Origin of the sequence: Magnetospirillum sp. WYHS-4, from assembly GCA_039908345.1 — a bacterium.
GTDB lineage: Bacteria > Pseudomonadota > Alphaproteobacteria > Rhodospirillales > GLO-3 > JAMOBD01.
On the sequence record JAMOBD010000009.1, the window covers coordinates 1 to 54125 of the forward strand.

Below are 54125 nucleotides of genomic sequence, written 5' to 3' on the forward strand. Positions count from 1 at the left end.
CGCCTGTCGCGGTTGATCCTGTTCATGGCCCTGCCCCTCTACTGGGCCGTTTCCACCGGATTGTGGGGCGCCGCCAACCATCCGACGCCCGCCGAGATAAACGTCCGGCCGCTCCCCCCGCAAGGCGGCGCGCAGCTTGATATCCCTCTTCACGCGCGACATCCAGCGCCTCCACTCCCCTGCCACTCCTCTGGCGGGCCTGGAATCGCCGCTATTGACGGGGAAGACCGTTCCGGGATAACCGATCCCGTTCCGGCTCACCGCCCGTTCGCGGGGCAGCCGGCCATTCCGTTCGTCGGTGGCGTGCTTTTTCATGTTGATGCGACTGATCCGCTTCGTCGCCATGCTGTTCGGCATCGCCACGGTCCTGGCCATCGCCGGGGCCGTCGGGGCGGTCTATGTCTTCCACGAGTTCGGGCGCGATCTGCCCGACTACCGCCAACTGGCCGACTACGAACCGCCGGTGACCACCCGCGTCCATGCCGGCGACGGCCGCCTGCTGGCCGAATACGCGGTGGAAAAGCGCGTCTTCGTGCCCATCCACGTCATGCCCAAGCATGTGGTGCAGGCCTTCCTGTCGGCCGAGGACAAGCACTTCTACCAGCACCAGGGTATCGATCCCTTGGGCATCGTCCGCGCCGCGCTGACCAACGTCAAGCAGATGGGTTCGGGCCGCCGCCCGGCCGGCGCTTCCACCATCACCCAGCAGGTGGCCAAGAACTTCCTCTTGACCAACGAGGTTTCCATCGCCCGCAAGATCAAGGAGGCCATCCTGGCCTTCCGTATCGAGCAGGCTTTCAGCAAGCAGCGCATCCTGGAGCTTTATCTCAACGAGATCTACCTGGGGTTCAGCGCCTACGGCGTGGCCGCCGCCTCGGTGAACTATTTCAACAAGTCCCTGGACGAACTGACGGTGGCCGAAGCGGCTTACCTGGCCGCCCTGCCCAAGGCGCCCAACAACTATCACCCCATCCAGAAGCACGAGGCCGCCAAGGCACGGCGCGACTGGGTGATCTCGCGCATGGAAGAAGACGGCGTCCTCACCGCCCAGGAGGCCCAGGCCGCCATGGCCGACCCCTTGATCGTCCGCCAGCGCAACGAGGGCGAGCAGGTGCGCGCCGACGTCTTCGCCGAGGAGGTGCGGCGCGAACTGGCCCAGCGCTTCGGCGAAACCGCTCTCTACAAGGGCGGTCTTCTGGTGCGCACCACCCTCGATCCCCGTCTGCAGGACATCGCCGTGCGGGCCTTGCGCCGCGGCCTGGAACGCTACGACCGTCGCCACGGCTGGCGGGGTCCGCTCAACCGGATCGACATCGCCGGCGACTGGATGCCGACCTTGCGGTCCATCGAGCGGCCCAAGGGCACAGATCCCAATTGGACCTTGGCGGTAGTCATCCACATGGACGACGCCTTGGCGGAAATCGGCTTGCCCAACGGCACGCGTGGGCGCATCCCGCTGTCCGAGATGAAATGGGCCCGCGCCCAGCGCCGCGACGACGACGGCGACGAAACCCTGGGGCCCCCGGTGAAAAAGCCGGCCGAGGTGGTCGGGCCGGGCGATGTGATCCTGGTGGAATCCCTGGCCGGCAGGCCGGTGGACGGCGAGCCGGATACCGACGAACCGCCCGTCGACGCCAAGGGCAAGCCCCTGCCGCCCAAGCCGCTGCATCCGGCGGGCATCTACGGCCTGCGCCAGGTCCCGGAAATCGACGGCGCCATCGTGGCGCTCGATCCCCACACCGGGCGGGTGCTGGCCATGGTCGGCGGCTACGCCTACGAGCGCAGCCAGTTCAACCGGGCCGTCCAGGCCCACCGCCAGCCGGGGTCGGCCTTCAAGCCCTTCGTCTACCTGCCGGCCCTGGAAGAAGGGTACACGCCGTCCACCCTGATCCTGGATGCCCCCTTCGTCATCGACCAGGGGCCGGGTCTGCCCAAGTGGCGTCCCGAGAACTATACCCAGAAGTTCTACGGCCCCAGCACGATGCGTTTGGGGATCGAGAAGTCGCGCAACCTGATGACCGTGCGCCTGGCCCAGACCATCGGCATGGAAAAGGTGGTGGATTCCGCCAAGCGCTTCCACGTGGTCGATTCCATGGACGCCCTGCTTTCGGCGGCGCTCGGATCGACCGAGACCTCGCTGCTGCGCCTGACCACCGCCTACGCCATGCTGGTCAACGGCGGCAAGGCGATCACCCCGTCCCTGATCGACCGCATCCAGGACCGCAACGGCCGGACCGTGTTCCGCCACGACGCCCGCCCCTGCGCCAGTTGCCGGGCGTTGCAATGGGCCGGCCAGGAAGTTCCCGCGATCCCCGACAACCGCAAGCCGGTGACCGATCCGGCTTCCGCCTACCAGATGGTCTCCATGTTGCAGGGCGTGGTGGAACGGGGTACCGGCACCTCGATCAAGGCGGTGGGCAAGCCGCTGGCCGGCAAGACCGGCACCACCAACAACAGCATGGACACTTGGTTCGTCGGCTTTTCCCCCGATCTGGCGGTGGGGGTCTTCATGGGCTACGACGAACTGCGGCCCCTGGGCAAGAAGGAGACCGGCGGTTCGGTCTCGGCGCCCATTTTTCGCGACTTCATGATGGAAGCCTTGAAGGGCAAGCCGGCGACTCCCTTCCGCATTCCCCCCGGCATCCGCATGGTGCGCGTCAAAGCCAGCGACGGCCGTCCGGCGGGGCCGGGCGACACCGACGTCATCCTGGAAGCCTTCAAGCCCGACAACGTCCCTTCCGGCCGGGGCGAGGTCCTGGAAGGCCGGGGCAGCCAGGACGGGCCCGCTTCCGGCTTCGACGCGGTGGGCAGCGGCTCCGGCGACGCGCCGTCCAGCGGAACGGGGGGCTTGTATTGACCCGCCGGAAAGTGTGAATATTCACCCGAACGGGTGATTGGGGAACAGGGACCGTCCAATGGCCTTTCTCGACTGGAAGGACAAGATGAGCGTCGGCAACGACGCATTGGACACCGACCACAAGAAGCTGGTCGGGTTCATCAACGATTTGCACGACCGCATGGACGGCAACCCCGATCCGGAGATCGTGGCCAGGATCGTGGACAAGCTCATCGACTTCGCCCAATACCACTTCGAGTTCGAGGAGAAGCTGCTCCGACTCTGCCGCTATCCCGAACTGGACCGCCACAAGGAACGGCATAAGGACTTGCTGGACCGCCTGCACGAGATGCGCGACAGCTACGCCGCCTCGCCCAGCGACTTCCGCCTGATCGGCATTTTCGACTTCCTGTCCAATTGGCTGATGAAGCACGTGCTGCGGGAAGACATGGCCTACAAGCCCTTCATCGAGCGGAAGTAGCCGTCCGCCCCTTGTCGGCCTTGTCCGACAATCCCCTGTCGGTCTTGCGACAGGCCTCCCTGGAACCTCCTGGAAATCCGCGGCTTTCCCGACTGGCACGGGCTTTGCTGCTGTAGGCCCGTCAGGTTGCGGAGGCCGCCATGCTGAAGCAGAAGGTCCAAGGTCTGTTCGACGAGCCGGGCTGCGCCGCCAACCGGGCCAAGTCGGACGGTGCGCGCAAGAAGGGTTGCGGCAAGGCCCTGGTGCCGGGCGCCGCGGCCGGCGGCTGCGCCTTCGACGGCGCCAAGATCTGCTTGCAGCCCATCGCCGATGCCGCTCATCTGGTGCATGGACCCCTGGCCTGCGAGGGTAACAGCTGGGACAGCCGCCACGCCCTCAGTTCCGGCCCCACTCTCTACCGCACCGGCTTTACCACCGACCTGTCCGAATTCGACATCATCCATGGCGGCGAGAAAAGGCTCTACCGTGCGATCAAGGAGATCGTCGCCCGGTACGATCCGCCCGCCGTCTTCGTCTACCAGACCTGCGTGCCGGCCCTGATCGGCGACGACGTCGTGCGCGTCTGCCGCCACGCCTCGGAAAAGCTGGGCCGGCCGGTGATCCCCGTCGAGGCGCCGGGGTTCGTCGGTTCCAAGAACCTGGGCAACAAGCTGGGCGGCGAGGCTTTGCTGGACTACGTCATCGGCACCCGCGAGCCGGCGGTATCCACCCCCACCGACATCAACATCCTGGGCGAATACAACGTGGCCGGCGAAATGTGGCAGGTCACGCCGCTGTTCGCGCGCCTGGGGATACGCATTCTCGCTTCCGTCACCGGCGACGGGCGTTATGCCGACGTCGCCGCCGCCCATCGCGCCCGGGTCAACATGCTGGTTTGCAGCCAAGCGTTGATCGCGCTCGCGCGGAAGATGGAGGAACGGTGGGGCATTCCCTATTTCGAGGGCTCGTTCTACGGCATCTCCGATACCTCGGAGGCCTTGCGCACCACCGCCCGCCTGCTGGTGGCGCGGGGCGCGCCGACCGACTTGGCGGCGCGTACCGAAGCCCTGATCGCCGAGGAGGAAGCCAAGGCCTGGGCCCGCCTGGCGGAATTCCGACCCCGTCTGGCCGGCAAGCGGGTGCTGCTCTACACCGGCGGCGTCAAGTCCTGGTCGGTGGTGGCGGCACTCCAGGAAGTCGGCATGACCGTCGTCGGAACCTCGGTGCGCAAGTCCACGGAAGGCGACAAGGAGCGCATCCGCTCCCTGATGGGCGAGGAAGCCCCCATGTTCGACGCCATCCCGCCCCGCGAAATGTACCGCATGCTGAAGGAAGGCGAGGCAGACATCATGCTGTCGGGCGGGCGCACCCAGTTCGTCGCCCTGAAGGCCCGCGTGCCCTGGCTGGACATCAACCAGGAACGATCCCACGCCTACGCCGGCTACGTCGGCATGGTGGAACTGGTGCGGCGCATCGACCTGGCCCTGTCCAATCCCGTCTGGGCCCAGGTGCGTGCCCCGGCGCCTTGGGAAGGGGAGGCCTGAGACATGACCGAAGCCCCCCGCAAGGCCTGCGCCGTCAATCCGTTGAAAAGCAGCGCGCCTTTGGGCGCGGCGCTCGCCTTCCTGGGAATCGACGGCTGCCTGCCCCTGTTCCATGGCTCCCAGGGCTGCACCGCCTTCGCCCTGGTGCTGATGGTCCGCCATTTTCGCGAGGCCATCCCCTTGCAGACCACGGCGATGAACGAGATTTCCACCATCCTGGGCGGTTCGGACAACGTGGAACAGGCCCTGGTCAACATCGTCGGCCGCACGAAGCCCAAGGTGATCGGCCTCTGCACCACGGCGCTCACGGAGACCCGCGGCGAGGACTTCTCGGGCGACCTGCGCCTGACGCTGGCCCGCCGCGACGACCTGGGAGAGACGGCGGTGGTGGTGGCTTCCACCCCCGACTTCGACGGCGGCCTGGAGACCGGCTGGAGCAAGGCGGTAACCGCCATGGTCGAACAACTGGTCCCCGCGGGGCCGCGCGAAGTGGTAGCGCCCCGCCAAGTCAACCTGCTGGCCGGCAGCCACCTGACCCCGGGTGACGTCGAGGAACTGCGTGAGATCGCCGAATCCTTCGGCCTTGATGTCATCTTGCTGCCCGATCTGGCCGGTTCGTTGGACGGGCATGTGCCCGACCGCTACATCCCCACCACCTACGGCGGCACCCGGCTGGAGGACATCCGCCGCATGGGGCGCTCGATGCTCACGCTGGCCCTGGGCGAACAGATGCGCCCCGCCGCCGAAGCCCTGGAACGCCAAGCCGGCGTGCCCTTCCGGGTGCTGGACCGCCTGACCGGGCTGGAAGCCTCCGACACCCTGGTTGCGGTCCTGGCCGAACTGTCGGGACGTCCGGTGCCGCCCAAGCTCCGCCGCCAGCGCAGCCAACTGGTCGATGCCATGTTGGACGGGCATTTCTTCTTCGGCGGCAAAAGCATCGCCCTGGCCGGGGAGCCGGATCTGCTGTGGGCCCTGGGCTCGTTCCTTGCCGGCCTGGGGGCAAAGATCGCCGTCGCCGTCGCCACCGACGGCCGGTCGCCCCTGCTGGCCCGACTGCCCGCCGCCAAAGCCTTCGTCGGCGACCTGGGCGACCTGGAAGATGCCGCCGCCGGCTGCCACCTGATCGTCGCCCCGGCCCACGGCCGCCAGGCCGGGGACCGGCTGGGCATTCCCCTGTTCCGGGCCGGCTTCCCGGTCTTCGACCGCCTGGGCGGGCCGCAACGGGTGAGCGTCGGCTACCGGGGCACCCGCGAGCTGCTGTTCGCTGTCGCCAATCTCCTGATCGAGGCCGATTCCGGCCACGAGGTCGCCCATGATGCGCAAACTGCGGCTGGTTGAAGCCGAACCGCAAGGAAAGGAAGGGGCCATGAAGGTCGCCATCGCCACCACCGACATGCAGGCCCTGAACGCCCATTTCGGCAGCACCCCCAAGTTCGCCGTCTACGAGGTGACCAAGGCCGACTGGCGCTTCGTCGAGGCGCTGGAATTCGGCGCCGTGTCCGACCAGTCCGGGCAGCATGCCGACGACGGCGAGGACCGCATCGGCCAGAAGGTGGAAGCCCTGAAAGGTTGCGCCCTGGTCTTCGTGCTGGCCATCGGCGGGCCGGCCGCCGCCAAGGTGGTCAACGCCCGTGTCCATCCGATCAAGGTGCCCGAGCCCCAGCCCATCGAGCAGGTGCTGGACCGGGTGAGGACCATGCTGTCAGGCACGCCCCCGCCCTGGTTGCGCAAGGCGATGGGCGGAAGCGCCCCGGCCGATCTGGATGAGGAGGACCGGCCATGAACGACACCGATCGGGGGCTGGAGACCCCCTTCGTCAAGACCCTGGCGTCCATCGTGCGCGCCGAGGACCGATTCGGGGTCTGGGAAGGCCGGTCGGATGCCGACCTGTTGGCCGATTTCATCGTCACTCGGGAGCAGCGCCGCGAAATGCCCTTGATGGCCGATCCCGATCCCGACCTGCTGGCCCGGCTGGAACAGTTCCACAAGGCCGTCGGGCTGACCATCGAGAAGGAAACCGGCCTGATGGCCAGCCCCATGATGACCATGCATCATGAAGGATTCGGACGCGTGGTGCTGCTGGCCGGTCGCCTGGTGGTGCTCAGCCGCCATTTGCGCGACGTCCACCGCTTCGGCTTCGAAAGCTTCGCCAAGCTGGCGGACCAGGGCATGAAGCTGGTCGCCGACGGGCTGGCCGCCATCGAAAAGTTCCCGGACGCGGCGAGGGCCTGAACCATGGGCGAGATCGACGACCTGAAGGCGGACTTGCGCAAGCTGTCGGCCCGCGCCACCACCTGGAAGATGAACCTGCACGACCTGTCCGAGGAACTTCCCGTAAACTGGGAGACCATCCCGGAGATCGCGCGCCAGACCCACGAGGCCTACGCCAAGCTCGCGGAGGCCAAGGCCAAACTCGCCGCCCTGGGCGGCGCCTGACAAGGAGCGAAGCACCATGACGGTGGCAACCCTGGTTACCCGCGACGGCAGTCCCTGGATTCCCCGGTACCTGCTGGAGATCGACGCCGAATCCTGCATCGGCTGCGGTCGCTGCTTCAAGGTTTGCGGGCGCGGCGTGATGAACCTGAAGGGCGTGGACGAGGACGGCAATCTGGTGGCGGTCGATCCCGACCTGGACGACGACGACGAATTCGAACGCAAGGTCATGGTGGTGGACAAGGGCGGCGCCTGCATCGGCTGCGGCGCCTGCGGCCGGGTCTGCTCCAAGAACTGCCAGACCCACGGGACCGCCTAGGAGACCGGCCATGACGGACTATGGGCGCCTGATGGCCGACCGGGGCGAAGGCGACGCCTTCGACCGGCACGTCTTCGCCGGCGTCCTGGCCGTCGCCATCCAGGAGGGCGGGCCGCTCACCGAGGCTCTCGGATTGTCCCCGGACGCTCTGGGGGACTTGGTGGCGCGCTACTTCCCCGGCGCCCGTTCCGTCCTCCTGGAGCTTGTCCCGCCCCTCGATCCGGACCGCGCGGCCATCGAGGAGGCGGACCTCCGCCAGCTGTTGCTCGATCACCGGACGGCGGATCGGCCGGAGGAGGGCTGGCTGGCCGCCATCGTCGCCCGGCGCAGCCAGCGCCCCCACCATCTTTGGCAGGATCTGGGACTCCATTGCCGCCAGGACCTGTCGCGCCTGCTCGCCCGCCACTTCGCCCCCTTGGCGGCCTTGAACGCGACCAACATGAAGTGGAAGAAGTTCTTCTACCGCCAACTCTGCGAACGGGAAGGCGTGCTCGTCTGCAAGGCACCCCACTGCGCCGTCTGCGACGACCGGGGGAGTTGCTTCGGCGAAGAGGCCGGATTGGCGCTGTTGCAAGGCGCCGCGTGATTTCCTTATCCGACGCCGAGCCGCATTCTTCGTTCGATAGAACGACGTTATGGGAATTGCATCATTTTCGGCACCGTTGACCGCCCGCCGGGCCGGGCGGCATACTGTCCTTCGGAATTTCGGAACCCTTCGCATCATGGACAGCACTCTTTCTTCCGGCGATCGCGATCTGGCGTCGGCCCGCCGCGTCCTCAAGCTGGAGGCGGCGGCCCTGGACGAACTTGCCGCCAGCCTGGGCGAGGCCTTCGTCGCCGCCGTGGGCATCCTGGAAGGCATTCGCGGGCGCGTCGTGGTCACCGGCATGGGCAAGAGCGGCCACGTGGCTCGCAAGATCGCCGCCACCATGGCTTCCACCGGCACCCCGGCCTTCTTCGTCCATCCCGGCGAGGCCAGCCATGGCGACCTGGGCATGATTACGGGCGAGGACGCGGTGATCGCGCTGTCCAATTCGGGCGAGACGGCGGAACTGGGCGACATGGTAGCCTACGCCTGCCGGTTCGATATCCCCCTTATCGCCCTGACGCGTAAGCCGTCCAGCGCCTTGGCCAAGGCGGCCACCGTCGCCCTGGTGCTGCCGCCTTCGGACGAGGCCTGCCCCATGGGCCTGGCGCCGACCACATCGACCACCGCCATGCTGGCCCTTGGCGACGCCCTCGCCGTGGCGCTGCTGGAACGCAAGAACTTCTCGTCCGACGACTTCCAGGTCTTCCACCCGGGCGGCAAGCTGGGCCAGCGGCTGCTCAAGGTGGCCGACATCATGCACCAGGGCGACCAGCTTCCCCTGGTCGACCGCGGGACCCCCATGCACGATGCCCTGCTGACCATGACCGCCAAGCGTCTGGGCTGCGTCGGCGTGCTGGACGGTGAGGGGCGGCTATTGGGCATCGTCACCGACGGCGACCTGCGCCGCCACATGGGCCCCGACCTCCTGGCGCGCAAGGTCGAAGACCTCATGACCGCCGGCCCCAAGACCATTTCACCCGACGCCCTGGCCAGCGAGGCGGTGCGGATCATGAACAAGAAGGCCATCACCACCCTGTTCGTCCTGGTGGACGGGCGGCCGGAGGGCATCCTCCACATCCACGATTGCCTGCGGGCCGGGGTGGTGTGACGCGGCCATGAGTGGCGACCCCTCCCCCTCCCTGCGAAGCGGTCCGGCCCGTCTCCTGCCGACCCGGATCGCCGGGTACAGTCGTTTCGTCGCCACCGCGAAGCGCTTGCTGCCGGTGGGCGCTGCGGTCCTGATCGGGTTGGTGGCGCTCTGGCCGCACATCAACAAGAAGGACAACCGGTTCCGTATCGGGATATCCGTCCTGCAGGAAGGCGATTCCTCGGCGCCCAACATGCTCAACCCGCGCTACGTCGGCACCGACAAGGAGAATCGTCCCTTTTCCATCACCGCCGACTTGGCCCGCAATATCAGCCCGGGCGCGACGACGGTGGACCTGGAAATGCCCAAGGCCGACGTTACCATGAACGACGGCACCTGGCTGGTGCTCACCGCCGCCGAAGGACGCTACGACCACATCGCCCGCAGCCTGCTGCTTGCGGGAAACGTCAATCTCTTCCACGATACCGGCTACGAGATTCGGACATCGAAGGTGATCGTCGACCTGAGCGAAGGAACCGCCAAGGGACCCGACGCCGTCGAAGGCCAGGGGCCCTTCGGCGACATGAAGGCCGAAGGGTTTCAGATCTACGATCGGGGAACGACCATCTTGTTGACCGGCCGCGCCAAAGTCATCATGTACCCGGGGGCGAGGGAAGACCTGAAGTGATGCGCATCCAGCAAAAGCACCTGGCTCTGGCCGCCCTTCTCCTGGTGGCGTCTCCCGTCCTGGCCCAGATGGCCAGCTTCGGGAGCGCCGAGGGCGGCCCCATCGAGGTACAGGCCGACAACGGCATCGAATGGCAGCAGGAAAGGAAGGTCTTCCTGGCGCGCGGCAATGCCGTGGCGACCCGCGGCGCGACCAAGGTCAACGCCGATACCTTGCGGGCCCATTACCGGGAAAAAGGCGCCCAGGGGGGCGGAGCCGACATCTGGCGCCTGGAGGCCGAGGGCAACGTGGTCATCTCCACCCCCGGCGAAAAGGCCTACGGCGACCGGGCGGAATACGATGTCGACCAGGCGGTTGTCATCCTGACCGGCCGCCAGGGGGCGAAGCTGGTGGCGCCCAACGATACTGTCACCGCCGACCGCCAGATCGAATACTGGCAGGGGAAACGCTTGGCGGTGGCCCGCGGCAACGCCCAGGTCGTCCACAAGGACCAGGGCCAGAACAAGAAACTGCGCGCCGAGATCGTCACCGCCCATTTCCGCGAGGACAAATCCGGCAAGACCCAAGTCTTCCGCGTCGAGGCCTTCGAGCGCGTGCAGATCGATACCGAAACCGAGACCGTGACCGCCGACAAGGCGGTCTACAACGTGGAAAGTGGTATCGCGACCCTTACCGGATCGGTTAAGATAAGGCGCGGTCCCAACGAGTTGAACGGTTGCGCGGCCGAGGTGAACCTGAATTCCGGCGTTAGCCGGCTGCATGGCTGCGGCCAAGCCTCCGACGGTGGGCATGGCCGGGTGAAGGGGACCTTGATGCCGACCAAGCGGAGGGAGAGCCCGTAACGCCAGCCGGGGCCGCAGGGGGAAGAATGCTGAAGCGCAAGAGCGCCGCGTCCGCCAAGAACCCGCCGTCCGGGCCGGGTCCGGCGCCGCGTCTGGTGGCCGACAACAAGGGCTTGGTGGCCAACCGGTTGGGCAAGCGCTTCAAGAAGCGGCCCGTCGTGCGCGGCGTGTCCCTGCGCATCCAGCGCGGCGAAGTGGTGGGACTGCTGGGGCCCAACGGCGCGGGCAAGACCACTTGCTTCTATATGATCACCGGCTTTATCCAGCCCGACTACGGGACCGTGATCCTGGACGGGGAGGAAATCACCGACCTGCCCATGTACCGCCGCGCCCGCTTAGGCATCGGCTACCTGCCTCAGGAAGCGTCGATCTTCCGGGGGCTTTCGGTCGAGGACAACATTCGGGCCGTCCTGGAGGTGGTGGAAAAATCCCGCGACCGCCGGGAAGCCATCCTGGACGCCCTGCTGGCCGAGTTCTCCATCACCCATCTGCGCCAGGCTCCGGCCCTGGCGCTCTCGGGAGGCGAGCGGCGGCGCGTCGAGATCGCCCGGGCGCTTGCCTCGAACCCGCACTTCATCCTGTTGGACGAACCTTTTGCCGGGATCGACCCCATCGCCGTGGGCGATATCCGCGACCTGGTCAAGCATCTCAAGGACCGCGGCATCGGCGTCCTGATCACCGACCACAACGTCCGCGAGACCCTGGACGTCATCGACCGCGCCTACATCATCCACGACGGCATGATGCTGATGGAAGGCCGGCCCGCCGACATCGTCGGCAACGAAGACGTCCGCCGCGTCTACCTGGGCGATCGCTTCAGCCTGTAGACCGGACATGGTGCTCACCCCTCGCCTCGACCTCCGCCAGGCCCAGACGCTGGTCATGACGCCGCAACTGCAGCAGGCGATCAAGCTGCTGCAATACAACAACATCGAGTTGACGGAGTACGTGGAACAGGAGTTGGAACGCAATCCGCTCCTGCTGCGCGAAGAGGAGGAACCCCCCATTCCCGGCGAGGCGGGGACCAGCCCTGACCCGGGCGAGTCCGTCGACGGTTCGGAGCGCATCCAACGCGACGGATTGGAAACCCTGGACCTGTCGCGCGACGCCGACATCGGCGAACGGCAGGAGGCCGCCCTCGATATCGACATCGACAACATGTGGAACAACAGCGAGGGCGGCCCAGAACCGGCCATGGGAGCCGGTCTGGGCTCGCAGGCCTTCGCCGAATGGGGCGGCGGGCGAGGCGGCAGCTTCGACGATTCCGAGTTCAACTTCGAGCAAACCCTGTCTGGTGAGGAAAACTTGCGCGATCACCTGATCGGCCAGTTGAACATGGGCACCCCCGACCCGGCCGAACGCCTGATCGGCATGCACCTGATCGACATGCTGGACGAGGCCGGCTACGTCAGCGGCGACCTCGAGGCCTTGGCCGAGATGTTGGGCTGCCCCTTGGCCCAGGTGGAAAAGATGTTGGCCCGCCTCCAGCAGTTCGATCCGGCCGGGCTCTTCGCCCGCAGCCTCAAGGAATGTCTGGCGCTTCAATTGCGCGACCGCAACCGGCTCGATCCGGCCATGGCGGCCCTGCTCGACAATCTAGAACTGCTGGCCCGGCGGGATATGGCCGGGCTGCTCAAGCGTTGCGGCGTCGACGCCGAGGACCTGAGCGAGATGGTGGCGGAAATCCGTGCCCTCGATCCCAAGCCGGCCCTGGCCTGGGACCATTCCCTACCACAGCCGGTCACCCCCGACGTCCTGATGCGGGCCAAGCAAGGCGGCGGCTGGATCATCGAGTTGAACAGCGACACCCTGCCCCGGGTCCTGGTCAACAACCACTATTATTCCCAGGTCACCAAGGCCGCCCGCTCGCGCGACGACAAGAGCTACATCAACGAGTGCTTCCAAACCGCGAACTGGCTCGCCCGTTCCCTGCACCAGAGGGCGACCACCATTCTCAAGGTCGCCACCGAACTGGTGCGCCAGCAGGAGATGTTCTTCCTGAAAGGCGTCCAGCATCTCAGGCCCCTGGTGCTGCGCGATATCGCCGACGCCATCGGGATGCACGAAAGCACGGTCAGCCGGGTAACTTCGAACAAGTACATCTCGACGCCGCGCGGCATCTACGAGATGAAATACTTCTTCACCACCGCCATCGCCCACAGCGGCGGTGGCGAGGCTCATTCGGCGGAAGCGGTGCGGCATCGTATCAAGGCCCTGATCGACGCCGAGGCGGCGGGCGAAATCTTGTCGGACGACCGCATCGTCACCATCCTCAAGGAAGAAGGCATCGACATCGCCCGACGGACGGTCGCCAAGTATCGCGAGGGTATGGGCATCGGCTCCTCCACCCAACGCCGCCGCGAGAAGGCATCGGGAATCTGAGGGCCGGATCGGCGGAATGGTTGCCCTCAACAGTCTATTGACACCGTCCGCCCTCGCCACTAACTTCCGGGCTTCCGCGAGCCGAGGGGGGCGGGCCGCGGGTCGGGGGTTTTTGTCTCCGGCGACAAGGGACGCTTCGAAGACAAGTACCGACGCCTGCATCGACGATCATTCTTTCATTTCCCATCCGGTGGGACGAACACGGCTCATGGAAATCACGGTCAAAGGCAAGCAGATGGATGTCGGCGAGGCCCTGCGCGGCCACGTCGAGCAGCAGCTCAACCAGGCGGTCACCAAGTATTTCGACCGCGCAATCGACGCTACGGTCGTCTTCCAGAAGACGGGCCATCAGTTCCTGGTCGACATCTCGGTGCATCCGGGTCGCGGCCTGCTGGTGCAGGGCTCTGGCAATGCCGGCGACGCCCACCAGGCGTTCGACGGAGCCATGGAGCGCATCGGCAAGCAGCTCAAGCGCTACAAGCAGCGCCTGCGGGACCACCACAAGGGTCCTGCCGACGACGAAAAGGTCGTCCTCGCCCAGCGCTATATCCTGAAGGCGGAAGGCGAGCACGAGGAAGTGCCGGCCGTGGCCCATCCCGCCATCGTCGCCGAAATGCCCACCACCGTCGCCACCATGACGGTGAGCGAGGCGGTGATGCGCATGGACTTGGCCGACGTCGCCGCCATGATGTTTCGCAATTCGGCGCATGGACGGCTGAACGTTGTCTATCGCCGTCCCGACGGCAATATCGGGTGGATCGATCCGAGCGAGAGTCACTAGACCCTCGCCCGTCCGCGCAGGAGGTGCCGATGGAGATCTCCGACCTGCTTTCGTCCGACGGAGTGGTCGCCAGCCTGAGGGCGACCAGCAAGAAGCAGGCGCTGCAGGAACTGGCGCGGCGCGCGGCGGGGATCACCGGCCTGCACGAACGGGCGATCTTCGACGTGCTGATGGAGCGCGAGCGCCTGGGCACCACCGGAGTCGGCAACGGCATTGCCATCCCCCATGGCAAGCTGCCCAACCTGGGCCGTCTGCATGGCCTGTTCGCCCGCCTGGAACAACCCATCGACTTCGATTCCATCGACGAACGGCCGGTCGATCTGATTTTTCTGCTGTTGGCTCCGGAATCGGCGGGTGCCGACCATCTGAAGGCCTTGGCCCGGGTATCGCGTCTGCTCCGGGATCGCAGCATCTGCGAGAAGCTGCGCGGCACCGACCAGCCGGATGCTCTTTTCGCCCTGCTCACCGACTCCACCGCCACCCGCGCCGCCTGACCGGCTCAGACCGACCAGGCCATCCGGGCCGCCGTCAATGCCAGGAACAGGGCGAAGACGCGGCGGAGCATCCGGATGTCCAGGCGGTGGGCCAGTCCGGCCCCCAGCGGCGCACAGACCATCGAGGCCGGTGCCAGGAACGCCAAGCCGGCCAGGCTGACGTAACCGAGGCTGAAGGGCGGGCGCCCGGTTACCTCCAGGCCCGCGAGGGCGAAACCCAGCACCCCCGGAATCCCGATCACGAATCCCATGGCCGCCGCCGTCCCCACCGCCCGGCGGACGGGATAGCCGTGCATGGTCAAGACCGGCACGACGAACGTTCCGCCGCCGATGCCCAGCAGTGCCGACAGGGCGCCGATGGCCCCGCCGAGGGCAGCCCCTCCCGGCCCTTCGGGAAGTCGGTCGCCCAGGCGCCAAGCCGGGTTGCCGAAGGCGATCTGCAGGGAAACCACGAAGGCGACGGCGGCGAACAGGCCGGCTAGTACCGATCCGTCGAGACTCGAAGCCAGCAGCGCCCCGGCCAGAACGCCACCCACCACCCAAGGCCCCAGGCGCCTCAACACCTCCTGGTCGACGGCTCCCCGTTCCCAATGGGCGCGCGCCGACGCCCAGGCGGTGACGACTATGGTGGCAAGCGACGTGCCGACCGCCATCTTCATGGACAGAGCGGGCTCGATGCCCAGGTGCCCGAAGACGTGGAACAGCACCGGCACCACCACGATGCCGCCCCCCACCCCCAGCAGACCGGCGATCAACCCTGCCCCCGCCCCGGCAAGAAGAAGGAGCACGGCGAAGGGCGCCAGTGCGGCAAGATCGGCGCCCACGTCAATCCCGGTCGTAGACGAAGAAGTCGAGTTGGCCGTCCAGATGCAGAACCAGATTGAACTGCCGGGTATAGGCCGGCGCCGCTGCGGCAAGTCCGGCGAGGGCGGCCCGATCCGCCTCCTCCAGGCGGGACTGCTTGGCGATCACGGCATAGGCATCCGTATAGACGGGCGCCACCAGTTCGCATAGCCGGGTTCCATCGGCCTTGAGCGCGCAGGCCAGGTAGCCATGCAGCCACAGGTCCTGGTGGCGGAACAGCACGTAGCCGCTGATCGGCTGCAGGTAGTCTTCACCGAAGTTCACATAGCGGCTGGGCGCGTAAAGGGTATGGGCGGTGGCGCCTTCCTGCCAGGAAAAGCGCAGGAACAGATCGCCAAGCGCCAAGCCGCCGGCGCGAAGTCCGTCCATCACCGCGTCCGCCGTCGCAAGGCGGATCGGGCGCTCCGGGCAATGGACCCGGGAAACCCAGTCGTCCTCGCCATGGGGCTGGAAGACGAAATGCCGCCCCAGCCGGACATGGGGATAGGCGGCAAGAAGATCGCCCCCGAACACCGTCTCGGTGCCAAGAATTTGGTAGAAGCGTCCGCCCCGGCTGAAGGTCAGGAACTCGGCAGGGGAATTCTTCTGGATGATCCCCCCTTCGGGTCCTGCCCCGCCTGCGGCGAAGGGCACGTTCTCCTTGCGGCATTCGTGGCCCAGGTAGGCGGTCTCGCGGCGGCCGTCCCGGACTTCCTCCAGCACGGCCTGGATGGTGGTGCACCAGGCATTCGCCCCGCCCGTCCCGTTGACGATGCGACCGGATACAAGATCGGGGGCGCGAAGAGGTACCATCCGGCGATTGTAGGGGAACAGGGACCGGGCCGCCATGCCCGACGCTATTCCCGCTCCACCGTCAGCTTGAGGAAGTGGGTGGCGCAGGAAATGCAGGGATCGTAGTTGCGGATGGTCTGTTCGCAGCGGAGGGTCAGTTTGTCGTCGGGCATGTCGAGGTTATGGGCCACCACGTGGCGCAGGTCTTCCTCGATCTGTTTCTGGTTCTGGGCCGTCGGGGGCACGATACGCGCCAATTCGACCCGCCCCTCGCGGTCCAGGCGATAGTGGTGGAAGCAGATGCCGCGCGGCGCCTCGGTGCAGCCGTAGCCCACCCCCTTCTTGGCCGTGACCTGGACGCAAGACGCATCGGGCTCCTCGTAGGCCTTGACCAGCCGCAGAGCCTCTTCGCAGGCATAAAGGGTCTCGATCATCCGGATCAGGAGACTTTGGTAAGGGTTGTTGCAGACCTTGCCCAGCCCGGCTTCCTTGGCGGTGCGCTTGGCCAGCGCGGAAAGCTGGGAATAATTGTTGTTGTAGCGAGCGTTCGGCCCCACCAGGTAGTTGGCCGGGCCTTCCTTGGCGAACCCATGCAAGGCATTGGAATGGCGGACGTGTTCCTCGTCGAAGTGATCGAAGAACTGGGTCAGCGGAATGTCGAGCCCCCGGTTTGAAACGATGCGCCCTTCGCAGATGGCATACTCGTCCGGATGGCGTAGCGAAACGCAGGTGTAGTCGTACTCGAAGTCCGGGAAGTCGAAGCCGGCGAAGGCCTGGGTCAGCTCGATGGAAGCCTGGATGCCCCATTCCAGTTCGGGGATGAGGGCGCGCAGCTTCTCCTTGCGCGGCGTGCCCCAGAAGCCGCCCACCTTCAGGTTCACCGGATGGATGGATCGCCCGCCGATGACTTCCAGCAGCGAATTGCCGAGCTTCTTCAGGCGTAAAGCCTTTTCCACCAGGGCCGGGTTCTTGGCGGCGATCTGGATGGCGTCGTCCAGGCCCAGGAAGTCGGGGGCGTGCAGCATGGCGGCGTGCAGGACGTGGCTTTCGATCCATTCGCCGCAATAGGAGATGCGGCGCAGGTCGCGCAACGGACCGGTCACGGTGACGCCCAGGGCGTCTTCCATGGCTTGGCTGGCGCCCATGATGTAGGCCATGGGGCAGATGCCGCAGATGCGCGCCGTGATGTCGGGCACGTCCGAATACATCCGCCCGCGCAAGAAGGCCTCGAAGAAGCGGGGCGGCTCGAAGATGCGGAACTTGATGTCCTGGATCTCGCCGCCCTTGACCCGCACGTAGAGGGCGCCCTCGCCTTCCACGCGCGCCAGGGCATCCACCTTGAGGGTCCGGGTCTTGGCCGGGGCCTTGGGCTTATTCATGGGCCTCGCTCTCCCTGCGGAAGGCTTCCGCGTTGGCGGTGAAGCCGCGATAGAAATGCTTGATCTGGCGCTTGCCCATGCCGTGGGCGGCCAGCTGCTTGCTCAGCGACGCCGTGTTCGGCGTTTCCTTGGGGCCGAAGCAGCCGAAGCAGCCCCGTTCGCAAGACGGGCAGACATTGCCGCAGCCGGCCTGGGTCACGGGGCCCAGGCAGGGCTGGCCCTGGGAAACCATGACGCAGACGGTGCCCTGGCGCTTGCACTCGATGCATTGGCTGTAGGTGGGCACGTTGGGCTTGCGGCCGTTCAGGGTGGCGTTGAGCAGTTCCAGCAATTGTTCCTTGGAAATCGGGCAGCCGCGCAGTTCGAAGTCCACCGGCACGAAATCCTGGATGGGCGAGGCGTGGCTCAGGGTCTCGATGTATTCCGGATGGGCGTAGACCGCATGGATGAAGGAGGTCACGTCCTTGAAGTTCCGCAGGGCCTGGATGCCGCCCGCGGTGGCGCAGGCGCCGATGGTTATCAGCACCCGGGACTGCTTGCGGATATGGACGATGCGTTCCACTTCTTCCGGCGTGGTCACCGAACCTTCGACCAGCGACACGTCGTAGGGACCGGCGATGCGGGCCCGGGTCGCCTCCAGGAAGTAGCCGATCTCGACTTCGCCCAGGACGGCCAGCAGTTCGTCCTCGCAATCCAGCAAGGACAATTGGCAGCCGTCGCAAGACGAGAATTTCCAAACCGCGAGCCGGGGTTTCTTCCGTGCCGGAGCCATGGTCAGATCTCCCTCACCTGGAAGATGTCGCGGATGGTATCGAAGCGGAACACCGGCCCGTCCTTGCAGACGAACTTGGGCCCGAACTGGCAGTGGCCGCAGAAACCCACGGCGCACTTCATGTTGCGTTCCATGGACACCCAGATGCGGTCGTCGCCGACGCCGCGCTGGTTCAGGGCCTGGATGGTGAAGCGCATCATCACCTCGGGCCCGCAGACCAGGACGGTGGCGTTGGCCGGATCGAAATCGGCGCGCGGGATCAGCTTGGGCACCACGCCCACGTTGCCCTGCCATTCGGTGCCAGCGGCATCCACCGTCACGTCCACGTAGGTGTCGATGCGCGAACGCCAGCCTTCCAGTTCCTTGCGGAACAGGATATCGGCCGGCGTCCGGGCCCCATAAAGGATGATGAAGCGGCCGTACTTCTTGCGGTTGGCCAGCACGTGGTAGATGGCCGGGCGCAAGGGGGCCAGGCCGATGCCGCCGGTGACGATCACCACGTCGGCGCCTTCGGCTTCCTTCATCGGCCAGGCGCTGCCGAAGGGGCCGCGCACGCCGACCATGTCGCCCGCCGCGAGGCCGGTGAGCGCGTTGGAGACCCCACCCACGGCGCGGATGGTATGGACCAGCACCCCGCCGTCGGCGGCATCGCCGCTGATGCTGATCGGCACCTCGCCGATACCGAACTGGTAGAGCATGTTGAACTGGCCCGGCTGGAACGCGAAAGGCCTGCGGCCTTCCGCCGGAACCAGGTCGAGGGTGAAGGTGTCGGCCAACTCGCGGCGGACGCGCGTCACCTTGAAAGGCGTGGGGATCATCGGATCGACCATGGCGTCCCCGCTTTCCCCTACTTCTTCTTCGACCGGGACCGGCGTTCCGCCGGCTGGCCATAGAGATCGAGCAACTGCAGGCGGGCGGCCCCCACCCGTTCGGCCATCACCGGGATGAAGCGCTTGAACAGTTCGTAGCCCAGGGAATGGTCCTTTTCCAGCTTGCCGCGCAGGCACTTGGCGTCCAGGCTGATGACTCGGGTCAGTTCCACCGCGCGTACGTCGAAGGTCCAGGTATAGGGCTGCACCATCCAGGACCAGCCGAAGATGTCTCCCTTGCGCAGGGTCTCCAGCACCATGGGGTCATGGCCCGGCGCATGCAACTCGACCGCCACCGTGCCGTGGCGGATCAGGTAGAACTTGTCGGCCGGCTCGCCCTCGCGGAAGACGTACTCGTCGGCATCGAAGACCTCGTTCTTGGCGCAGCCGGACAGCAACTCGCGGTCCTTGGATTCCATGCCGTCGAAGAACGGGTGTTCGGCCAATTCCTTGCCCATGCCCTCGATCTGGACCATGTCATGCCCTCCCGTCGCTGTCCCGGATGGCCCGGGCTTCCTCGGTGATGTCGATGCCCACCGGGCACCAGGTGATGCAGCGCCCGCAGCCCACGCAGCCCGATGTCCCGAACTGGTCGTGCCAGGCGGACAGCTTGTGGATCATCCACTGGCGGTAGCGGGCCTTGGCGTCGCGCCGGATGGGCCCGCCGTGGATGTAGCTGAAGTCCACGGTGAAGCAGGAATCCCACTTGCGCACCCGCTCGGCGGAATCGCCCTTCAGGTCGGTCACGTCCTCCACCGTGGTGCAGAAGCAGGTGGGGCAGACCATCGTACAGTTGGCGCAGTTCAGGCAGCGCTTGGCGACCTCGTCCCAACGGGCGTGGGTCGGGTTGGCCTTCAGCACCACGCCGATATCGTCCGGCACCGTCCGGGTCATCGATTTGGCGCAGGCGTCCGAACGCTTGGCCGCCGCCTTGCGGTCGGCGTCCTCGGCCGGCCGGCCCTTCAGCTTGGGCAGCAGGCGGGCGCCTTTCTCCGAGCCGGCCTCGACGAGGAACTCGTGGCGCTTGCCGTCCACCAGTTCGGTAAGGGCGAGGTCGTACCCGGCCGAGGCCCTGGGCCCGGTGTTCATCGAGGCGCAGAAGCAGGTCGCCGCCGCCCGCCCGCAATTGACGGCCACCAGGAAGGCGCCCTTGCGCCGCAGCAGGTAGCCGGAATCGGTGAACTGGCCGTTGTCGAAGACCTTGTCGTGGATGGCGATCGCCGCCAGTTCGCAAGGGCGCACCCCGACCAGCGCCATGCGCTCGGCTTCCACCTTGTCGCCGAGGATGAAGCCGCGACCCTTGCGCACCGCCGTCCAGAGAGTCTGTACCGGCGGATAGAGGAAGCGCTTCCAGGAGTGAGGTCCGACCACATGGTCGAACAGGGCGGGGCTCTTGGATTTCTTCAGGCGGTAATGGCCGCCTTCCTGTTCGTCCGTCCAACCGCCCGGCAGGTCGGCGGCCGAAGCGACAGGGCCATAGACCACGGCGCCGGCCTCGACACGCGGGCCCAGGGTCGCATAGCCCTCCCGGCTCAGCGCCTTGACCAGCGCGTCGATACCGTCGAGACCGACGATCACCGCTTCGCCTGCGGGGTTCTTCTTGGCTGCCATGCAATCCCCCTTCTCCGCCCAGCGATCCCATGATTGTCGCCGAACCCGCGCGATTCGTAAACATCATTTCCGGAAAGGGTTACCTCTTGATGACACGGGGATGCCCAAACGCTGCCACAATCGCGCTCTCATAATGACGCATGCGATGGCGAATTCTGGCCCTGTCCGCCTTGTTGGCGGCTTGCACGCCGGTCCACTGGAGCAAGCCGGGTGCCGGCTTGACCGATCTCCAGGACGACCGGACCGATTGCCGCCGCGCCGCCATGGACCAAGCCTGGCGGGAGGAACGGCTGTCATTCTGGGGGCGGCCGGCATGGATGGGCTCGCGATTCGCTTCTCCGGCCTTTTCCTTCCACCGTCGGCCTTCCCTGCTTGACCGCATGATGCACGAGGACGAACTGGCGTCCTTCTGTCTGCGCAACAAGGGCTGGAAGCTGGAATCCGTTCAGGACGGCAAATAGCGGAGCGGGTCCACAGGCTGCTTGCCCTTGCGGACCTCGAAATGCAACTGCGGCGCCTTGACGCCGCCGGTGGCCCCGACGCGGGCGATGGTCTGGCCCTTGGCGACCGTCTCGCCGCGCTTGACCAGGATTTCCTCGGTATGGGCGTAGGCGGTGGTGACGCCGTCGGAATGCTTTATCAGCACCAGATTGCCGAAGCCGCGCAGTTCGTTGCCGACATAGGCGATGACGCCGTCCTCGGCCGCCAGGATCGGCGTTCCGGCCGACGCGGCGATATTGATCCCGTCGTTCTGCAGCCCCTTCTCCTTGGGCCCGAAGCCGGACAGAACCTTGCCCTTGACCGGCCACGCAAAGCCCTTGCCCGAAACCGGTGGCGGTTCGGGCAGGCTGGGACGAGGCGGGGGCGGGGGGGCGTCGGCGACCGCAGCACCCGGGGCCTGTCCGACATCGATGGGAGGCGGCAAGGGGGCAACGGGGGCTTGGCTGGCCGGCATGGCCGGGGGCGGCAGCGGTGCCGGCGCCGGACCGGCCGGAGCCGTGGGTGGCGGCAGAGCCTCGATACCCATGCTGGAAGGCGCGGTGTAGGTATCCCTGTCCTTGGGCGGTTCCAGGGTCACGCCTTCCACGCGCGGCACCGGCTGCGCGGCGGGCGGTGGCGCCGCCTGTGCCGTGACGGCGCCACCGCCCGTTGCCGAGCCGGGAATGCGCAGCCGCTGGCCCATCAGCACCTTGTAGGGCGGCGAAAGGCCGTTCAGGCGCGCCATCTCATAGCTGTCGACATTATGGAAGCGCGCGATGGCATGCAGTCCCTCTCCCTTCTGGACCACGTGTTCGCGGTCGCGCGGCAGGACGATGCGCTGCCCCACTTTAAGCGTATAGGGGGCCTTGAGGCCGTTGGCGTCGATGATGGCGCGCGCCGAAACGCCGTGCCGCTTGGCCAGGCCGTGGACGGAGTCGCCCTTGCCGACCGTCACCGCTTCCGCCCCGGCGAACATGGAACTCGTTTCGGCCGGCTGGGCGGGCTGGGATACCTGGCCTTGGCCGCCGCGCGGCGGCCATTCCACGTAGGCGCAGCCGGAAACCAGAAGTCCCGTCGCCGCCGCCAGCAGGAGTCCTCGCAAGTTCCGCATGGGCCGATTATCGCCAAAAGTCATGACAGAGCCAAGCCCGCGACGAGAGGAACGAAGCGGACCGGCCCCAGGTCCTCGGTCTCGTAGCCTTCCTCGGTGCGCACCACCTTGACCAGGCGCTGGTCGTGGTCGGCGTGTTCCTCGGTCTCGTGGTAGCCCACGGGCACCACCATGATGCCGCCCAACGCCATCTGGGCCACCAGTACCGGCGGCACGTCGTGGGCCGCCGCGGTCACCATGATGCGATCGAAGGGCGCCTGCTCGGGCCAGCCGCGGCTGCCGTCGCCGGCCAGGGTCACGACGTTGGACAGACGCAGGTCGGCGAATCGCCTTTCCGCGTCGCGCAGCAGTTCCCGATGGCGTTCGATGGTGAAGACGCGCCGGGCCAGGCGGGCCAGGATCGATGTCTGGTAGCCCGATCCTGTGCCCACTTCCAGCACCTTCATGCGGTCGCCGACGTCGAGGGCCTGGGTCATCAAGGCGACAACCTCGGGTTGGCTCACGGTCTGGTGGCGGCCGATGGGCAGGGTGACATTATCGTAGGCCTTGGCGCGGAAAGGGGCGGGAACGAACATTTCGCGCGGGACCCGCTCCAGCGCTTCCAGGACCCGGAGATCGCGGATGCCCGAACGGCGCAGTTCCATCACCAGATGGACCTTGGCGGCGGCCATGTCGTCGGTCACCGGAAGGCCTCCGGAAGGGAACGGGCGCCGTGCATGATGCGGAGAATCCATAACTGATCGAAAGTCACGCGATAGACGACAATATAGGGAAGATCGGACATCACAAGCTCGCGCGTGCCCACGATCCGTCCGGGCCGGCCACGGTTGGGGAATTCCGCGAGGGAAGCCACGGAATCCCGTATCCGCTCATCGAGCCGTGCCGCCGCAGGTGGGTTTTTGATGTCGAGATAGTCCATGATCGCGTTCAGGTCGCACCTTGCGGGAATCGACCATCTCACGAGCATCATGCCGGTCCCCGCCTCTGGGCCCGGTGGCGATCCAGGTCGGCTAGAATGTCTTCGTGGGAGACAAGCTCCCCGCGTTCGGCGGCCGCAATGCCTTCCTCGACGGCGGCGATGAAGGCCGCCTCGTCGGCCACGTAGCGTTCGATGGCTTCCGCGGCCAGAAAGGACTTGCTGCGGCGGGTGGCCTTGGAAAGGGATTCCAGCCTCGACTTGGTTTCCTGACCGAGGCGTACCGTCACCACGGCACTGCTCATAAAGGGCTCCAATTCCGGTTGATTCTCATGTACACACTAGCATCCCGCCGACCTTACCGGAAGGCCTCCCGCAGCGCTTTCAGCATGGGGGCGTGGGTCATGTCCATGCTCAGGGGCGTGACGGCGATGGCGCCGCGCAGCACAGCCTCCAGGTCGGTATGCTTCCTGTGGCGGTCCTCCTGGCGCTGGGCGCCGATCCAGTAGTAGGCGTCGCCGCGCGGGTCGCGCCCGGCGACGATCTCGCCGCCCGGTTTGCGACGGCCCTGGCGGGTGATCTCGATTCCGCTCACCGTCTCGGCCGCCACATCGGGAAAATTGACGTTCATCAGCACCCCTTCGGGCCAGGGCAGGCGAGCCAGTCCCTTCAGCACCTCGGGCAGCCAGCGCTCGGCGGTCGACCAGCGGGCGTTGCCCTCCGCGTCCGTCACCAAGCTGAGCGCCACAGCGGGATAGCCCAGCAGAGTCGCTTCCATGGCGGCGGCGATGGTGCCCGAATAGGTCACGTCCTCGCCCAGGTTGCCGCCCCGGTTGATGCCGGACAGCACCAAGTCGGGCCTGCGTCCTTGTTCCTTCATGATCCGGTTGACGCCCAGCAGGGCCGCATCGGTGGGCGTGCCGTCGACCGCATAGCGGCGGCCGGAGACATGGCGGATGCGCAAAGGCCGGCGCAGCGTCAGGGAGTGCCCGGCGCCGCTCTGTTCGGTCTCGGGCGCGGCAATCCACAACTCGGCCACCAGGGGAGCGACGATCCTTTCCAGATGCCCGAGGCCGGGGGCGTCGATGCCGTCGTCGTTGCACAGCAGGACGACGGCCTTCGCCAGGTCGGGCACCCGGTCACGCATGGGGCTTGATGACCTCGATGCCCATGAAGGGCCGGAGAACCTCGGGCACCACGACGGAACCGTCGGCTTGCTGGTAGTTCTCCAGGATGGCGACCAGGGTCCGCCCCACCGCGAGGCCGGACCCGTTGAGAGTATGGACGAAGCGGGTGTCCTTCTCGCCCTTCTTGCGGCACCTGGCCTTCATGCGCCGGGCCTGGAAATCGCCGCAATTGGAACAAGACGAAATCTCGCGGTAGCGGTTCTGGCCCGGCAGCCAGACTTCCAGGTCGTAGGTCTTGCGGGCGGAAAAGCCCATGTCGCCGGTACATAGCGCCACCTTGCGATAAGGCAGCAGCAGGGCGCGCAGGATGCCTTCGGCGCAAGACGTCATGCGTTCCAGTTCCAGGTCGGAGGCCTCGGGCACCACCACGCTCACCAGTTCCACCTTGGTGAACTGGTGCTGGCGGATCATGCCGCGGGTGTCCTTGCCCGCGGCGCCGGCCTCGGAACGGAAGCACCAGGTCATGGCGGTATAGCGAAGCGGCAGTTTTTCCGCGTCCAGGATCGAATCGGCCGCCAGGTTGGTCAGCGGAACCTCGGCGGTGGGGATCAGCCAGTAGCCGTTCTCGGTCCGGAACAGGTCGGCGGCGAACTTGGGCAACTGGCCGGTGCCGAAACAGGCCTCGTCCTTGACCAGGGCCGGCGGGTTGACTTCGGTATAGCCGAACTTGCCGGTATGCATGTCGAGCATGAAATTGGCGATGGCCCGTTCCAGCCGCGCCAGTTCGCCCTTCAGCACCACGAAGCGGGCGCCGGAGATCCGGGAAGCGGCATCGAAATCCATCAGGCCCAGCGTCTCGCCGATCTCGAAATGCTCCTTGGGCGCGAAGGCCAAGGGGGTTGGGCTGCCCCAGCGAGAGATCTCGACGTTGGCCGATTCGTCGGGTCCGACGGGGACGTCGGTACCCGGCAGGTTGGGAATCGTGGCGAGCGCTCTGTCCAATTCCGCCGTCGCCTGCTTGGCTTCCTCCTCGACCGCCGCTTGCTCGTCCTTGGAGCGGGCGACATCGGCCATGACGGCGGAGGCGTCCTCGCCCTTGGCCTTCTTCTGGCCGATTTCCTTGGACAGGCTGTTGCGCCGGGCCTGGATTTCCTGGGCCCGGGTCTGGGCTCCGCGTCGCCGGGCGTCCAAGTCCAGCAAAGCCGCCGCCTGAGGTGTCAAGCCGCGCTTGACCAGCCCGGCGTCGAAGGCTTCGGGATTGTCGCGGATCAGTTTTATGTCGTGCATGGAAGCCACCCGGACGAAGGAAGGTGCCGACCCTTATACGGCCAAGGCGCGGGGGCGTCCAGAGCGCTGGCCCCCGGGTTAACCGTCTGGAAAGAGTCGGGGCGCTATCCTGGGTATCGGGGGAAGTTTCCCCTCCCTTTCCCCCGCCTGGGCTGGCATGGCCCATGCGGGGATCGGGACAGGACCCCAGGCAATGGGAGGCCGCCATGCAATTCCACTCTTGTCCCGACTGCGAGACCGGCTGGCGCTATGCCGACGAGTTGGCCGCCCGGCACCGTACCGGAGCCCAAGGCGGCTTGGTGCGCTGCCCTACCTGCGGCGGCACGGGCCGCATCGACGGCCGGCAATATCTGTCGGCCCGCTTCGGCCGGGCGGAAGGCCGGACCTACTGGTGAGAATCTAACGTTTGGTGCCCACGCTTAACGGCGGCAATGATTTTTTCCGGGTCGGCGGTCCAGACGAAGGGCCTCGGGGATTGGTTGTGCTGGCGGATGTAATTTCGGATGGCCTCCTGGAGATCGCCGACCGACGTGAAGACGCCGCGCCGGATGCGCCTGCGGGTGATGATTGAGAAGAAGCCCTCGACGGCGTTGAGCCAGGAGGCGGAGGTGGGGGTGAAATGGAAGAACCATCGCGGATGATCTGCCCTGATCGCCGCCCGCGAGGCCAACACCCTGGTGCTGGTCCATCGGCGGCAGTTGCTCGACCAGTGGGTGGCCCGGCTGGGCACCTTCCTGGACCTGCCACCCGAGGCCATCGGCCAGATCGGCGGCGGCAAGCGCAAGCCGACGGGAATCGTCGACGTGGCGGTCATCCAGAGCCTGCTCCGCAAGGGCGAGGCGGACGACCTCCCGGGCGACTACGGCCATCTGGTGGTGGACGAATGCCATCACCTCTCGGCGGTCGGCTTCGAGGCGGTGGTCCCGCGTTGCAAGGCCCGGTACGTGCTCGGCCTGTCGGCCACCGTGACCCGCAAGGACGGCCACCATCCCATCGTCTTCATGCAGTGCTGCCCGGTGCGCTTCCGGGTCGACGCCCGGAAGCAGGCCTCGCTGCGGCCCTTCCGGCACCGCGTGGCGGTCCGGCGCACCGGCTTTCGTCCGTCGCCGGCAATGGCGGAGGGGCGCCCGGCCATCCAGGACCTCTATGCCGCCCTGGCCGCCGACGAGGGCCGCCTGGATACCCTGTTCCTGACCCTGCCCATCTCCTGGCGCGGCACGCTGGCCCAATACGCCGGGCGCCTGCATCTCCTCCATCCCGACAGGCGCGAGGTCGTCGTTTACGACTACGTGGACGAGGCGGTCCCCGTCCTCGCCCGCATGGCCGCCAAGCGCATGAAAGGATACGCCTATCTCGGCTATGACATCCAACCCACGGCCGAGCTGGAGTGATCCGGACAGATTTCCGTCCTGCCGGTACCATGTCTGGGTGACCATTCTTGCCGGTTGAATGCCGAGACCGGAGACGGCACCATCGGTGCGCGGGCCGATATCCAGGGATGAAGGTGGAGTGGCGATGAATGGGATGCGGATGCTGTTCGGCGACGCGGAGTTCCACGAGGGCGAGGAGTACCGGAAGTTCCAGTACCGGTTCACCTGCGCCATCCTGCTGTTCAGCGTCCTGATCACTGCCATCTTCCAGGTCGCCGTGCTCGAGGGGCAGGCCCAGGCCGATCCATCGTACCTGAACGTCTCGCGCGCCTATCTTGCGATCAGCGTCCTCTATTACGCAGTCCTGCGCGGCCGGCCGTCCCGGCTCGGGCCCGTCGCCTGGACTTACGCCGGCCTGTCCTGGCTGCTGCACCTGAGTACTTTCCTGCTCAACACGCCGGACGAACTGCGGATCGTCTGGTTCGTCCTCAACCTGCCGGGGGTCTATCTGGTCCTCGGCTCGGCGGCCGGCATCGGGTTCACGGTCCTGTCGATGGCGGCGGTCGTGGCGGCGAACGGCTTCCTCGACACGCCCTATTCCTCCACCGCCATCGTCACCTGCCTGATGGGGATGGTCTACCTAAGCGTCTTCTTCCATGCTTTCGCCGCCCGGTCGATCTCGTTCCACCACGCCATGGTGGAGGCCAACCGCAAGCTCGCCGAGATGGCGGCCCGCGATCCGTTGACGGGCCTGTTCAACGCGCGGGCCTATTACCGGCTGTGCGAGGGGGCGCTCCGCCAATCGCAACGCTCGGGACGGCCCTTCGCCATGCTGTTCGTCGACCTGGACCACTTCAAGAGCATCAACGACAAATACGGACACGAGGCAGGCGATACGGTGCTGCGCTCAGTGGCCGAACGCTTGCAGGCGAGCCTGCGCCAAAGCGACATCGTCGGGCGGATCGGCGGCGAGGAGTTCTCGGTCCTGCTGCCCGACAGCGACATGGACGGCGCGCGTGACCTGGCCGAGAAGCTGCGGCTCGACATTGAGGCCCTGATGCCGGACATCGGATCGGAACGCCTCAGGATCACCGCCAGCATCGGCGTCGCCGCCAGCCGTCCCACCCTGATAAGCATCGCCGAGGTCCAGAGCCAGGCCGACGAGGCCATGTATGTCGCCAAGCGGCAGGGGCGCAACCGCGTCACCTGCATCGGCGATGGCACCGCGCCGGGACCGGCATGAACGGCTATTAAGGAGGCGGTCTCGAGTTCGGCGACGCAGGTGAAAACGCCATGCCGGATGGAGGCGTATGGCCGTCATTCGGCCGCGCTTTCGATGACCGCCAGATCGGGGCGCTGCTTGCGGGGCGGTCGGCCGTTCAGCACCATGAAGGCGACAAGGCCGATCACCAGCCCCCAGAATGCTTGGCGGCCGAGGCGAGGAACGTTATCAGCGCCGCCTCGCGGGACGCAGGCTCCGCCGATGAAGGTCGCGGGGAAAGAGCTGGCCGGAATCGTTTGGACAGTTCCCGGCGTCGGATAAGTGGATTGCCTGCCGGCTTTCGTCTGCCGTCGCCTGCGGCAGGGTGTCGGCCGCTGCATGCCGAAGCACACTCACCAGGAATTCATCAAGCTTCTCAACGCGGTCGAGCGGGCGATCCCGACAGGCAAGATTATCCACGCCATCGCCGACAACTACGCCACCCACAAGCACCCCAAGGTCAGGGAGTGGTTGGCAGATCATCCGCGATGGTTCTTCCATTTCACCCCCACCTCCGCCTCCTGGCTCAACGCCGTCGAGGGCTTCTTATCAATCATCACCCGAACAGCGCCGCGAGGACCTCTTCCCGGCGGGTGGGCATGACCGATCCTTGAAGTGTGTGACTAGGGGGCGTACATTTTCACAAGGACAACCGGAGTACCCGCCATGCCCAGGACCGCCCAACGGCAAGAACGCGTCAGCCTGCGCTTAAGCCCGCAGTCGAAGCGGAAGCTGGAACGCGCCGCCGCCTATTCGGACAAGACGCTGACCGACTTCGTGGTCGATGTGGCACTGCAGAAGGCGGAGGCGGTGGTGCGCGAGCACGAGATGATCACACTCACGCCCGAGGAATGGGAGCGGTTCCAGGAAATGCTCCTCAATCCGCCGGAGCCGAACGAGAAGCTCAAGGAGGCTTTCGCCTGGTACGCCCGGGTGACCGGCGGATGAGCGAATTCCATCCGCCCCGCGTCGAGCCGCTGGGGCCGCATCACGACCGGAACGTCTTCTCCTGCGGGGAACCTGCCCTCGACGACTACCTCCGGAACCATGCGGGCCAGGACAGCCGCCGGAACGTCACCAGCGTGTTCGTGGCGGTGGGGGACGCCCCGGCGACCATCATCGGCTACTACACCCTGAGCGCCGCCAGCTTCAGCCGGAACGACCTGCCTGACGCCTTGGCCCGCAAGCTGCCCCGCTATCCGATTCCGGCGGCCCTGATCGGCCGTCTGGCCGTGGACAAACGTTTCCGGGGACAACTCTACGGCAGGTTCCTGCTGATCAACGCCTTCGAACGAATCATGCGGGCCAGCGAGGCCCTGGCGGTCCATGCCATCGTGGTCGAAGCCAAGGACGAGAAGGCGGAAGCCTTCTACAGGCGGTATGGCTTCGAGGCCTTTTCCGGGCAGTCCCGCCGCCTGTTCCTGCCCCTTGCCAGACTCAAGGCGCGGTCCTGACGGGCTCCCGCCAGTGGCGGACCACCAGCCGGGGCAGTTCGGCGATCCATTTCTGGGCGGCGCCGGACACGTCGAGGCGCTTCCTGACGGTGACCTGGGGGACCATGATGAACATCGGCACGGTGGCCAGCCCGCGCCCGGTGCGGAGGGCCGATTCACTGGCCTTCCCGAAACCGCCCCGCTTGCCGGCACGGGCGTGCCGGTTCTCGGCGACCAGGAGCGACGGCCCGCCGCGCCGGTAGATGAAGCGAAAATGGTTTCGCCAGATTTGGGAGTGGATAGCGGGGGCCCGGACACGCTATGATGGGGACGTGCCCGCCCGGTGACGGGCGGACGGAGCGACGGAGTGCTGCGAACACCCCGCCGCCCCCGGCCGGTTTCGACATTCGGCCATGGAGAGAGGAATCGGAATCGCCGTCCTGGCGGTGCTGCTGGCCTGTCCGGCCGGCGCCGCCGAAGTCCTGGACGGGGCCCCTACCGGGCTCGCGTCGTCCGGGTGGTGGATGGCGACACCTTCGAGGCGCGCATCCGCATCTGGCTGGACCAGGACTTTGTCCGCCTCGGCCGATAGGTCCTGCGCCGCCTTGATGGCGCGGATGAAGGTGTCCCCCGAGACTGAGCGGAAGGTGGCGAGCACCGAGGAGGCGTCCATCACTCCCTCGGCGGTGGCCATGGTGGAGGCCTCCATGGCGTCGGCGAGGTCGTTCAGTTCCTGCCGTGCGCCTGGCGGGCATCGACGCCCCCGAATTGCGGGGCCCTTGCGCAGAGGCCGGGCGGGCGGCGCAAGAAGGCCTGCGCGCCTTGCTGCCCGATTCCGTCCGCCTGGTCGACATGAAGCGCGACAAGTACGGCGGCCGGGTGGTGGCGGCGGTACGCCTGGCCGACGGCAGCCGCCTGCAACCGGGCGGGGAGGCCTGGTTTCGGGCTTGCGGAAAATAGAAGGGGGCTGTCCGATTCCGTAGCTTGATCGCGGGCCCGGCGGCGAGGATGATGAACGGAACGATTCCAGTGCCTGAGGGGGCCATGACCGCATCCGTCCATACGACCGACGTCGCCGTGATCGGGGCCGGGCCGGCCGGCCTGTTCGCCGTGTTCCAGTGCGGCATGCTCAACATGCGCTGCCAGGTGGTCGATGCCCTGGAGGCGGTGGGGGGGCAATGCCAGGCGCTCTATCCCGAAAAGCCCATCTACGACGTCCCCGCCCACCCGTCCATCCTGGCCGGCGATCTGGTGCGCAGGCTGGAGGAACAGGCCGCCCCCTTCCATCCCGGCTACCATCTGGGCCAGCAGGTGGTGGCGCTGGCGCAGATCGACGGCAGACGCTGGCGCCTGGAGACGTCCAAGGGTACCCGGATCGAGGCGGCGGCGGTGGTGATCGCCGCCGGGGTCGGCGCCTTCGGGCCCAACCGGCCGCCGCTGGAAGGCATCGAACGCTACGAAGGCCTGGGCGAGGGCCTGGGCGTCAACTATCTGGTGACCCGCCGCGAGGCCTTCCGGGGCAAGCGGGTGGCGATCGCCGGCGGCGGCGATTCGGCGGTCGACTGGGCGCTGTCCCTGTCCGAGGTGGCGGCCAGCGTCGCCGTCGTGCACCGGCGCCCCAAGTTCCGCGCCGCGCCGGGCAGTGCCGAAAAGCTTACGGAACTGGCGGGCCAGGGCAAGGTCGAACTGGTAATTCCCTACCAGCTTTCCGGCCTGGAAGGCGAAGGCGGCCTGACCGCCGTCCTGGTCGCCGACCTGGACGGCAAGGAACGGCGCCTGGAGGCCGACGTGCTGCTGCCCTTCTTCGGCCTGTCCCAGAACCTGGGCCCGATCGCCGACTGGGGCCTGGACCTGGACGGCGGCCGCATCGCCGTCGATCCGGCAACCTGCAACGCCGGCCAGCCCGGATTGTTCGCCGTGGGCGACATCGCCGCCTATCCGGGCAAGCTGAAGCTGATCCTCAGCGGATTTTCCGATGCCGCCCTGGCCGCCCATGCGGCTTTCGCCGTCGTTCATCCGGGCGAGGCCCTGCATTTCGAGCACTCCACCAGCCGCGGCGTCCAGGCAAAGGAATGACCATGAGAATTCTCCCCTCCCTGGCCGTCGGGTTCCTGCTCGCGGCGGCCGGCGTCGGGGCGCAGCAGCCGGGAGAGACGCCCATTTCCTCCGGGCCCGCGCTTCCCAAGGGCGATCCGGCGCGGGGCGCCCGCCTGGCCGCCGAGCGGTGCATCGAATGCCACGATGTCTCGGGCGCCGGCAAGGGCCTGCACCGGCCCAACCTGGCCGGGCAGAAGGAACCCTATCTGGTCAAGCAATTGCTGTCTTACCAGGCTTCCTCCAGGGGAGCGGAAGAACAGAGGCTCCTGGGCTGGCGCTGGCATCCACGGATGGCCTCGGTGGGGGGCGGGATGACCGGCAGCGACATCGCGGATCTGGCCGCCCACTTTTCCGGCCGGGCCTGCCTGGGGTCGGGAACCCGTCCCCAGCCCCGGCCCGAGATCGCCGAGCGCTGCAACCTCTGCCACGGGCCGCACGGCCGGGGCCTTTACCCGACCATCCCCAACATCGCCGGCCAGAAGGAACTCTACCTGCTCCGCCAGTTGGATGCCTTCCGGGCCCGGGGCAAGGCGGTCGGCACCGGAGATACCGAGGTCCGCCGCTCCAATCCCATGATGGACCGCCAGGCCCACCTGCTGTCGGAAAACGAAATCGTCCTGCTGTCCGCCTATTTCTCCGGCCTGCCCTGCGCCTGAGGCAGGGGAAGCGCTTCCGAACGCTTCACCGTGGCGATGGCGAAATTGCTTTTCACGCCCGTGACGCCCGGCAGCTTCAGCAAGGTGCCGAGAACCAGGTCCGAATAGGCCGCGAGGTCCGCCGCCACCACTTCCAACAGGAAATCGCTGTCGCCGCTCACCACGTAGCAGGCGACGACTTCGGGCAGGGCGCGCACGGCGGCCTGGAAGCCCTCGCCGCCCGGGTCCTTGGCATGGTCGATGCCGGCGGCCACGAACACCCGCACCCCCAGGCCCAGCCGCTCCGGATCGAGTATCGCCCGATAGCCACGGATCGCGCCCGCGTCTTCCAGGCGCCGCACCCGGCGCAGGCAGGGCGACGGCGACAGGCCGATGCGGGCCGCCAGATCGACGTTGGTCAGCCGCCCGTCGGCCTGCAGGGCCGCAAGGATACGCAGATCTGTCTCGTCAAGGTCGATATTCGGCATAACGTGCCAATAACTAGCCCATTTGGGGGCGATAACGCAAGGACATGCCCCCGGTTATCGGTGTATTCAATAAGCGGCATCGAACGGCGGAGGATTCCATGGCGAAGCAATGGCGGCAGGCGACGCGGCTGGTGCGCGGCGGCACCAAGCGGAGCAATTTCGACGAAACCAGCGAAGCGCTGTTCCTTACCTCCGGCTACGTCTACAAGTCGGCGGAAGAAGCGGAGGCGACCTTCAAGAACGAGGTGGTGCGCTACCAGTATTCCCGCTTCGCCAACCCCACCGTGGGCATCTTCGAGGAACGCCTGGCGGCCCTGGAAGGGGCGGAGATCTGCTTTGCCACCGCCAGCGGCATGGCGGCCGTCTTCGCCGGGCTGATGGGCATGCTGCGCCAAGGCGACCGGGTGGTGGCCTCGCGGGCCCTGTTCGGGTCCTGCTATTTCATCGTCAACGAACTGCTGCCCCGCTACGGCATCGAACGGGAATTCGTCGACGGCACCGACCTTGCCCAGTGGGAAGCGGCGCTGGCCAGGCCCACGGCCGCCGTGCTGCTGGAAACGCCGTCCAACCCCTGCCTGGAAATCATCGACCTGAAGGCGGTCTGCGACTTGGCGAACCGGGCGGGCGCCAGGGTGATCGTCGACAACGTCTTCGCTACGCCGGTCCTGCAAAGGCCCCTGGAGTACGGAGCCCACACGGTGGTCTATTCCACCACCAAGCACATCGACGGCCAGGGCCGCTGCCTGGGAGGCGCCATCCTGACCAACGACAAGGAGCTGTTCGCCAGCCACCTGATGCCTTTCCTGCGCAACACCGGGCCGGCCATGAGCCCCTTCAACGCCTGGGTGATGCTGAAGGGGTTGGAAACGCTGGAACTGCGCCTCGCCCGCCACTGCGACAACGCCCAGACCGTGGCCCGTCGGCTGATCGGACGGCGGGGGGTGACGCGGGTGCTCTACCCCACCCTGCCCGGCCATCCCGGCCACGCCCTGGCCATGGCGCAGATGGCCGGCAAGGGCGGCAGCGTGCTGGCCTTCGAGGTGGCGGGCGGCAAGGAAGGGGCCTTCCGCTTCCTGAATGCGCTGGACCTGGTGGACATCTCCAACAACCTGGGCGACGCCAAGAGCCTCGCCACCCACCCGGCCACCACCACCCACCAGCGCCTGAGCGCCGAGGAAAAAGCCCGGCTGGGCATCACGGACGGTCTGGTCCGCCTCTCGGTCGGCCTGGAGGACCCCCAGGACCTGATCGAGGACATCGACCAAGCCTTGGCGAGGAGTTACTGAGCAGAACGCCGCTTCCACAAGGCGATGCCCCCGGCCAGGGAGAGAAACAGCCAGGCCAGGATCATCAGGCCGCCGCCGATGGGGGCGGCATAAGGCAGAAGAACCCGTCCGGTGAGACCCAGGACGTAAAGCGTGCCCGAAAACAGCACGATTCCGCCCAGGAACATGGCACCCGCCACCTGCACCAGCACGCCCGCGCCACGCCCGGCCAGGGCGGCGATACCCAGCAAAGCCAGGGCATGCCACATCTGGTAGGTGACGGCGAAGCTCATCATCTCGCGGGCATTGGCGTCGGTGCCCAGGGCATGCCAGCTGTAGGCCCCCATCGCCACGGCACAGGCGCCGTTCAGCCCCGCCAGCACCAGCCAGAGCCGCGAGGCGGGGGTCGGAAAGGGATTGGGAACGGCCGAGGCTGCAGAATCGTCGGCCATCAGAAGGGACACATGCCGCCGCCGCAACCGCCGCCGCCGCAGGTCGGCATGGGCGGCGCCGAGGGCGTGGAAGGTTTGGACGTCGCGACGCTGGGCGCCATCAGCGCCTTGGCCACCTGCTTGTCGCCGCACTTCGGGCAGGCGATTTGCTTCTTCTTGGCCAACTTCTCGAATTCGCCGGAACTGGCGAACCATTCCTCGAAGGTATGGCCCTTCGAGCACTTGAGATCGAACACGATCATCGCATTCCTCCGGACAGGGATTTTGCCCGGAATATAGCGACGACCGGTCCGCGTTAACAGCTTTTTCACCCTCCCAGGGTCCAATGGGAGGATGGATTTCGATCTGCGCAAGGCCGTCGTACCCCTGTTCGCCCCCGCGTTACTGCTGGCGGCGTCCTTCCTGCTGGTCGAGCCCCTGCGCGGGCTGCCCAAGGCCATGGCCCAGGTGCCGGCCTTCGCGCCTTACCTGCTGGCGACCATCGGCATCGCCCTGGCAGTCTGGTTCCAGAGAACACGGGTGGTCTATCCGCTGCTGCTGCTGATCCTCGCCTATGCGGCGCTCAGCGCCTATGTGCCGGGTCTCCCCGACAAGGGGCCGCGCGGCCAGGTGGTCTATGCCGCCATCGCCGTCCTGCTGCCCATCAACTTGGCAGTCTTCGCCTTCTTCGAGGAGCGGGGACTCACCTCCTTGCCCGGACTGGCCCGCCTGGCCGCCATCGCCTTGCAGGCGGCCGCCATCGCGGCGGCTGCGGGCGGCGGGCTGTGGCAGGACATCGGCGGGTTGCTGCATTACCGCTTCCTTTCGCCCGCCTTCGACAAGGGCACCCACCTGCCCCAGCCCGCCATGCTGAGCCTGTTGCTGGCCGGTCTTGCGCTGGCGGGCCGGCTGGCGCTGAAGCGCCTGCCCCTGGAAGGCGGCGCCCTGGGCGCCCTGGTGGCGTCCGGCATCGCCCTGCACATGATCGGCCAGGGTTCGGCGCCCGCCCTGTTCCTGGGAGCCGCCCTGCTGGCCTACGTGGTGGCCCTGGCCCAGGAAGCCTATCGTATGGCATTCCTGGACGAACTGACCGGCCTGGCGGCCCGGCGGGCCTTGTTCGGGCTGCTGAAGACCCTGTCCGGGCGCTATGTGGTCGCCATGCTGGACGTCGACCATTTCAAGAAGTTCAACGATACCTACGGCCACGACGTGGGCGACCAGGTGCTGCGCATGGTGGCCTCCTGCATGGACCGGGTGACCGGCGGTGGCCGACCGTTCCGTTACGGCGGCGAGGAATTCACCGTGGTCTTTCCGGGCAAGAGCCTGAAGGAAGCCAAGATCCATCTGGAATCCCTGCGCGAAAGCATCGCCGCTTGCGAATTCCGCCTGCGGAGCAAGGACCGCCCCGACGAGAGGCCCGACAAGCCGGGGGTCAAGGGAGACGACGCCAAGACCGTGAGCGTCACCATTTCCATCGGCATGTCGGAAAAGAAGGCGGAGCACGCCACCTTCGAGGAAGCCCTGAAAGCCGCCGACGAGGCGCTCTATCGCGCCAAGGAAGGCGGCCGCAACCGGGTGAGCGCCTAGCCACAGGGCGCGAAGCGGTCTAGACTGCCGACGGCAAGGCAGGGGCAAGGCATGGAACGCATCACCATCAGTCTGGACGAGGACTTGGTCCGCGAACTGGACGGCTTCATGGAACGGCGCGGCTACGGCAACCGGTCCGAGGCCTTCCGCGACCTGTTGCGGGAAAAGCTGGAAGCCGACCGCCTGGAACGCGACGAGGGCGGTTTCTGCGTCGGCTGCCTGACCTACATCTACGACCATGCCTCGCGGGAACTGGCCAGCCGCCTCACCCACGCCCAGCACGACCACCACGACCTGGCGGTATCCACCCTGCACGTCCATCTCGATCACAAGACTTGCCTGGAAGCCGTGGTACTGCGTGGCGAGACAAGGCGGGTCCGCCAGTTCGCCGATAGCGTCACCTCCCAGCCGGGGGTGCGGCACGGCAAGCTCTACATCGTGCCGGCCGATGTCGAGATGGGCCATCACCGCCACGGGCCCGGCCCGACCCGCGTCCCCCACTTCCACAGCCATCCCAAGACCTGAGAAGCCCCAACATGTTCCTTGATGAATCCTTTGTCATCGGCGCCTTCGAACTGGGCATCGTGGTGACCAGCCCGCCTTGGTACGAGAACTGCTACCTGGTGCGCCACAAGCCGAGCGGTGAGCAGGTAATCGTCGATCCGGGCGGCGACCCCGGCCGCATCGTCGAGACCGCCCGTGAACGGACGGGGGTGCTGAAGGAAATCCTGCTGACCCATGGCCACCCGGACCACATCGGCGGGACGCGAAAGGTGCAGGACGCCTTCGGGATCGGCTGCCGCGCCCATGTGGACGAGGAAGCCGTCATTTCCCGTGCCGGCGGCTTTGCGGCGGCACTCGGCATCCAGGCATTCGAGGGGCCGAAGGACTGCGGCTATTTCGAAGGCGAGCCCGAGATGACCTTGGGCGGGGTGCCGTTCCGGGTCCTCCATACTCCCGGCCATACGCCGGGCGGGGTCTGCTTCCTGTTCGACGGCTTCGCCTTGACCGGCGACACCCTGTTCAATCATGGCGTCGGACGCACCGATTTTCCAGGCGGAGATGCCCGCCAGTTGTCCCTGTCCATTACCCGGCTGCTCGATTCGGTACCGGAAGGCACCTTGCTGTTCAGCGGCCACGGGCCGCACTGGGCGGCCGGCGAAGCGAAGCGCTGGTGGCGGTCGATGATCTGATGCTCTATTTCGCCTACGGGCTCAACATGGACGAGGCGGGAATGGCCGGGCGCTGCCCCGGTGCCCGCCTACTGGGAACGGCCCTGCTGGCGGGCCATCGCTTCGCCATCACCCGGCTGGGGGTGGCGACGGTGCTGGCGGACCGGCGGGCATCGGTTCCCGGCCTGCTCTGGCACCTGACCCCGGCGGACGAACGGGCGCTCGACGCCTTCGAACTGGTGGCCGCCGGCCAATACCGCAAGGCTTGGTGCGCCTTGCCGACGCCCGGCGGGCGCTTTCGGCGGTGCCGGGTCTACCGGGCCGCCGATTCCCGGCCGGGCCGGGCCGGGCCCGGCTATCTGGAGGCGGTCTGGGCGGCACGCCGACGGCACGGCTTGCCGACGCCTACCAGCGCAGGAACAGGCGGTCGTCCTCGACGCGGTGGCTTATCACCACGACGCGCTTGGGCTCCAGGGTGATGGTTTCCTCAAGCCGATGGTCGAAGTCGGCCTTGTCCTGCTTCAGGCGCATCAGGGCCACCAGCTTGTGGGTTCCCGCCGGAACCAGGAACTTGGCGTAGAAGACCGAATTGCCGTCGCTGGACAGCCCCGAAGGCTTCACCGTCCGCTCGTAGAGCGCCTTGCCGTCCAGTTCGACCCTGATGGTCACCGGCGAACGGCCTCGGCTTTCGCAGACCGTCTTGATGCGGCCCTGGGGGGGCAGCTTGGCCAGTTCCTCCGGAGTGCGCTCGCGACAGGCCCCGGAATGGAGGCCGGGCCGGCTGAGACTGAGCTTGATCTCGGCTTGATCGGCAGCGTGCAGGTGATAGGTCGGGTTGTTGGAATAATAGGCGATGGGCAGGCCCAGCAGCCCATAGAAAGCGGCCTGGCCCAGCAACTGGACCGGAGTCCGGCGCTCGCTGCGCTTGATGATCCGCTGGGCATCGCCCATCTTCTTGCGCCGCTCCGCCATCAGCGAGTCGCGTTCCGCCTTTTCCCGACGCAGCTTGCGCATGATCTCGCCGGGCAGGAACACCACATGCCCGATACCGATGTTGTACATGGCCCAGATCAGGATCGGACCGAAGAACATGATCGGCACGATGTAGAAGACGGGAACGCCGCCGATCTTGGTGAAGAGGATATCGAACATGACGGTTTCCCCCTACTCGGCCGCGGCTTCGGCGGCGGTCGGCTTGCCGGCCGGTGGAGGCGGCAGGGTTCTGAGACGGCCACGGAAGGCCGCGATCTCTTCGCTCAACTGGGCAGCATCGATGGGGCCGGCGAAGGACACATGCAGACGTTCGCGCGGGACGCGGCGGCGCAGGTAGGGGTCCCGCATGCCGTCCATGCGCTCCTCCATCCAGCGGTCGCCCAGCCGATTGAAGCAGTCGCAGGATCGGCAGGAGGCCACGACCACGCCGTCGGCCCCATCGGCGGCCAGGGCGAAGTCGATGAAAGAAGGCGGCAGCATGGAAATGCACGGCAGCGCCACGCCCTTGACCCCTCCGGTCTCCACCTCGTTCACCCGGGCGCCGTGGTAGCAGCCCAGCACCAGGACGACGGGTTCCCCTGCCGGCGCATCCCCGCGGGCCTCGGCGATGGCCTTCACCGTCAGCGCCCGTAGCTCCTTCAGGCGGAAGTCGGGCAGATCGATACCGGTGGTCAGCTCCTCCGTATGGCGGAAGGGTGTCGAGGTGGGGCAAGCCCCCACGCAGATGCCGCAAGCGGTGCAGAGGGAGGGATCGACCACCGCCTCCTCGTCGAAGGGCCGGCCGTCGGTACGGGCCTGCATCTGCACGGCGCCGAAGGGGCAGTCGACGAAGCAGCGGGTGCAGCCGTTGCATTTCTCCAGGTCGACCACCGCGGCGCGGGGCAGCTTCACCGGCGGCAGCCAGGGCATGGCGGCGACCAGGAACGACACGCCCACCATGACGATCCACAAGGGCCCGGCGCCGTACTTTTCCAGCACCGGATAGAACAGCATGTAGAACCAGTCCAGGTTCACCTGGGCCGGCGACATCCCCAAATCGGCGGGACCGTGGGATCGGGCCGGATAGATCAACGACACGGCGACCAACATGAACAGGATGCCGAGGCCCAAGCCGCGGGGCGGGTTGATCTTCGGATGCTGCACGCGCAGCACGTGGATCCACATGATGAAAAGCAGGAACAGCGGCGCGAAGATGTGCATGAAGACCAGCAGCGTGAAGAAGCGGTCGGTCAGGCTGCCCCGCATGAGGAAATTGTTGGCGATCGGCTCGCCGAAGATGCCCAGCCAGTCCAGCCATTCCATGGACCGCACGGCCACGTACTGGGCCAGTTCGTCCCACACCAGCCAATAGCCGCTGATCCCCGAGGTGTAGAGGAACCACAGAATGGGCACGCCGGTGAACCAGGTGAACCAGCGGGCGTCACGGTAGCGGTCGAAAAGAAACTCGCGCCCCATGTGCCAGACCGCCGTCACCACCATGGCGTCGGAGGCGTAGCGGTGGATGCTGCGCATCACGCCGGCCAGCCACCACTGTGCGGTGATCCTTTCCACCGACTGGTAGGCGTTGGGCACGTGGGTGTCGAACATCACGTAGACCCAGATGCCGCTGATGGCCACCAGCCAGAACAGGAAGAACGAGATCGTTCCCATCTGGCGCATGGGGTTCCACTTGGGGCCGAAGGGCTTGTCGACCAGGGCCTCCAGACGCAGAAGGGCGTTCTGCAGGGGCTCGCGGATGAGTCTCTTCTTCAACGGACTGCTCCTTGCCGGGGAAAGGCCCCGGAACGGGATGGGGACGTTGCCAGCGATACCAGGCGGTACTCTCCGAAAGGCTCAAGGCCCGAGGGATGACCGTGGCGGGTGGGATTTATCACCATCCGCCATGTAAAACACCTTGACAGCGGTCAAGCTTGTCCTTCGCGGGCCGCGATCTCCGCATCGCGACGGCGCTGCCGGTCGCGGCGGGCGAGGCGGATCCAGGAATAGATCACATAGCCGGCGATGGCGCTGACGATCATGCCCTGGACCACGATCTTGTAGATGCGGACCCAGTCGAAGCGATAGGTGTTCGATGCCGGATCGTAGATCGTGCAGAACAGCTTCACCTTCTTGACGAAATCCCGAACGCTGGCATAGGGCGTGCGGGTACCGAAGACCAGTTCCTTCAAAGGCTCCACCAGATGGGGCGTTTCGAAGTTCTCGTCGAAGACTTGGCGGTAGACCGCCCCCTGTTGGTCGATGACGCTGACCATGGCGACGTGCTCGAAGCCGCCGGCCCGCGAGACGAAGGTGAAGCCCAGTTCGTCGGACAGGCCCGACACCGCGGGCAGGTCGCCCGACAAAAACAGCCAGTTGCCGTCGTCGATGCCTTGTTTACGGGCGAAGGCCCGCATCTGCTGCGGCGTGTCGGTCCGCGCGTCGAAGCCAACGGTCAGGATGTAGAAGGCATCGCGGCCCAGCGCCTTGCGGGCCACGGCGACCGAATGCTGGATCGTGTTGGTGATGGTCGGGCAGACGTCGAAACAGCCAGTATAGACCAAGCTGAGGACCAGAGGCTTGCCGGAGAAGTCGGAAAGCTTCACCTGCCGGCCGTCGGGATCGACGAACTGGAAGTCGGAAATCTTACGCCCGATGGCCGCTTCGGCACGCATCAGCGCCGATTCGGGATCGATGCGGCTGACCGGGCCTCCGGCCTCGGGGGCCTTGCCGATGTCCGGCTGCTTGGCCGACGCCGGGCATACGGCAGCCAGGGCGAGGGCCAGGGCGAAAAGAAAGGAATGTCGGTTCATGGGTTCTTCTTAGACCATTCCGGGGCCCGAGAGAAAGACCAAGGTCAAGAACGGGAAAGGGCGGGAGGCTTGCGCCCCCCGCCCCGTCTCGTCTCGCATCGTCTGTCGGCTCAGGAGAGCGGCCAGACGGAAGCCAGATATTTCCAGTTCACGAAGTAATAGAGCACGAACGTGATCAGGAAGATGATCGCCAGAACGAAGGTGCCGGGAACCGACACGCCCTCGCCGTGGCCGCTCACGCCGGCCGGAGCCGGAGCAGCGGGGGCGGGAGCGGCAGCCGCGGTCTTGCGCTTGCCGATCAGGATGGTGCCGACCATGTTCAGGATGAAGATGGCACCGCCCAGCGAGGCCGCCAAGGCCGCCACGCCGTTCATGCCCATCATCAGGAACGAAGCCGCCGGCAGATCGTAGCCGATGGTGGCGTCCGCCAGAGTCATGTCCCAGTGGCGGCGCGGAGCACCGAGAGTACCCGCACCCATCTGGAACACGCCGACGAAGCTGACGCCCAGGCCGAACAGGTACGGCGCCCACTTGGCGAGACCGGGGGCGAAAAGCTCCCGCTGCCACAGGGTGGGAACCGCCCAGTAGGCCATGGCCATGAAGGCCAGGGTCGTACCGGAACCGACCGTCGTGTGGAAGTGGCCGGGGACATACATGGTGTTGTGCATGATCAGATTGAGCTGCTCGGTGCCAATCACCACGCCGGAGATGCCGCCCAGGAAGCCGAACGTCACCACCGAGATGGCCATGCCGGAGAACACCGGGTTGCCCCAGGGCGCCTTGCGGAGCCACTCGAACAGACCCTTGTTGTAGCCCTTCTTGCGCATCGCCGCCTCGACCGAGCCGGGCACGGTCAGACCGTGGATCATCGAACCCAGCACCGCCATGTAGAGGGCGTACGAGGTGTTGAAGATCTTGTACTCGGAGCTGAGACCCGGTTCCACCAGGAGGTGGTGGGCGGAGGCCAGCTGGAGGAACAGGATGTACAGGAAGAAGGCCATGCGGCTCACCTTCTCGCTGAGCGGCTTCGCCCCGAACAGGATGGCGGCGATACCGTACCAGCAAGCGATGTGGGCCGACACGTTGATCTGCTGCGACGAATGGCCCATGCCCCACCAGACCACCTTGTAGAGCAGGGAGTCGATGTGGGGAATGATGCCCGCCGACCACAGCAGGGTCGGGATGAGGATCACCGCGCCGGTGGCGATGGTGAAGACCGCGATGATCGCGGCCACCATGGCGCCGAAGGTCACCAGCGGCATGGAACCCTCGAAGGTCTTTTCCTTCTTCGCGGTCACCAGGGTGGCGAAGAAGATGCCGCAGCCGATCAGCGCGCCCACGGCGAACAGGATGATGCCGAGGTAGAAGTGCGGAGCGGCCTTGAGCGGGACGTAGGACGTGAACATCACGCTCGAGTCGCCCTGCAGCACCGCCACGTTGGTGATGGCCGCGCCGACCAGCATGAGCCCATATTGGACCCAGCCGAGCGTCGGTGCCACCAGGCGGGCGTTAAGCAGGATCGCCGAGGTGAAATAGAGCAGGACCATCTCGAAGAAGATGACCCAGACGAGCAGGATGTCGAGACCGTGACCGGTCAGGACAAGGTAGTAGAGGTCGGCGCCGAGAAGATGGACCTCGGGCCAACGGGTCAGTGCCACCAAAAGACCGAAGAGACCGCCGACCAGAAGAAACACCACCGACGTGACGGCATTCCATTTGATCAGCTTCTCCGCCGCAAGGTCAACCTTGAGGCCGGTCTCGGGGCAGGTGCGGAATTCAGCCATGATTCCCTCTCCCCCCTCAATTGTCCGTCACGTAGATCTTGCCGGTCATGATGTGGTGGCCCGTGCCGCAGTACTCGTTGCACAGGATGCCGTAGGAACCGGAACGGGTCGGAGTGACCTTCAAGATCATTTCGTATTCGGGATGGACTTGGATGTTGATGTTCTCGGGCAGGAGCGAGAAGCCGTGCTGCACGTCCATCGAGGACATGTGCAGACGATAGGTCGCGCCCTTCTTCAGTTCGAGCACCGGCCACCACTGGAACTGGCGGCCGAGCAAATAGGCGTCGCCACCCACCGGCGGACGAACCACCGGAATGCCGGTCGTGCCCTCTTCACGCACCTTGTGCTTCTCGGCGGAAGCCTCGACCTTGGCCAAATAGGCGTCGGGCTTCACCCGATAAGCCTCGTTGGACAGGTTCTGCTCGCCGGCGAAATGCCAGTAAGGCATCATGAAGAACATAACCAGGGCCCACACCAATGCGATGGTGACCCAGAGAACCTCCGTCTTTTCGACGGGTTCGTTCCACCAAACCCGTTGTTCTGGAGGAGTAATAGCCATGTAGTATCCCCCTCTCTAACGTCCCATGGGAATTGCTACGACTTCCATCACGCCCCAGATGGTGTAGAGCACCGTCGGGAACAGGACGCCGAGCACCAATAGCAGAATCGGATTATCAAGAACCTGCTGCATAAACGGCACAGGCTCCTGCGAATGGTCGGCCATAGCCTCCCTCCTCTTCTTTCACAACCTAAGAACCCCCCCCCGGTCGATCGCTCGCCGAGGCGGAAAACCCTCTTCTTCAGTAACCCGAACATCCACCATGCCCGGGGGGCATAGGGCCTTAACCTAAGTCAATTTTGGGCGCTTTTCCAGGATTTCGTCGAACAATTCACGGGACCGCCGGGTGAAATGCTACAGATTCGCATCGGCTGTCGGGGCGCCGGCCAAGGAAAGGAAGCATACCTTACTTTTTATTTATTCTAAGCAAAGATAATTCCAGCACTTGCGTCAAATGACTCGGGACGGTGTGTGATATGACGCATTTTTATCTTCGGTCGGTGGCGCTCGTCCACCAGGAATATCCAGGAATAGCTTGGAATACGGCCACTTTCTTGGACTTGGCCTGCCTCTTGCGGTCAGGAGTTCACGGATGTCTCCGCCATGCCGGCGGGGAATGGATCCCTTCAGCCAACAAGGCGCCAAGACTGTGAGATGGATCGACACGATACGCAGGACAATGCGGAAGGGAGGGGCGGCGACGGCCTTCGTCCTTCTTCTGGCCGGGGCGGCAGGTGCGCGCCTGCTGCCCGTTCCACCGGCCCCCGCTTTCGTCGATGCCTCTTTTCATCTGGTCGACTCCCAAGGGCGCAGCCACGTTCGGCAGGATTTCCTGGGCACCCCCTCCCTGATCCTCTTCGGCTATACCTCCTGCCCCGATGTCTGCCCTACCGGTCTCGGCCGCATGGCGGAAACCCTCGCCCGCCTTGATGCCGACGGCAATCGCCCGCGAGCCTTGTTCATCACCCTGGACCCGGAACGCGATGGGGCGGAGCGAATCGGAGACTACCTGGCCGCCTTCGATTCCCGCATCCAGGGATTGACCGGCAGTCCCGCCGAGGTGGCCCAGGCGGCCAAGGCCTTTCGGGTCTACCACGCGAAAGTGGGCGGCGAGGACTACCGCATCGACCATACCGCGGCTATTTTCCTGGCGGGAGCGGACGGCCGTCTCCTGGCCTCCTTCGGGCCCGACGATCCGCCCGAGGCGATGGCCACGGAGATCCGCCGCCGGCTCGCATCCTGATACCCATTCATGCAGACCCCTAGGAGAATATCGCGATGACCCCTTTCCGCACCGCTCTGCTGGCCGCCGCCTTTGCGACCCTCGCGCTGCCCGCTCTCGCCGGCTCGATCACGGTGGAGGAGCCCTGGGCCCGAGCCTCGGCGGGCATGGCCAAGGCCGGCGCCGCCTTCCTGACGCTCCGCAACGACGGCGACGCGCCGGACCGCCTGGTAGGCGCCAAGTCCGACGCCAGCGCCAAGGTCGAGCTGCATACCCACAAGAACGTGGACGGCGTGATGATGATGCGTCCGGTCGAGGCCATCTTGGTGCCGGGCAAGGGTTCCGCCATGCTCAAGCCGGGCGGCGACCACGTGATGTTCATGGGGCTGAACAAGCCCCTGGTGGAGGGGCAGAGCGTTTCCGTCACCCTGGTTTTCGAGAAGGCCGGCGAGGTCAAGGTCGCCATCCCCGTCAAGGCGGCCGGCGCCATGGGGGCCATGCCCAAGGGGGCCATGGACCACTCCAAGCACTGAGGCTTTCGCGACCGGTTCCATCCAACGACCGACACCTTCCTCGTTGGATTCGCCTGAGGGGAGGCACTTCGGTGCCTCCCCTATTTTTTTCGTCCGCGCGGAACCGCCTTCGATGTTCTTCGTTTTTGCATCGCACCCGGAATTCGGGCTACAAAGGCGGGCATGAAGCAGATCATCCAGAGCGCCCGCACGGGCAAGCTGGCCCTCCGCCAGGTTCCCGACCCCAAGGTCAAGGGCGGGCACCTCCTGGTGCGCACGCGGGCTTCCCTGATTTCCGCCGGCACCGAGCGCATGGTCGTCGAATTTGCCCGCAAGTCCCTGGTCGGCAAGGCCCAGGCGCGGCCCGACCTGGTGCGCAAGGTGCTCGACAAGGCCAAGCGCGACGGCATCGCCGCCACCTTGAAGGCGGTGCTCGCCCGCTTGGACGAACCCTTGCCGCTCGGCTATTCGGCGGCCGGCGAGGTGGTGGCGGTGGGCGCCGGACTGGAAGGTGTCTTCCGGGTCGGCGACCGGGTGGCCGTCGCCGGCGCCGGGCTCGCCAACCATGCCGAACTGAACGTGGTGCCGCGCAACCTGGCGACTCGCATTCCCGCCGGCGTCGCCTACGAGGAAGCCTGTTTCGGCACCCTGGGCGCCATCGCGCTGCATTCGGTGCGCAACCTGGAAGCCGGACTGGGCGACGTGGTGGCCGTGATCGGCGTCGGGCTGCTGGGGCAGTTGGCGGTGCAGTTCCTGGCCCTGCAGGGCTGCCGGGCGGTGGTTCTCGACTACAACCCGGATCGTCTGGCCCTCGCCAAGCGGCTGGGGGCGGAAGCGGGCCTCGCCCTGAACGAGCCGGGCCTGGAGGAAGCCGTCCGCGGCCTGACCGGCGGCCTGGGCTGCGACCGGGTGCTGATCGCCGCCGCCACCGAATCCTCCGAACCCTTCGAGGTTGCCGCCCTCGTGGCCCGCGACCGCGCCAAGGTCGCCATGGTCGGCATGACCGGTACCGCCTTCCCTTACGCCGCCTTCATGAAGAAGGAACTCAGCCTGGTGGTCTCGCGCTCCTACGGGCCGGGCCGCTACGATCCGGACTACGAGGGCCGGGGCGTCAAGTATCCGGAAGGATGGGTGCGTTGGACCGAGACCGAGAACCTGGCGGAAACGGTCCGCCTGATGGCCGGCCCGGCGGGCCGGCGCCTCGACGTGGGAGCGCTGACCACCCACACCTATGCCCTGGACGAGGCGGAAGCCGCCTACGCCCTGGTCACCGAGGGCAAGGAGCCCCACCTGGGCGTGGTGCTCGCCTATGCCGGCGAGCCCCCCCGTCCCGCCATCGCCAGGCCTGCCTCCGCCAGGCCGGTCCTGCCGGCCGGGCGCTGTGTGCTGGGGGTGATCGGGGCCGGCAACTTCGCGCGCACCGTGCTGCTGCCCGAACTGAAGCGCCTGCCGGGCGTGGAATTGCACACCCTGGCGACCCAGCGGGGCGCCACTTCCGATCACGGCCGGCAAACCTTCGGATTCCGCCATGGGGTGGCCGACGAGGCGGAAGTCCTGGACAATCCCGAAATCAATGCGGTGCTGATCGCCACCCGCCACGACAGCCACGCGGCGCTGACCGCCCGGGCCCTGGCGGCCGGAAAGAACGTGCTGGTGGAAAAGCCCCTCGCCCTCAGCCTGGAGGAAGTCAACCGGGTGGCCGAGGCGCGCAACGGCTCCGCCGCCTTCTTCCAGGTCGGGTTCAACCGCCGCTTCGCACCCCTGGCCGTGAAGATGCGCGATGGGCTGGCGAAGGCCTCCGGGCCCAAGTTCCTGACCATCCGGGTCAACGCCGGCCATGTGCCGCCGGAAAGCTGGGTCCATGCCGACGAGGGCGGCGGCCGCGTACTGGGCGAGGTCTGCCACTTCGTCGACTTGGCCCGCTTCTTCGTCGGGGTGCCGATCGTTTCCGTGCAGGCCGACGCCGCCCAGGCAATTCGGGGCGGGGCGGACGACGTGGCGGCGACCCTGCGCTTCGCCGACGGCAGCTTGGCGACGCTGGCCTACACGGGTCTGGGCGATTCCGCCTACAGCAAGGAACGCTACGAGGCCTTCGCCGGCGGAGCCGTGCTGGCGCTGGACAATTTCCGCAGCCTCAGGGTCACCGAAAACGGCCGCAGCCACGTCGGCAAGGCCCAGGTGCAGGACAAGGGCTTCCAGGGATCGCTGGCCGCCTTCGTCAAGGCGGTGGCCGAAGGCGGGGCCGCCCCCATCGACGAGGCCGAACTTGTCGAAACCGCCACCGCCACCGTGCTGGTCATGGAATCCTTGAGGCGCGGCGAACGCATGGATATGTAGGAAGAGATGGACCTCAACAAGTTCTTCGCATCCGAACTGGCCCAGCACCGGGCGGCCGTCGAGGCCGTGCAGGGGAGCCTCCGCGAACCCTTCGTCCGCTTGGTCGGGGTCTGTGCCGCCGCCATCCGTTCGGGCCGCAAGATCCTGTTCTTCGGCAACGGAGGCAGTGCCGCCGACGCCCAGCACCTGGCGACGGAACTGACGGTGCGCTACAAGAAGGACCGCGCCCCCATCGCCGCCCTGGCGCTGACCACCGACACATCCACCCTGACCGCCGCCGGCAACGACTTCGGCTTCCAGGACCTGTTCGCCCGCCAGGTGCATGCCCTGGGGCAGGCCGGCGACGTGGCCATCGGCATTTCCACCTCGGGCCGCAGCGAGAACGTCAACCGGGCGCTGAACACCGCCCGCAACCTGGGCCTGACGGCGGCCGCCCTGGGCGGGCGCGACGGCGGCCCCATGAAGGACATCGCCGACCCCATCCTGATCGTGCCGTCCGACGACACGGCACGCATCCAGGAAATGCACATCCTGATCGGCCATATGCTCTGCGGGGCGCTGGAAAAGGAGCTGGGGCTGCTGTGACCGATCTCGTTCCCCTCGTCGCCGTTCTGGACCGGGCCCGGGTGCTTTGCATCGGCGACGTGATGCTGGACCGTTTCGTTTACGGCGAGGTGGAGCGCATCTCGCCCGAGGCCCCCATCCCGGTGCTGCAGGTAGCGCGCGAGACCGCCATGCTGGGCGGCGCGGGCAACGTGGTGCGTAACCTGACATCGCTGGGCGCCTCGGTGCGTTTCGTCGCCGCCGTCGGCGACGACGGGGCCGGCGCCGACATCGACCGCCTGCTGGCCGATCAGGCGACGGCAAAAGCCACCCTGGTGGCCGTGGCGGGGCGCCGCACCGCCATCAAGACCCGCTTCATCGCCGGTTCGCAGCAGTTGCTGCGCGCCGACCGCGAGACCAAGGCGCCCTTGTCCGAGGACGCCCGCAGCCAAGTGATCGAGGCCGCCCGCGAGGCGCTGCCCGAAGTCGCGGTGGTAGTGCTTTCCGACTACGGCAAGGGCGTGCTGGAAGCCGGCATGGCGGCCGAACTGATCGCGCTGGCCCGGGCGGCCGGCAAGCCGGTGATCGTCGATCCCAAGGGCAGCGACTACGAACGCTACCGGGGGGCCGGCCTGCTCACCCCCAATCGCAAGGAATTGCACGAGGCGACCCGCATGCCGGTGGACGGTCCGGACCGGATCGCCGCCGCCGCCCAATCCCTGATCGCCGCCCACGGCGTGGACGCGGTGCTGGCCACCTTGGGCGCCGACGGCATGATGCTGGTGCGCGCCGATGGCCGGCGGACCGCCCTTTCCGCCGAAGCCCGCGAGGTGTTCGACGTCTCCGGGGCAGGCGATACGGTGGTCGCCACCCTGGCCGCCGCCCTGGCTTCGGGCGCCGACCTGGAACAGGCCGCGGCCCTGGCCAACGTGGCGGCGGGCATCGTGGTCGGCAAGGTGGGCACCGCCACCTGCTACCCGGACGAGGTCACCGCCGCCCTGCACCACCGCGACATCTCGGATGCCGAAATCAAGGTGCTGTCCCTGGAACAGGCGCTGCAGCGCCGGGAAGCCTGGCGCGGCCAGGGCCTCAAGGTGGGCTTCACCAACGGCTGCTTCGACCTGTTGCACGCCGGCCACGTGGCCCTGCTGGCCCAGGCGAGGGCCAATTGCGACCGCCTGATCGTCGGCCTGAACGCCGACGATTCGGTCAGGCGCCTGAACAAGGGCCCGGAACGGCCGATCAACGGCGAGATGGCGCGCGCCGTCGTTCTCGCCTCCCTGGGCAGCGTCGACGCGGTGGTGCTGTTCGGCGAGGATACGCCGCTGAAGCTGATCGAGATCCTGAAGCCCGACCTGCTGGTCAAGGGCTCCGACTACACCCTCGATACCGTGGTGGGGGCGGAGATCGTCCAGTCCCACGGCGGGCGCGTCCTGCTGGCCGACCTCAAGCCCGGCTTCAGCACCACCGGCATCGTCGCCAGGCTGAGCCAGTAGACGCAAGAAGAGATGGACCACCTATCCTACGCCCTCGCCTGGCTGAGTTTCGGGGCCGGCCATTCCTGGCTGGCTTCCCAGGCGCCGAAGCGGCGGCTCGCGCCCTGGCTCGGCCGGGGCTACCGGCTGGCCTACAACGCCTTCGCCGCTTGTCATGTCGTCGCCGTCGTCGCCTTCGGATATTGGCTGTTCGCGGCGCCGGCCCGCTTCGCCAATCCCTTCTGGCCTTTGGCCTTGGCCGGGCTGGCGGTGGTGGGGTTCGGCCTGAAGGACTACGACCTGGGACGGCTGCTGGGCACCTTCCAGTTGCGCCATCCGGACGCCCCCGAGGACGAGCCCCTCAGCCGCGACGGCTTGCACCGTTATGTCCGCCATCCCCTCTATGCCGGCAGCTTCCTCGTTCTCTGGGGCAAGGCGGCAGACGAGTTCGAACTGGCGACCGCCGTCTGGGCCAGCCTCTACCTGCTCATCGGCGCCGCCTGCGAGGAAAGGCGCCTGCTGGCCCGCTACGGCCAGGCCTACGCCGACTACCGCCGCCGGGTACCGGCCTTCGTTCCCTGGAAGGGGCGGGCATGGTGACCGCTTCCCTTCCCTTGGCCGCCCTTCTCACGGCCCTGGTGTCCTTCGGGCCCCTGTCCACCGACATGTACCTGCCGGCCCTGCCGGCCATGACCGGGGACCTGGGTACCGGCGTGGCCGAGGTGCAGCTCACCCTCAGCCTGTTCGTCGCCGGCTTCGCGCTCGCCCAGTTGTTGGTCGGGCCCCTGTCGGACCGCTTCGGGCGGCGGCCGGTGCTGATGGGCGGCCTGACCCTCTATGTCCTCGCGGGGCTGGCCTGCATGCTGGCGCCTAGCGTCGAGACGCTGACCGCCGCCCGCTTCGTCCAGGCCCTGGGCGCCTGCACCGGATCGGTGCTGGGGCGGGCCGTGGTGCGCGACTTGCACGAGCCCGACCAGGCGGCCCGGCTGCTCGCCTACATGGGGGCCGCCATGGCTCTGGCCCCCATGGTGGCGCCCCTGCTGGGCGGCTTTCTGACGGTCCGATGGGGTTGGCGGTCGATTTTCGGCGCCCTGGTCCTCATCGGCGCCGTCCTGCTGGCCCTGGTCGCCCGCCGCCTGCCCGAGACCAACGCCCATCCGGACGCCTTGGCCTTGCGGCCCGGACGCATGCTGGCCAACTACGCCGGCCTGCTCCGCCACCGGGTCTACGTCGGACACCTCTTGACCGTCGCCTTCGGCTTCGCCGGGCTGTTCGCCTTCATCTCCGGCTCATCTTTCGTGCTGATCGGCGACTTCGGGGTCGATCCCCAGGATTTCGGCTTCGCCTTCGGCCTGGTGGTAGCCGGCTACGGCCTGGGCAGCCTGGCCTCGGGCCGGCTGGTACGGCGTCTGGGAATCGCCCGGCTGATTCCGCTGGGCTGCTCGACCAGCCTGGCGGGCGCGCTGGCCCTGCTGGCCCTGGCAGGCGTCCATCAGGTCGCCGCCGTGGTCGGCCCCATGGCGATCTTCGCCGCCGGCACCGGGCTCCTGCTGCCCAACGCCCTGGCCGGTGCCATCGGGCCCTTCCCCCGCATGGCGGGCGCCGCCGCCCTGGTGGGCTTCGTCCAGATGGGGACGGCCGCCCTGGCGGGGGTGGCGGTCGGGCAGTGGCACGACGGCACGGCCCTGCCCATGGCCTCGGTCATCGCGACCACGGCGACGGCCGCCTTGGCGGCCCACTTCGCCGTGGCCCGGCGATGATGGCCTACTTGGTCTTGCAGGTCTTGATGCCGAAGGGCAGGTAGGCGGGGCACCAGCCGATGAGGGCGGTGAGCAGCGGCACGACGCCGATATAGCCCCATACCGGCAGCACGCCGACGATGGTCAGGTTGATGAGCACCGCGCCGATCAGGATGCGCAGGATGCGGTCGATGTTGCCGATGTTCTGGTACATGGGGGGACGCTCCGTCGAAAAGTGGTTACGGCGCCATTCCACCACGAAGCGGCGCCCCCGTCGGTGACCTAGTCACCGACCGCCGCCAGGGCCCGCAACGCCGGAAGGTCCAACAGGTCGATGCGCCCGCGTTGCAGGGCCACCCAGCCGCGCCTTTCGAAGTCCTTCAACTGGCGGCTGACCACTTCGCGGGCGGTGCCCAGTTCGGCGGCGATTTCCTGGTGGGTGGCGGCGATGGCGCCGCCGCGGCCGGCCAGCCAGGCCGCCAGGCGGGCGTCGACGCGGCGGAAGGCGACCTCCTCGATCAGGGCAAGGAGGTCCGAAAGCCGCGTGGCGTAGGCGGAAAAGACGAATTCGCGGAAGGCCGGGGACCCGTCGACCAGGGAACGGAAGGCTTGGCGCGGCAGGACCAGGGCCTTGACCTCGCCTTCGGCCACCGCTTCCGCCGAATAGTCCTCCCCGGCCAGCAGGCAGTTGGTGGTCAGCACGCAGGATTGGCCGCTTTCCACCCGGTAGAGGACGATTTCGCGGCCGTTCTCGGCGGTCTTCTGGACTCGCACCGAGCCCTCCAGCACCAACAGGTAGCTGGTGCATTCCGCCCCGTCCCGGAAGACCACGGTGCCGGCCGGCAGGGTAACCACATGAGCGCTTTCACCCAGCAGCCGGGCCGCTTCGGCGTCGAGGAAGGCATGGCGGGGAAAAGCGGCCAGAAGGTCGGACGACATGGCGCCATCCTGCAGCAGGTTCTTCGGGCCGGCTAGTTGGGATTACTCCATACCGGGCGGACGTCCGCTGGACGGGTGCTGCGGGGCGGTGGCCGGGGGAGTCCAGGCGGCGGAGGGCGGGGTATTGGAGGTTCCGCCGGGCAGGCCCCGGACGGCCAAGCCCTCGTGAGCGCCCGCCATGAAGGATTTCCAGATGCGGGCCGGAGCGCTGCCGCCGGTGACGCCGCGCATGGCGCCGCCGTCGTCGTTGCCCACCCAGACGCCCGCCGTCAGGTCGGCGGTGTAGCCGACGAACCAGGCGTCGCGGAAATCGGAACTGGTACCGGTCTTGCCTGCCGCCGGCCGGGCGCCCAGGGAGGCGCGCTTGCCGGTGCCCTGGGCGATCACGCCGGACAGCAGCTCGTTCAGCGCGGCCACGGCTTCGGGCCGGATGACCTGGCCCGGCCCGCCGCCGGAGCGCCGGTAGAGCACCCGGTCACGGGCGTTGCGGATTTCCACGATTGCGTAAGGCCAGATGCCGCGACCGCCGTTGCCGAAGGCGCCGTAGGCCGATGTCAGCTCCAACAGGTTCACCTCGCTGGCCCCCAGCGCCAGGGCCGGCGCGGCCAGCAGCGGCGAGGTGACGCCCAGGCGCTGGGCGGTCTCGGCCACGCGTTTGCTGCCCACCGCTTCAGAGACTTGCACCGCCACCGTATTGACCGATTCGGCCACCGCTTCGCGAAGGGCGATCTCGCCGCGGAACTTGCCGTCGAAGTTGGCGGGCGACCAGCCTTTGATGCTTACGGGGCGGTCGGTCACCCGGGTCTCGGGAGTGTAGCCCTGCTCCAGGGCCGTCAGGTAGACGAAGGGCTTGAAGGAGGAACCGGGCTGGCGCTGCGCCTGGGTGGCGCGGTTGAAGCCGCTTTGCTGCAACTCGCGTCCGCCCACCATGGCCCGCACCGCCCCGTCCGGCGCTACCGCCACCAGCGCCGCCTGGGAGATGCGGTCCCGTTCGCCCACCTCGTCCAGGACCGCGTCGACGGCCCTTTCGGCATGGATCTGCATGCGCGGGTTCAAGGTGGTGAAGACCTTCAGGTCCTCATCGCCCTGGGCGATGTAGTCGGCCACCTGTTCCAGCACCCAGTCGGCGAAGTGGCGGCCGACGCGCCCGGTGGCGCGCGCCGCGGCCTGGGCGACGGCCCGGCTTTTTCCGGCTTCGGCGGCCTGGCTGCCCGAGATCACTTCGGCGGCCACCATGTTGGCCAATACCTGCAAGGTACGCTGATGGGAGGCTTCGGGATTGGCCTGCGGGTTGTAGCGGCTGGGCGCCTTGAGCAGTCCGGCGATCAGGGCCGATTCGTAAAGCCCCAGTTGGCGGGCGGAACGCCCGAAGTAGCGCTGGGCCGCGGCCTCGACGCCATAGGTGCCGGCCCCCAGATAGACCCGGTTCAGATAAAGGGTGAGGATCTGGTCCTTGGTGAACTTGCGTTCCAGCCAGATGGCGAGCAGCAGTTCCTGCACTTTGCGCTTGAGGGTCTTTTCCGGAGACAGAAACAGGTTCTTGGCCACCTGCTGGCTGATGGTGGAACCGCCCTGCACCACTCGTCCGGCCCTGAGGTTGCTGACCGCGGCCCGCGCCAGGCCGATGGGGTCGAGCCCAAAATGGGATTGGAAGCGGCGGTCCTCGGTCGCCAACACGGCGGCGGGAAGGGACGGCGACATCTCCGACAGCCGCAAGGGCGCGCCGTAAAGATCGCCTACCGTCAGGATCTCGGAGCCGTCGGCGGCGATCAGCGCCACCGTGGGCCGGCGGCTGGCGGCGACGGCCTGTTCCACGTCCGGCAGGTCGGTGGCGAACCAGGCCACCAGAATC

General features: G+C 67.0%; 65 protein-coding genes and 2 pseudogenes (1 of these 67 running past the window's edge). 38 read left to right on the forward strand and 29 right to left on the reverse strand.

Annotated elements, in window-relative coordinates; genetic code table 11:
* Positions 1-345: hypothetical protein (locus H7841_04625; GenBank protein ID MEO5336167.1), on the reverse strand; the 345-nt coding region annotated here is incomplete at its 3' end.
* Between H7841_04625 and H7841_04630 the strand changes: the two genes are divergently transcribed.
* The 16 genes from H7841_04630 to ptsN all read left to right on the forward strand — a co-directional run bounded on the left by H7841_04630 (position 314) and on the right by ptsN (position 14455).
* Positions 314-2857, forward strand: a complete 2544-nt coding sequence (locus H7841_04630) for a penicillin-binding protein 1A (protein ID MEO5336168.1) — start codon at positions 314-316, stop codon at positions 2855-2857. The genes H7841_04625 and H7841_04630 overlap by 32 nt on opposite strands.
* Before the next feature lie 58 nt (positions 2858-2915).
* Positions 2916-3317: a bacteriohemerythrin gene (locus H7841_04635; protein MEO5336169.1), complete on the forward strand. Its 402-nt coding sequence runs from the start codon at positions 2916-2918 to the stop codon at positions 3315-3317.
* A gap of 140 nt (positions 3318-3457) precedes the next feature.
* Positions 3458-4840, forward strand: coding sequence for a nitrogenase iron-molybdenum cofactor biosynthesis protein NifE (nifE, locus tag H7841_04640; GenBank protein ID MEO5336170.1), 1383 nt, complete (start codon positions 3458-3460; stop codon positions 4838-4840).
* 3 nt (positions 4841-4843) lie between these two features.
* Positions 4844-6178 carry a nitrogenase iron-molybdenum cofactor biosynthesis protein NifN gene (gene nifN / locus H7841_04645; protein MEO5336171.1) on the forward strand — a complete coding sequence of 445 codons (1335 nt, stop codon included), beginning with the start codon at positions 4844-4846 and terminating at the stop codon, positions 6176-6178.
* Positions 6153-6623, forward strand: a complete 471-nt coding sequence (gene nifX, locus H7841_04650; protein ID MEO5336172.1) for a nitrogen fixation protein NifX — start codon at positions 6153-6155, stop codon at positions 6621-6623. The genes nifN and nifX overlap by 26 nt, the downstream gene beginning before the upstream one ends.
* A complete protein-coding gene (locus H7841_04655) occupies positions 6620-7072 on the forward strand; it encodes a NifX-associated nitrogen fixation protein (protein MEO5336173.1) in 453 nt (150 codons plus the stop codon). Before nifX ends, H7841_04655 begins: the two co-directional genes overlap by 4 nt.
* Before the next feature lie 3 nt (positions 7073-7075).
* Positions 7076-7276 (forward strand): hypothetical protein, encoded by a 201-nt coding sequence (locus tag H7841_04660; GenBank protein ID MEO5336174.1) that lies wholly within the window; start codon positions 7076-7078, stop codon positions 7274-7276.
* A 16-nt stretch (positions 7277-7292) separates the two neighbouring features.
* Entirely contained in the window at positions 7293-7592 is a 300-nt protein-coding gene (gene fdxB, locus H7841_04665) for a ferredoxin III, nif-specific (GenBank protein MEO5336175.1), read from the forward strand.
* 10 nt (positions 7593-7602) lie between these two features.
* Positions 7603-8178 carry a nitrogen fixation protein NifQ gene (locus H7841_04670; protein ID MEO5336176.1) on the forward strand — a complete coding sequence of 192 codons (576 nt, stop codon included), beginning with the start codon at positions 7603-7605 and terminating at the stop codon, positions 8176-8178.
* A gap of 136 nt (positions 8179-8314) precedes the next feature.
* Positions 8315-9289: a KpsF/GutQ family sugar-phosphate isomerase gene (locus H7841_04675; GenBank protein ID MEO5336177.1), complete on the forward strand. Its 975-nt coding sequence runs from the start codon at positions 8315-8317 to the stop codon at positions 9287-9289.
* A 7-nt stretch (positions 9290-9296) separates the two neighbouring features.
* A complete protein-coding gene (gene lptC / locus H7841_04680) occupies positions 9297-9956 on the forward strand; it encodes an LPS export ABC transporter periplasmic protein LptC (GenBank protein MEO5336178.1) in 660 nt (219 codons plus the stop codon).
* Entirely contained in the window at positions 9956-10798 is an 843-nt protein-coding gene (locus H7841_04685; protein MEO5336179.1) for a hypothetical protein, read from the forward strand. The genes lptC and H7841_04685 overlap by 1 nt, the downstream gene beginning before the upstream one ends.
* A 26-nt stretch (positions 10799-10824) precedes the next feature.
* On the forward strand, positions 10825-11625 hold the full coding sequence (lptB, locus tag H7841_04690) for an LPS export ABC transporter ATP-binding protein (protein MEO5336180.1): 801 nt from the start codon (positions 10825-10827) through the stop codon (positions 11623-11625).
* Positions 11626-11632: 7 nt separating this feature from the next.
* On the forward strand, positions 11633-13180 hold the full coding sequence (gene rpoN, locus H7841_04695) for an RNA polymerase factor sigma-54 (protein MEO5336181.1): 1548 nt from the start codon (positions 11633-11635) through the stop codon (positions 13178-13180).
* A gap of 208 nt (positions 13181-13388) precedes the next feature.
* Positions 13389-13961: a ribosome-associated translation inhibitor RaiA gene (gene raiA / locus H7841_04700; protein MEO5336182.1), complete on the forward strand. Its 573-nt coding sequence runs from the start codon at positions 13389-13391 to the stop codon at positions 13959-13961.
* A gap of 29 nt (positions 13962-13990) precedes the next feature.
* Positions 13991-14455 carry a PTS IIA-like nitrogen regulatory protein PtsN gene (ptsN, locus tag H7841_04705; protein MEO5336183.1) on the forward strand — a complete coding sequence of 155 codons (465 nt, stop codon included), beginning with the start codon at positions 13991-13993 and terminating at the stop codon, positions 14453-14455.
* Between the two features lie 5 nt (positions 14456-14460).
* Here the strand turns inward: ptsN and H7841_04710 are convergent, their stop codons facing one another.
* The 7 genes from H7841_04710 to H7841_04740 are packed head-to-tail and all read right to left on the reverse strand — an operon-like array spanning position 14461 to position 20721.
* Positions 14461-15279, reverse strand: coding sequence for a sulfite exporter TauE/SafE family protein (locus H7841_04710; GenBank protein ID MEO5336184.1), 819 nt, complete (start codon positions 15277-15279; stop codon positions 14461-14463).
* Position 15280: 1 nt separating this feature from the next.
* The gene (locus tag H7841_04715) at positions 15281-16147 is read right to left on the reverse strand and encodes a hypothetical protein (GenBank protein MEO5336185.1); all 867 of its coding nucleotides are present in this window, start codon (positions 16145-16147) and stop codon (positions 15281-15283) included.
* A gap of 8 nt (positions 16148-16155) precedes the next feature.
* Positions 16156-17469 carry a nickel-dependent hydrogenase large subunit gene (locus tag H7841_04720; GenBank protein MEO5336186.1) on the reverse strand — a complete coding sequence of 438 codons (1314 nt, stop codon included), beginning with the start codon at positions 17467-17469 and terminating at the stop codon, positions 16156-16158.
* Complete coding sequence (locus H7841_04725; GenBank protein MEO5336187.1) at positions 17462-18241, reverse strand: oxidoreductase; 780 nt, start codon at positions 18239-18241, stop codon at positions 17462-17464. The genes H7841_04720 and H7841_04725 overlap by 8 nt, the downstream gene beginning before the upstream one ends.
* A gap of 2 nt (positions 18242-18243) precedes the next feature.
* A complete protein-coding gene (locus H7841_04730; GenBank protein ID MEO5336188.1) occupies positions 18244-19071 on the reverse strand; it encodes an FAD/NAD(P)-binding protein in 828 nt (275 codons plus the stop codon).
* Positions 19072-19088: 17 nt separating this feature from the next.
* Positions 19089-19586, reverse strand: coding sequence for a cyclic nucleotide-binding domain-containing protein (locus H7841_04735; protein MEO5336189.1), 498 nt, complete (start codon positions 19584-19586; stop codon positions 19089-19091).
* Position 19587: 1 nt separating this feature from the next.
* Positions 19588-20721, reverse strand: coding sequence for a 4Fe-4S dicluster domain-containing protein (locus H7841_04740; GenBank protein MEO5336190.1), 1134 nt, complete (start codon positions 20719-20721; stop codon positions 19588-19590).
* 140 nt (positions 20722-20861) lie between these two features.
* Here H7841_04740 and H7841_04745 point away from each other — a divergent pair, with 140 nt between their 5' ends.
* Positions 20862-21182, forward strand: a complete 321-nt coding sequence (locus tag H7841_04745) for a hypothetical protein (protein ID MEO5336191.1) — start codon at positions 20862-20864, stop codon at positions 21180-21182.
* Here H7841_04745 and H7841_04750 read toward each other — a convergent pair.
* The 6 genes from H7841_04750 to serS are packed head-to-tail and all read right to left on the reverse strand — an operon-like array spanning position 21167 to position 25642.
* Positions 21167-22312 (reverse strand): LysM peptidoglycan-binding domain-containing M23 family metallopeptidase, encoded by a 1146-nt coding sequence (locus tag H7841_04750; GenBank protein ID MEO5336192.1) that lies wholly within the window; start codon positions 22310-22312, stop codon positions 21167-21169. The genes H7841_04745 and H7841_04750 overlap by 16 nt on opposite strands.
* Positions 22313-22332: 20 nt before the next feature.
* Positions 22333-22983 (reverse strand): protein-L-isoaspartate(D-aspartate) O-methyltransferase, encoded by a 651-nt coding sequence (locus H7841_04755; GenBank protein ID MEO5336193.1) that lies wholly within the window; start codon positions 22981-22983, stop codon positions 22333-22335.
* 8 nt (positions 22984-22991) lie between these two features.
* A complete protein-coding gene (locus H7841_04760) occupies positions 22992-23231 on the reverse strand; it encodes a type II toxin-antitoxin system RelE/ParE family toxin (GenBank protein ID MEO5336194.1) in 240 nt (79 codons plus the stop codon).
* Positions 23232-23278: 47 nt separating this feature from the next.
* Positions 23279-23533 carry a hypothetical protein gene (locus H7841_04765; protein MEO5336195.1) on the reverse strand — a complete coding sequence of 85 codons (255 nt, stop codon included), beginning with the start codon at positions 23531-23533 and terminating at the stop codon, positions 23279-23281.
* A gap of 53 nt (positions 23534-23586) precedes the next feature.
* On the reverse strand, positions 23587-24375 hold the full coding sequence (gene surE, locus H7841_04770) for a 5'/3'-nucleotidase SurE (GenBank protein MEO5336196.1): 789 nt from the start codon (positions 24373-24375) through the stop codon (positions 23587-23589).
* A complete protein-coding gene (gene serS / locus H7841_04775) occupies positions 24368-25642 on the reverse strand; it encodes a serine--tRNA ligase (protein ID MEO5336197.1) in 1275 nt (424 codons plus the stop codon). Before serS ends, surE begins: the two co-directional genes overlap by 8 nt.
* Before the next feature lie 206 nt (positions 25643-25848).
* Between serS and H7841_04780 the strand changes: the two genes are divergently transcribed.
* Positions 25849-26037: a hypothetical protein gene (locus H7841_04780; protein ID MEO5336198.1), complete on the forward strand. Its 189-nt coding sequence runs from the start codon at positions 25849-25851 to the stop codon at positions 26035-26037.
* Here H7841_04780 and H7841_04785 read toward each other — a convergent pair.
* Positions 26028-26288 (reverse strand): annotated as a pseudogene (locus tag H7841_04785) (IS630 family transposase). The gene H7841_04780 and the pseudogene H7841_04785 sit on opposite strands and share 10 nt — an antisense overlap.
* Before the next feature lie 31 nt (positions 26289-26319).
* Between H7841_04785 and H7841_04790 the strand changes: the two are divergent.
* The 5 genes and pseudogenes from H7841_04790 (at position 26320) to H7841_04810 (ending at position 29727) form a co-directional block, all read left to right on the forward strand.
* Complete coding sequence (locus H7841_04790; GenBank protein MEO5336199.1) at positions 26320-27033, forward strand: DEAD/DEAH box helicase family protein; 714 nt, start codon at positions 26320-26322, stop codon at positions 27031-27033.
* Between the two features lie 124 nt (positions 27034-27157).
* On the forward strand, positions 27158-28255 hold the full coding sequence (locus tag H7841_04795; protein ID MEO5336200.1) for a GGDEF domain-containing protein: 1098 nt from the start codon (positions 27158-27160) through the stop codon (positions 28253-28255).
* Positions 28256-28600: 345 nt separating this feature from the next.
* A pseudogene (locus H7841_04800) lies at positions 28601-28837 on the forward strand (transposase).
* A gap of 102 nt (positions 28838-28939) precedes the next feature.
* Positions 28940-29221, forward strand: coding sequence for a DUF1778 domain-containing protein (locus tag H7841_04805; protein MEO5336201.1), 282 nt, complete (start codon positions 28940-28942; stop codon positions 29219-29221).
* Positions 29218-29727 carry a GNAT family N-acetyltransferase gene (locus tag H7841_04810; GenBank protein ID MEO5336202.1) on the forward strand — a complete coding sequence of 170 codons (510 nt, stop codon included), beginning with the start codon at positions 29218-29220 and terminating at the stop codon, positions 29725-29727. The genes H7841_04805 and H7841_04810 overlap by 4 nt, the downstream gene beginning before the upstream one ends.
* Here the strand turns inward: H7841_04810 and H7841_04815 are convergent.
* Positions 29711-29944, reverse strand: coding sequence for a DUF6441 family protein (locus tag H7841_04815; protein ID MEO5336203.1), 234 nt, complete (start codon positions 29942-29944; stop codon positions 29711-29713). The two genes, H7841_04810 and H7841_04815, sit on opposite strands and share 17 nt — an antisense overlap.
* A gap of 81 nt (positions 29945-30025) precedes the next feature.
* Complete coding sequence (locus H7841_04820) at positions 30026-30400, reverse strand: hypothetical protein (protein ID MEO5336204.1); 375 nt, start codon at positions 30398-30400, stop codon at positions 30026-30028.
* 44 nt (positions 30401-30444) lie between these two features.
* Here H7841_04820 and H7841_04825 point away from each other — a divergent pair, with 44 nt between their 5' ends.
* The 3 genes from H7841_04825 (at position 30445) to H7841_04835 (ending at position 32459) form a co-directional block, all read left to right on the forward strand.
* Positions 30445-30666: a hypothetical protein gene (locus tag H7841_04825; protein MEO5336205.1), complete on the forward strand. Its 222-nt coding sequence runs from the start codon at positions 30445-30447 to the stop codon at positions 30664-30666.
* 84 nt (positions 30667-30750) lie between these two features.
* Positions 30751-31782, forward strand: a complete 1032-nt coding sequence (locus tag H7841_04830) for an NAD(P)/FAD-dependent oxidoreductase (protein MEO5336206.1) — start codon at positions 30751-30753, stop codon at positions 31780-31782.
* Between the two features lie 2 nt (positions 31783-31784).
* Entirely contained in the window at positions 31785-32459 is a 675-nt protein-coding gene (locus H7841_04835) for a c-type cytochrome (protein ID MEO5336207.1), read from the forward strand.
* Here the strand turns inward: H7841_04835 and H7841_04840 are convergent.
* On the reverse strand, positions 32432-32926 hold the full coding sequence (locus H7841_04840) for an Lrp/AsnC family transcriptional regulator (GenBank protein ID MEO5336208.1): 495 nt from the start codon (positions 32924-32926) through the stop codon (positions 32432-32434). The genes H7841_04835 and H7841_04840 overlap by 28 nt on opposite strands.
* Positions 32927-33024: 98 nt before the next feature.
* Between H7841_04840 and metZ the strand changes: the two genes are divergently transcribed.
* Positions 33025-34212: an O-succinylhomoserine sulfhydrylase gene (gene metZ / locus H7841_04845; GenBank protein ID MEO5336209.1), complete on the forward strand. Its 1188-nt coding sequence runs from the start codon at positions 33025-33027 to the stop codon at positions 34210-34212.
* On the opposite strand, the gene H7841_04850 is transcribed toward metZ, so the two are convergent.
* Entirely contained in the window at positions 34206-34643 is a 438-nt protein-coding gene (locus tag H7841_04850) for a DUF423 domain-containing protein (GenBank protein MEO5336210.1), read from the reverse strand. The genes metZ and H7841_04850 overlap by 7 nt on opposite strands.
* Positions 34643-34885, reverse strand: coding sequence for a DUF1178 family protein (locus H7841_04855; protein MEO5336211.1), 243 nt, complete (start codon positions 34883-34885; stop codon positions 34643-34645). The genes H7841_04850 and H7841_04855 overlap by 1 nt, the downstream gene beginning before the upstream one ends.
* A gap of 91 nt (positions 34886-34976) precedes the next feature.
* Here H7841_04855 and H7841_04860 point away from each other — a divergent pair, with 91 nt between their 5' ends.
* From H7841_04860 to H7841_04875, 4 genes are read left to right on the forward strand one after another with little or no spacing between them, the layout of a single operon-like run.
* Positions 34977-36209 (forward strand): GGDEF domain-containing protein, encoded by a 1233-nt coding sequence (locus tag H7841_04860; protein ID MEO5336212.1) that lies wholly within the window; start codon positions 34977-34979, stop codon positions 36207-36209.
* A 51-nt stretch (positions 36210-36260) separates the two neighbouring features.
* Positions 36261-36734 (forward strand): nickel-responsive transcriptional regulator NikR, encoded by a 474-nt coding sequence (gene nikR / locus H7841_04865; protein ID MEO5336213.1) that lies wholly within the window; start codon positions 36261-36263, stop codon positions 36732-36734.
* Between the two features lie 11 nt (positions 36735-36745).
* Positions 36746-37402, forward strand: coding sequence for an MBL fold metallo-hydrolase (locus tag H7841_04870; protein ID MEO5336214.1), 657 nt, complete (start codon positions 36746-36748; stop codon positions 37400-37402).
* Positions 37384-37860 carry a gamma-glutamylcyclotransferase gene (locus tag H7841_04875; protein ID MEO5336215.1) on the forward strand — a complete coding sequence of 159 codons (477 nt, stop codon included), beginning with the start codon at positions 37384-37386 and terminating at the stop codon, positions 37858-37860. Before H7841_04870 ends, H7841_04875 begins: the two co-directional genes overlap by 19 nt.
* Here H7841_04875 and H7841_04880 read toward each other — a convergent pair.
* From H7841_04880 to H7841_04905, 6 genes are all read right to left on the reverse strand, one after another.
* Entirely contained in the window at positions 37787-38533 is a 747-nt protein-coding gene (locus tag H7841_04880; GenBank protein MEO5336216.1) for a hypothetical protein, read from the reverse strand. The genes H7841_04875 and H7841_04880 overlap by 74 nt on opposite strands.
* Before the next feature lie 12 nt (positions 38534-38545).
* Positions 38546-40126, reverse strand: a complete 1581-nt coding sequence (locus H7841_04885; protein MEO5336217.1) for a cytochrome b N-terminal domain-containing protein — start codon at positions 40124-40126, stop codon at positions 38546-38548.
* 152 nt (positions 40127-40278) lie between these two features.
* On the reverse strand, positions 40279-41163 hold the full coding sequence (locus H7841_04890) for an SCO family protein (protein ID MEO5336218.1): 885 nt from the start codon (positions 41161-41163) through the stop codon (positions 40279-40281).
* A 110-nt stretch (positions 41164-41273) separates the two neighbouring features.
* Positions 41274-42947, reverse strand: coding sequence for a cbb3-type cytochrome c oxidase subunit I (locus H7841_04895; GenBank protein MEO5336219.1), 1674 nt, complete (start codon positions 42945-42947; stop codon positions 41274-41276).
* 16 nt (positions 42948-42963) lie between these two features.
* A complete protein-coding gene (locus H7841_04900; protein ID MEO5336220.1) occupies positions 42964-43506 on the reverse strand; it encodes a cytochrome c oxidase subunit II in 543 nt (180 codons plus the stop codon).
* 15 nt (positions 43507-43521) lie between these two features.
* Positions 43522-43671: a hypothetical protein gene (locus tag H7841_04905; GenBank protein ID MEO5336221.1), complete on the reverse strand. Its 150-nt coding sequence runs from the start codon at positions 43669-43671 to the stop codon at positions 43522-43524.
* 514 nt (positions 43672-44185) lie between these two features.
* Between H7841_04905 and H7841_04910 the strand changes: the two genes are divergently transcribed.
* The 7 genes from H7841_04910 (at position 44186) to H7841_04940 (ending at position 51355) form a co-directional block, all read left to right on the forward strand.
* The gene (locus H7841_04910) at positions 44186-44749 is read left to right on the forward strand and encodes an SCO family protein (GenBank protein ID MEO5336222.1); all 564 of its coding nucleotides are present in this window, start codon (positions 44186-44188) and stop codon (positions 44747-44749) included.
* Between the two features lie 35 nt (positions 44750-44784).
* Positions 44785-45261 (forward strand): copper chaperone PCu(A)C, encoded by a 477-nt coding sequence (locus H7841_04915; protein ID MEO5336223.1) that lies wholly within the window; start codon positions 44785-44787, stop codon positions 45259-45261.
* 162 nt (positions 45262-45423) lie between these two features.
* The gene (locus H7841_04920) at positions 45424-47577 is read left to right on the forward strand and encodes a bi-domain-containing oxidoreductase (protein ID MEO5336224.1); all 2154 of its coding nucleotides are present in this window, start codon (positions 45424-45426) and stop codon (positions 47575-47577) included.
* 6 nt (positions 47578-47583) lie between these two features.
* Positions 47584-48162: a D-sedoheptulose 7-phosphate isomerase gene (locus H7841_04925; GenBank protein MEO5336225.1), complete on the forward strand. Its 579-nt coding sequence runs from the start codon at positions 47584-47586 to the stop codon at positions 48160-48162.
* The gene (gene rfaE1 / locus H7841_04930) at positions 48159-49616 is read left to right on the forward strand and encodes a D-glycero-beta-D-manno-heptose-7-phosphate kinase (GenBank protein ID MEO5336226.1); all 1458 of its coding nucleotides are present in this window, start codon (positions 48159-48161) and stop codon (positions 49614-49616) included. Before H7841_04925 ends, rfaE1 begins: the two co-directional genes overlap by 4 nt.
* A 12-nt stretch (positions 49617-49628) precedes the next feature.
* Positions 49629-50195 (forward strand): isoprenylcysteine carboxylmethyltransferase family protein, encoded by a 567-nt coding sequence (locus H7841_04935; GenBank protein ID MEO5336227.1) that lies wholly within the window; start codon positions 49629-49631, stop codon positions 50193-50195.
* Positions 50189-51355: a multidrug effflux MFS transporter gene (locus H7841_04940; protein MEO5336228.1), complete on the forward strand. Its 1167-nt coding sequence runs from the start codon at positions 50189-50191 to the stop codon at positions 51353-51355. Before H7841_04935 ends, H7841_04940 begins: the two co-directional genes overlap by 7 nt.
* Before the next feature lie 4 nt (positions 51356-51359).
* On the opposite strand, the gene H7841_04945 is transcribed toward H7841_04940, so the two are convergent.
* The 3 genes from H7841_04945 to H7841_04955 all read right to left on the reverse strand — a co-directional run.
* Positions 51360-51548: a DUF2892 domain-containing protein gene (locus H7841_04945; protein ID MEO5336229.1), complete on the reverse strand. Its 189-nt coding sequence runs from the start codon at positions 51546-51548 to the stop codon at positions 51360-51362.
* Positions 51549-51616: 68 nt separating this feature from the next.
* Positions 51617-52273, reverse strand: coding sequence for a Crp/Fnr family transcriptional regulator (locus tag H7841_04950; GenBank protein MEO5336230.1), 657 nt, complete (start codon positions 52271-52273; stop codon positions 51617-51619).
* 42 nt (positions 52274-52315) lie between these two features.
* A protein-coding gene (locus H7841_04955; protein ID MEO5336231.1) for a PBP1A family penicillin-binding protein crosses the window boundary here: on the reverse strand, positions 52316-54125 show its 3' portion. The gene runs 176 nt beyond the window's last position; only the last 1810 of its 1986 coding nucleotides appear in the window; its start codon lies off the right edge, out of view; its stop codon occupies positions 52316-52318.

Bases quoted from the DNA above. Each gene is read 5' to 3' on its own strand.
- H7841_04630 (MEO5336168.1), top strand. From the start codon at position 314: ATGTTGATGCGACTGATCCGCTTCGTCGCCATGCTGTTCGGCATCGCC.
- H7841_04635 (MEO5336169.1), top strand. From the start codon at position 2,916: ATGGCCTTTCTCGACTGGAAGGACAAGATGAGCGTCGGCAACGACGCA.
- nifE (MEO5336170.1), top strand. From the start codon at position 3,458: ATGCTGAAGCAGAAGGTCCAAGGTCTGTTCGACGAGCCGGGCTGCGCC.
- nifN (MEO5336171.1), top strand. From the start codon at position 4,844: ATGACCGAAGCCCCCCGCAAGGCCTGCGCCGTCAATCCGTTGAAAAGC.
- nifX (MEO5336172.1), top strand. From the start codon at position 6,153: ATGATGCGCAAACTGCGGCTGGTTGAAGCCGAACCGCAAGGAAAGGAA.
- H7841_04655 (MEO5336173.1), top strand. From the start codon at position 6,620: ATGAACGACACCGATCGGGGGCTGGAGACCCCCTTCGTCAAGACCCTG.
- H7841_04660 (MEO5336174.1), top strand. From the start codon at position 7,076: ATGGGCGAGATCGACGACCTGAAGGCGGACTTGCGCAAGCTGTCGGCC.
- fdxB (MEO5336175.1), top strand. From the start codon at position 7,293: ATGACGGTGGCAACCCTGGTTACCCGCGACGGCAGTCCCTGGATTCCC.
- H7841_04670 (MEO5336176.1), top strand. From the start codon at position 7,603: ATGACGGACTATGGGCGCCTGATGGCCGACCGGGGCGAAGGCGACGCC.
- H7841_04675 (MEO5336177.1), top strand. From the start codon at position 8,315: ATGGACAGCACTCTTTCTTCCGGCGATCGCGATCTGGCGTCGGCCCGC.
- lptC (MEO5336178.1), top strand. From the start codon at position 9,297: ATGAGTGGCGACCCCTCCCCCTCCCTGCGAAGCGGTCCGGCCCGTCTC.
- H7841_04685 (MEO5336179.1), top strand. From the start codon at position 9,956: ATGCGCATCCAGCAAAAGCACCTGGCTCTGGCCGCCCTTCTCCTGGTG.
- lptB (MEO5336180.1), top strand. From the start codon at position 10,825: ATGCTGAAGCGCAAGAGCGCCGCGTCCGCCAAGAACCCGCCGTCCGGG.
- rpoN (MEO5336181.1), top strand. From the start codon at position 11,633: ATGGTGCTCACCCCTCGCCTCGACCTCCGCCAGGCCCAGACGCTGGTC.
- raiA (MEO5336182.1), top strand. From the start codon at position 13,389: ATGGAAATCACGGTCAAAGGCAAGCAGATGGATGTCGGCGAGGCCCTG.
- ptsN (MEO5336183.1), top strand. From the start codon at position 13,991: ATGGAGATCTCCGACCTGCTTTCGTCCGACGGAGTGGTCGCCAGCCTG.
- H7841_04715 (MEO5336185.1), bottom strand. From the start codon at position 16,147: ATGGCGGCCCGGTCCCTGTTCCCCTACAATCGCCGGATGGTACCTCTT.
- H7841_04720 (MEO5336186.1), bottom strand. From the start codon at position 17,469: ATGAATAAGCCCAAGGCCCCGGCCAAGACCCGGACCCTCAAGGTGGAT.
- H7841_04725 (MEO5336187.1), bottom strand. From the start codon at position 18,241: ATGGCTCCGGCACGGAAGAAACCCCGGCTCGCGGTTTGGAAATTCTCG.
- H7841_04730 (MEO5336188.1), bottom strand. From the start codon at position 19,071: ATGGTCGATCCGATGATCCCCACGCCTTTCAAGGTGACGCGCGTCCGC.
- H7841_04735 (MEO5336189.1), bottom strand. From the start codon at position 19,586: ATGGTCCAGATCGAGGGCATGGGCAAGGAATTGGCCGAACACCCGTTC.
- H7841_04740 (MEO5336190.1), bottom strand. From the start codon at position 20,721: ATGGCAGCCAAGAAGAACCCCGCAGGCGAAGCGGTGATCGTCGGTCTC.
- H7841_04745 (MEO5336191.1), top strand. From the start codon at position 20,862: ATGCGATGGCGAATTCTGGCCCTGTCCGCCTTGTTGGCGGCTTGCACG.
- H7841_04750 (MEO5336192.1), bottom strand. From the start codon at position 22,312: ATGCGGAACTTGCGAGGACTCCTGCTGGCGGCGGCGACGGGACTTCTG.
- H7841_04755 (MEO5336193.1), bottom strand. From the start codon at position 22,983: ATGGCCGCCGCCAAGGTCCATCTGGTGATGGAACTGCGCCGTTCGGGC.
- H7841_04760 (MEO5336194.1), bottom strand. From the start codon at position 23,231: ATGGACTATCTCGACATCAAAAACCCACCTGCGGCGGCACGGCTCGAT.
- H7841_04765 (MEO5336195.1), bottom strand. From the start codon at position 23,533: ATGAGCAGTGCCGTGGTGACGGTACGCCTCGGTCAGGAAACCAAGTCG.
- surE (MEO5336196.1), bottom strand. From the start codon at position 24,375: ATGCGTGACCGGGTGCCCGACCTGGCGAAGGCCGTCGTCCTGCTGTGC.
- serS (MEO5336197.1), bottom strand. From the start codon at position 25,642: ATGCACGACATAAAACTGATCCGCGACAATCCCGAAGCCTTCGACGCC.
- H7841_04780 (MEO5336198.1), top strand. From the start codon at position 25,849: ATGCAATTCCACTCTTGTCCCGACTGCGAGACCGGCTGGCGCTATGCC.
- H7841_04795 (MEO5336200.1), top strand. From the start codon at position 27,158: ATGAATGGGATGCGGATGCTGTTCGGCGACGCGGAGTTCCACGAGGGC.
- H7841_04805 (MEO5336201.1), top strand. From the start codon at position 28,940: ATGCCCAGGACCGCCCAACGGCAAGAACGCGTCAGCCTGCGCTTAAGC.
- H7841_04810 (MEO5336202.1), top strand. From the start codon at position 29,218: ATGAGCGAATTCCATCCGCCCCGCGTCGAGCCGCTGGGGCCGCATCAC.
- H7841_04820 (MEO5336204.1), bottom strand. From the start codon at position 30,400: ATGGCCACCGCCGAGGGAGTGATGGACGCCTCCTCGGTGCTCGCCACC.
- H7841_04830 (MEO5336206.1), top strand. From the start codon at position 30,751: ATGACCGCATCCGTCCATACGACCGACGTCGCCGTGATCGGGGCCGGG.
- H7841_04835 (MEO5336207.1), top strand. From the start codon at position 31,785: ATGAGAATTCTCCCCTCCCTGGCCGTCGGGTTCCTGCTCGCGGCGGCC.
- H7841_04840 (MEO5336208.1), bottom strand. From the start codon at position 32,926: ATGCCGAATATCGACCTTGACGAGACAGATCTGCGTATCCTTGCGGCC.
- metZ (MEO5336209.1), top strand. From the start codon at position 33,025: ATGGCGAAGCAATGGCGGCAGGCGACGCGGCTGGTGCGCGGCGGCACC.
- H7841_04850 (MEO5336210.1), bottom strand. From the start codon at position 34,643: ATGGCCGACGATTCTGCAGCCTCGGCCGTTCCCAATCCCTTTCCGACC.
- H7841_04855 (MEO5336211.1), bottom strand. From the start codon at position 34,885: ATGATCGTGTTCGATCTCAAGTGCTCGAAGGGCCATACCTTCGAGGAA.
- H7841_04860 (MEO5336212.1), top strand. From the start codon at position 34,977: ATGGATTTCGATCTGCGCAAGGCCGTCGTACCCCTGTTCGCCCCCGCG.
- nikR (MEO5336213.1), top strand. From the start codon at position 36,261: ATGGAACGCATCACCATCAGTCTGGACGAGGACTTGGTCCGCGAACTG.
- H7841_04870 (MEO5336214.1), top strand. From the start codon at position 36,746: ATGTTCCTTGATGAATCCTTTGTCATCGGCGCCTTCGAACTGGGCATC.
- H7841_04880 (MEO5336216.1), bottom strand. From the start codon at position 38,533: ATGTTCGATATCCTCTTCACCAAGATCGGCGGCGTTCCCGTCTTCTAC.
- H7841_04890 (MEO5336218.1), bottom strand. From the start codon at position 41,163: ATGAACCGACATTCCTTTCTTTTCGCCCTGGCCCTCGCCCTGGCTGCC.
- H7841_04895 (MEO5336219.1), bottom strand. From the start codon at position 42,947: ATGGCTGAATTCCGCACCTGCCCCGAGACCGGCCTCAAGGTTGACCTT.
- H7841_04900 (MEO5336220.1), bottom strand. From the start codon at position 43,506: ATGGCTATTACTCCTCCAGAACAACGGGTTTGGTGGAACGAACCCGTC.
- H7841_04905 (MEO5336221.1), bottom strand. From the start codon at position 43,671: ATGGCCGACCATTCGCAGGAGCCTGTGCCGTTTATGCAGCAGGTTCTT.
- H7841_04910 (MEO5336222.1), top strand. From the start codon at position 44,186: ATGCGGAAGGGAGGGGCGGCGACGGCCTTCGTCCTTCTTCTGGCCGGG.
- H7841_04915 (MEO5336223.1), top strand. From the start codon at position 44,785: ATGACCCCTTTCCGCACCGCTCTGCTGGCCGCCGCCTTTGCGACCCTC.
- H7841_04920 (MEO5336224.1), top strand. From the start codon at position 45,424: ATGAAGCAGATCATCCAGAGCGCCCGCACGGGCAAGCTGGCCCTCCGC.
- H7841_04925 (MEO5336225.1), top strand. From the start codon at position 47,584: ATGGACCTCAACAAGTTCTTCGCATCCGAACTGGCCCAGCACCGGGCG.
- H7841_04935 (MEO5336227.1), top strand. From the start codon at position 49,629: ATGGACCACCTATCCTACGCCCTCGCCTGGCTGAGTTTCGGGGCCGGC.
- H7841_04940 (MEO5336228.1), top strand. From the start codon at position 50,189: ATGGTGACCGCTTCCCTTCCCTTGGCCGCCCTTCTCACGGCCCTGGTG.
- H7841_04945 (MEO5336229.1), bottom strand. From the start codon at position 51,548: ATGTACCAGAACATCGGCAACATCGACCGCATCCTGCGCATCCTGATC.
- H7841_04950 (MEO5336230.1), bottom strand. From the start codon at position 52,273: ATGTCGTCCGACCTTCTGGCCGCTTTTCCCCGCCATGCCTTCCTCGAC.